The organism is Paenibacillus sp. P5_B5 (assembly GCF_056400365.1).
This window is the reverse complement of sequence record NZ_JBFULK010000001.1, coordinates 403,196-460,866: the sequence shown is the minus strand read 5'-3', so window position 1 is coordinate 460,866 and position 57,671 is coordinate 403,196. Positions and strand designations below refer to the sequence as shown.

Annotated in this window: 50 protein-coding genes (2 of these 50 running past the window's edge); 8 read left to right on the top strand and 42 right to left on the bottom strand. The window is 41.7% G+C overall.

Going from position 1 to position 57,671, the window contains the following annotated elements; translation table 11 throughout:
• The 5 genes from AC1DOK_RS02305 to AC1DOK_RS02285 form a co-directional block, all read right to left on the bottom strand.
• Positions 1-1,159 carry the 5' portion of a methionine gamma-lyase family protein gene (locus AC1DOK_RS02305; RefSeq protein WP_477552598.1) on the bottom strand. 95 nt of this gene lie to the left of the window's left edge, so only the first 1,159 of its 1,254 coding nucleotides appear in the window; its start codon is at positions 1,157-1,159; its stop codon lies beyond the left edge, outside the window.
• Positions 1,160-1,175: 16 nt separating this feature from the next.
• Positions 1,176-2,465: a GTPase HflX gene (gene hflX, locus AC1DOK_RS02300; protein ID WP_477552597.1), complete on the bottom strand. Its 1,290-nt coding sequence runs from the start codon at positions 2,463-2,465 to the stop codon at positions 1,176-1,178.
• 198 nt (positions 2,466-2,663) lie between these two features.
• Positions 2,664-3,632, bottom strand: coding sequence for an AAA family ATPase (locus AC1DOK_RS02295; RefSeq protein ID WP_477552596.1), 969 nt, complete (start codon positions 3,630-3,632; stop codon positions 2,664-2,666).
• 135 nt (positions 3,633-3,767) lie between these two features.
• Complete coding sequence (locus AC1DOK_RS02290; RefSeq protein ID WP_477552595.1) at positions 3,768-5,120, bottom strand: Nramp family divalent metal transporter; 1,353 nt, start codon at positions 5,118-5,120, stop codon at positions 3,768-3,770.
• 446 nt (positions 5,121-5,566) lie between these two features.
• The gene (locus AC1DOK_RS02285; RefSeq protein ID WP_477552594.1) at positions 5,567-6,661 is read right to left on the bottom strand and encodes an LCP family protein; all 1,095 of its coding nucleotides are present in this window, start codon (positions 6,659-6,661) and stop codon (positions 5,567-5,569) included.
• Positions 6,662-6,927: 266 nt separating this feature from the next.
• On the opposite strand from AC1DOK_RS02285, the gene AC1DOK_RS02280 reads away from it, so the two are divergent.
• A complete protein-coding gene (locus AC1DOK_RS02280) occupies positions 6,928-7,806 on the top strand; it encodes an SDR family oxidoreductase (RefSeq protein WP_477552593.1) in 879 nt (292 codons plus the stop codon).
• Here AC1DOK_RS02280 and AC1DOK_RS02275 read toward each other — a convergent pair.
• The 16 genes from AC1DOK_RS02275 to AC1DOK_RS02200 form a co-directional block, all read right to left on the bottom strand.
• Positions 7,790-8,410: a YdcF family protein gene (locus AC1DOK_RS02275; RefSeq protein WP_477552592.1), complete on the bottom strand. Its 621-nt coding sequence runs from the start codon at positions 8,408-8,410 to the stop codon at positions 7,790-7,792. The two genes, AC1DOK_RS02280 and AC1DOK_RS02275, sit on opposite strands and share 17 nt — an antisense overlap.
• Before the next feature lie 25 nt (positions 8,411-8,435).
• Positions 8,436-9,110 carry a peptidylprolyl isomerase gene (locus tag AC1DOK_RS02270; RefSeq protein ID WP_477552591.1) on the bottom strand — a complete coding sequence of 225 codons (675 nt, stop codon included), beginning with the start codon at positions 9,108-9,110 and terminating at the stop codon, positions 8,436-8,438.
• Between the two features lie 23 nt (positions 9,111-9,133).
• Positions 9,134-11,602: a transglycosylase domain-containing protein gene (locus tag AC1DOK_RS02265; protein WP_477552590.1), complete on the bottom strand. Its 2,469-nt coding sequence runs from the start codon at positions 11,600-11,602 to the stop codon at positions 9,134-9,136.
• Positions 11,603-11,746: 144 nt separating this feature from the next.
• Positions 11,747-11,986, bottom strand: coding sequence for an RNA chaperone Hfq (gene hfq / locus AC1DOK_RS02260; protein WP_477552589.1), 240 nt, complete (start codon positions 11,984-11,986; stop codon positions 11,747-11,749).
• Positions 11,987-12,040: 54 nt separating this feature from the next.
• Positions 12,041-13,027: a tRNA (adenosine(37)-N6)-dimethylallyltransferase MiaA gene (gene miaA, locus AC1DOK_RS02255; RefSeq protein WP_477552588.1), complete on the bottom strand. Its 987-nt coding sequence runs from the start codon at positions 13,025-13,027 to the stop codon at positions 12,041-12,043.
• Positions 13,021-13,794: a class I SAM-dependent methyltransferase gene (locus tag AC1DOK_RS02250; protein ID WP_477552587.1), complete on the bottom strand. Its 774-nt coding sequence runs from the start codon at positions 13,792-13,794 to the stop codon at positions 13,021-13,023. The genes miaA and AC1DOK_RS02250 overlap by 7 nt, the downstream gene beginning before the upstream one ends.
• 5 nt (positions 13,795-13,799) lie before the next feature.
• Positions 13,800-15,692: a DNA mismatch repair endonuclease MutL gene (gene mutL / locus AC1DOK_RS02245; RefSeq protein ID WP_477552586.1), complete on the bottom strand. Its 1,893-nt coding sequence runs from the start codon at positions 15,690-15,692 to the stop codon at positions 13,800-13,802.
• Between the two features lie 17 nt (positions 15,693-15,709).
• On the bottom strand, positions 15,710-17,134 hold the full coding sequence (locus AC1DOK_RS02240) for a S41 family peptidase (RefSeq protein WP_477552585.1): 1,425 nt from the start codon (positions 17,132-17,134) through the stop codon (positions 15,710-15,712).
• Between the two features lie 45 nt (positions 17,135-17,179).
• Positions 17,180-19,927, bottom strand: coding sequence for a DNA mismatch repair protein MutS (gene mutS / locus AC1DOK_RS02235; protein ID WP_477552584.1), 2,748 nt, complete (start codon positions 19,925-19,927; stop codon positions 17,180-17,182).
• 66 nt (positions 19,928-19,993) lie between these two features.
• On the bottom strand, positions 19,994-21,430 hold the full coding sequence (locus AC1DOK_RS02230; protein WP_477552583.1) for a putative amidoligase domain-containing protein: 1,437 nt from the start codon (positions 21,428-21,430) through the stop codon (positions 19,994-19,996).
• Positions 21,431-21,540: 110 nt separating this feature from the next.
• A complete protein-coding gene (locus AC1DOK_RS02225; RefSeq protein ID WP_477552682.1) occupies positions 21,541-22,110 on the bottom strand; it encodes an outer spore coat protein CotE in 570 nt (189 codons plus the stop codon).
• 110 nt (positions 22,111-22,220) lie between these two features.
• Positions 22,221-23,243 carry an aromatic acid exporter family protein gene (locus tag AC1DOK_RS02220; protein ID WP_477552582.1) on the bottom strand — a complete coding sequence of 341 codons (1,023 nt, stop codon included), beginning with the start codon at positions 23,241-23,243 and terminating at the stop codon, positions 22,221-22,223.
• 56 nt (positions 23,244-23,299) lie between these two features.
• Positions 23,300-24,103 carry an ABC transporter permease gene (locus AC1DOK_RS02215; RefSeq protein ID WP_477552581.1) on the bottom strand — a complete coding sequence of 268 codons (804 nt, stop codon included), beginning with the start codon at positions 24,101-24,103 and terminating at the stop codon, positions 23,300-23,302.
• Positions 24,093-24,890 (bottom strand): ABC transporter ATP-binding protein, encoded by a 798-nt coding sequence (locus AC1DOK_RS02210; RefSeq protein ID WP_477552580.1) that lies wholly within the window; start codon positions 24,888-24,890, stop codon positions 24,093-24,095. The genes AC1DOK_RS02215 and AC1DOK_RS02210 overlap by 11 nt, the downstream gene beginning before the upstream one ends.
• Before the next feature lie 70 nt (positions 24,891-24,960).
• Positions 24,961-25,923, bottom strand: a complete 963-nt coding sequence (locus tag AC1DOK_RS02205) for an ABC transporter substrate-binding protein (RefSeq protein WP_477552681.1) — start codon at positions 25,921-25,923, stop codon at positions 24,961-24,963.
• A 233-nt stretch (positions 25,924-26,156) separates the two neighbouring features.
• Positions 26,157-27,692: a carboxypeptidase M32 gene (locus tag AC1DOK_RS02200; RefSeq protein ID WP_477552579.1), complete on the bottom strand. Its 1,536-nt coding sequence runs from the start codon at positions 27,690-27,692 to the stop codon at positions 26,157-26,159.
• 213 nt (positions 27,693-27,905) lie between these two features.
• Here AC1DOK_RS02200 and AC1DOK_RS02195 point away from each other — a divergent pair, with 213 nt between their 5' ends.
• The 3 genes from AC1DOK_RS02195 to AC1DOK_RS02185 all read left to right on the top strand — a co-directional run bounded on the left by AC1DOK_RS02195 (position 27,906) and on the right by AC1DOK_RS02185 (position 29,281).
• A complete protein-coding gene (locus AC1DOK_RS02195) occupies positions 27,906-28,466 on the top strand; it encodes a beta-class carbonic anhydrase (protein WP_477552578.1) in 561 nt (186 codons plus the stop codon).
• Positions 28,467-28,577: 111 nt separating this feature from the next.
• Positions 28,578-28,991, top strand: coding sequence for a hypothetical protein (locus AC1DOK_RS02190; protein ID WP_477552577.1), 414 nt, complete (start codon positions 28,578-28,580; stop codon positions 28,989-28,991).
• Between the two features lie 2 nt (positions 28,992-28,993).
• Positions 28,994-29,281, top strand: a complete 288-nt coding sequence (locus AC1DOK_RS02185) for a DUF2653 family protein (protein WP_477552576.1) — start codon at positions 28,994-28,996, stop codon at positions 29,279-29,281.
• A gap of 77 nt (positions 29,282-29,358) precedes the next feature.
• On the opposite strand, the gene AC1DOK_RS02180 is transcribed toward AC1DOK_RS02185, so the two are convergent.
• From AC1DOK_RS02180 to AC1DOK_RS02125, 12 genes are all read right to left on the bottom strand, one after another.
• Positions 29,359-30,945, bottom strand: coding sequence for an alkaline phosphatase family protein (locus AC1DOK_RS02180; RefSeq protein WP_477552575.1), 1,587 nt, complete (start codon positions 30,943-30,945; stop codon positions 29,359-29,361).
• A gap of 229 nt (positions 30,946-31,174) precedes the next feature.
• Complete coding sequence (locus AC1DOK_RS02175) at positions 31,175-33,076, bottom strand: thioredoxin domain-containing protein (RefSeq protein WP_477552574.1); 1,902 nt, start codon at positions 33,074-33,076, stop codon at positions 31,175-31,177.
• 37 nt (positions 33,077-33,113) lie between these two features.
• Positions 33,114-33,275 carry a DUF255 domain-containing protein gene (locus AC1DOK_RS02170; protein ID WP_477552573.1) on the bottom strand — a complete coding sequence of 54 codons (162 nt, stop codon included), beginning with the start codon at positions 33,273-33,275 and terminating at the stop codon, positions 33,114-33,116.
• A gap of 210 nt (positions 33,276-33,485) precedes the next feature.
• A complete protein-coding gene (locus AC1DOK_RS02165; RefSeq protein WP_477552572.1) occupies positions 33,486-35,240 on the bottom strand; it encodes a copper amine oxidase N-terminal domain-containing protein in 1,755 nt (584 codons plus the stop codon).
• 260 nt (positions 35,241-35,500) lie between these two features.
• On the bottom strand, positions 35,501-36,361 hold the full coding sequence (locus tag AC1DOK_RS02160) for a copper amine oxidase N-terminal domain-containing protein (RefSeq protein ID WP_477552571.1): 861 nt from the start codon (positions 36,359-36,361) through the stop codon (positions 35,501-35,503).
• 103 nt (positions 36,362-36,464) lie between these two features.
• On the bottom strand, positions 36,465-37,631 hold the full coding sequence (locus AC1DOK_RS02155) for a hypothetical protein (RefSeq protein WP_477552570.1): 1,167 nt from the start codon (positions 37,629-37,631) through the stop codon (positions 36,465-36,467).
• Between the two features lie 408 nt (positions 37,632-38,039).
• A complete protein-coding gene (locus AC1DOK_RS02150; protein WP_477552569.1) occupies positions 38,040-39,014 on the bottom strand; it encodes a helix-turn-helix transcriptional regulator in 975 nt (324 codons plus the stop codon).
• Between the two features lie 21 nt (positions 39,015-39,035).
• Entirely contained in the window at positions 39,036-40,334 is a 1,299-nt protein-coding gene (locus AC1DOK_RS02145; protein ID WP_477552568.1) for an ABC transporter substrate-binding protein, read from the bottom strand.
• A gap of 57 nt (positions 40,335-40,391) precedes the next feature.
• Positions 40,392-41,261 carry a carbohydrate ABC transporter permease gene (locus AC1DOK_RS02140; protein WP_477552567.1) on the bottom strand — a complete coding sequence of 290 codons (870 nt, stop codon included), beginning with the start codon at positions 41,259-41,261 and terminating at the stop codon, positions 40,392-40,394.
• Positions 41,258-42,145, bottom strand: coding sequence for a carbohydrate ABC transporter permease (locus AC1DOK_RS02135; protein WP_477552566.1), 888 nt, complete (start codon positions 42,143-42,145; stop codon positions 41,258-41,260). Before AC1DOK_RS02135 ends, AC1DOK_RS02140 begins: the two co-directional genes overlap by 4 nt.
• Positions 42,142-43,164 (bottom strand): ABC transporter ATP-binding protein, encoded by a 1,023-nt coding sequence (locus AC1DOK_RS02130; RefSeq protein ID WP_477552680.1) that lies wholly within the window; start codon positions 43,162-43,164, stop codon positions 42,142-42,144. Before AC1DOK_RS02130 ends, AC1DOK_RS02135 begins: the two co-directional genes overlap by 4 nt.
• A gap of 188 nt (positions 43,165-43,352) precedes the next feature.
• Complete coding sequence (locus AC1DOK_RS02125) at positions 43,353-43,664, bottom strand: hypothetical protein (RefSeq protein ID WP_477552565.1); 312 nt, start codon at positions 43,662-43,664, stop codon at positions 43,353-43,355.
• A gap of 20 nt (positions 43,665-43,684) precedes the next feature.
• Between AC1DOK_RS02125 and AC1DOK_RS02120 the strand changes: the two genes are divergently transcribed.
• Entirely contained in the window at positions 43,685-43,864 is a 180-nt protein-coding gene (locus tag AC1DOK_RS02120) for an H-type small acid-soluble spore protein (protein WP_477552679.1), read from the top strand.
• A 102-nt stretch (positions 43,865-43,966) separates the two neighbouring features.
• On the opposite strand, the gene AC1DOK_RS02115 is transcribed toward AC1DOK_RS02120, so the two are convergent.
• From AC1DOK_RS02115 to AC1DOK_RS02105, 3 genes are all read right to left on the bottom strand, one after another.
• The gene (locus AC1DOK_RS02115) at positions 43,967-45,442 is read right to left on the bottom strand and encodes a protein adenylyltransferase SelO (protein WP_477552564.1); all 1,476 of its coding nucleotides are present in this window, start codon (positions 45,440-45,442) and stop codon (positions 43,967-43,969) included.
• A 189-nt stretch (positions 45,443-45,631) separates the two neighbouring features.
• Positions 45,632-46,390, bottom strand: a complete 759-nt coding sequence (locus AC1DOK_RS02110) for an SDR family NAD(P)-dependent oxidoreductase (protein WP_477552563.1) — start codon at positions 46,388-46,390, stop codon at positions 45,632-45,634.
• 229 nt (positions 46,391-46,619) lie between these two features.
• Positions 46,620-48,917: a beta-glucosidase gene (locus AC1DOK_RS02105; RefSeq protein WP_477552562.1), complete on the bottom strand. Its 2,298-nt coding sequence runs from the start codon at positions 48,915-48,917 to the stop codon at positions 46,620-46,622.
• Positions 48,918-49,031: 114 nt separating this feature from the next.
• Here AC1DOK_RS02105 and AC1DOK_RS02100 point away from each other — a divergent pair, with 114 nt between their 5' ends.
• Complete coding sequence (locus AC1DOK_RS02100; protein WP_477552561.1) at positions 49,032-50,270, top strand: helix-turn-helix domain-containing protein; 1,239 nt, start codon at positions 49,032-49,034, stop codon at positions 50,268-50,270.
• Between the two features lie 200 nt (positions 50,271-50,470).
• Here AC1DOK_RS02100 and AC1DOK_RS02095 read toward each other — a convergent pair whose 3' ends face one another.
• On the bottom strand, positions 50,471-50,989 hold the full coding sequence (locus tag AC1DOK_RS02095; protein WP_477552560.1) for an NAD(+) diphosphatase: 519 nt from the start codon (positions 50,987-50,989) through the stop codon (positions 50,471-50,473).
• 100 nt (positions 50,990-51,089) lie between these two features.
• Between AC1DOK_RS02095 and AC1DOK_RS02090 the strand changes: the two genes are divergently transcribed.
• Together AC1DOK_RS02090 and AC1DOK_RS02085 are read left to right on the top strand one after the other, a co-directional pair.
• Positions 51,090-51,803 carry a DUF6199 family natural product biosynthesis protein gene (locus AC1DOK_RS02090; protein ID WP_477552559.1) on the top strand — a complete coding sequence of 238 codons (714 nt, stop codon included), beginning with the start codon at positions 51,090-51,092 and terminating at the stop codon, positions 51,801-51,803.
• A gap of 96 nt (positions 51,804-51,899) precedes the next feature.
• A complete protein-coding gene (locus AC1DOK_RS02085; RefSeq protein ID WP_477552558.1) occupies positions 51,900-52,079 on the top strand; it encodes a hypothetical protein in 180 nt (59 codons plus the stop codon).
• A 117-nt stretch (positions 52,080-52,196) separates the two neighbouring features.
• Here AC1DOK_RS02085 and AC1DOK_RS02080 read toward each other — a convergent pair whose 3' ends face one another.
• The 5 genes from AC1DOK_RS02080 to corA form a co-directional block, all read right to left on the bottom strand.
• Complete coding sequence (locus AC1DOK_RS02080) at positions 52,197-52,745, bottom strand: pyridoxamine 5'-phosphate oxidase family protein (RefSeq protein WP_477552557.1); 549 nt, start codon at positions 52,743-52,745, stop codon at positions 52,197-52,199.
• Between the two features lie 338 nt (positions 52,746-53,083).
• Entirely contained in the window at positions 53,084-54,376 is a 1,293-nt protein-coding gene (hcp, locus tag AC1DOK_RS02075) for a hydroxylamine reductase (RefSeq protein WP_477552556.1), read from the bottom strand.
• Between the two features lie 168 nt (positions 54,377-54,544).
• On the bottom strand, positions 54,545-55,555 hold the full coding sequence (locus AC1DOK_RS02070) for a polysaccharide deacetylase family protein (protein ID WP_477552555.1): 1,011 nt from the start codon (positions 55,553-55,555) through the stop codon (positions 54,545-54,547).
• A 49-nt stretch (positions 55,556-55,604) separates the two neighbouring features.
• Positions 55,605-56,321 carry an N-acetylmuramoyl-L-alanine amidase family protein gene (locus AC1DOK_RS02065; RefSeq protein ID WP_477552554.1) on the bottom strand — a complete coding sequence of 239 codons (717 nt, stop codon included), beginning with the start codon at positions 56,319-56,321 and terminating at the stop codon, positions 55,605-55,607.
• 442 nt (positions 56,322-56,763) lie between these two features.
• Positions 56,764-57,671, bottom strand: the 3' portion of a protein-coding gene (corA, locus tag AC1DOK_RS02060; RefSeq protein WP_477552678.1) for a magnesium/cobalt transporter CorA. Its footprint extends 43 nt past the window's final position; 908 of the gene's 951 nt are visible here — the last part of the coding sequence; its start codon lies off the right edge, out of view; the stop codon is at positions 56,764-56,766.

The following is a 57,671-nucleotide window of genomic DNA, read 5'->3' as shown; positions in this document are numbered from 1 at the left end:
ATGGCTCACGAATAGGCGCATCAGCTGACAGCTCTAGTGAACCACCTTGAATAAAGGTTCCAGCAGCCATAATAACTGGATGCTCATATCCCGGCATATCCCAAGGCACGGGTACTACATGCGCATCTACAGCGGATGCTTGCTGGATGCCTTGCACGAACGTAATGAGATGCTCAGCGCTCGTGAAGCGAATTGCTTGAATGAGGTCGGTACGCACCTCATTCCATGCTGGGCTCGTCTCGAAGCCGAGCCCCTCGAATAGGGCAGCGGCGAGCACCGCGCCCTTAACAGCTTGCCCCACCATATGCGGGGCAAGGAACAAGCCCTGGTACATGCTGTGCGTCGCGCCCAGCATGGCCCCCACCTCGCCGCCGATGCCCGGCGCGGTGTGACGATAAGCGGCGAGCTCTACGAGGTCTCGCCGCCCAGCAATATAGCCGCCAGTTGCGGCTATACCACCACCCGGGTTCTTGATCAGCGAACCCGCAATTAAATCGACGCCTACTTGTGGCGGCTCGAGCTCCTCTGTAAATTCACCGTAGCAGTTATCCACGAACACGACAACATTCGGGTTAATTTCTTTCACAAATCGAACCATTTCTCCGATTTGTTCAACTGTGAACGAACGCCGCCAGTCGTAGCCACGCGAGCGCTGAATACCAACGACCTTCACACTTGAATCCTGCAAGGCAGTTCGGATTTCGTCCCAGTCTGGTAAACCTTCATTGGTAAGCTCAACTTCTCCATAGGCAATACCGAAATCAGCAAGTGAGCCCTTGCCATCTCCAGGCTCGCCAATTACTTTGTGCAGCGTATCATAAGGCTTACCTGTTATGTATAATAGCTTATTCCCTGGGCGAAGCACACCGAACAGCGCTGTCGAGATCGTATGCGTCCCCGAAGCAAAATGTGGCCGAACAAGTGCAGCTTCAGCACCGAACACATCTGCATACACCAGATCAAGCACCTCACGACCGCGATCGTTATATCCATACCCTGTTGAACCCGCAAAATGATAATCACTGACCTTATGCTTCTGAAAGGCACCAATGACCTTCCATTGATTATGATCAATTAATCGATCGATTTCACGAAATCTCGGTTGTGCACGGTCTTCCGCACGTTCGGCTAACTCTGTAATTCTAGGATCAAAAAACATATTATTCGTCCACTCCTTAAGTCTCTACCACATAATCACGAAGCTTGTTCGCAACCTTGGCGTAATCATCCTTATTGATTCGTATCTCATAAATCATTTCATCATTTTCTACCCGACTGCTTAGCACTTCACCAATTCGGTACACAAGCGAAGTTAAATCTCCACGCTCAGCTGGAATGGAGAATACAAGTTGATTGTCCATCAGCTTTTCTTGAATGGCAAGCCGCAGTTTGTCCAAATCTTCCAAACAATAAGCAGACATTCTTATATAATCACCTGGAGCTGTTAACAAGGCGATTTCATTAGGTATACACAGGTCTATTTTGTTAAACAAGGTTAATTGCTCTTTGCCGTGTGCTCCTAGCTGTTCTAACACTCCATCTACTACTCTCATCTGCTCCGCTCGCATCTCAGAAGAGGTGTCAACGACATGCAGAATCAAATCAGCTTCACATACTTCCTCTAGAGTAGCACGAAACGCTGCAACGAGTGAATGTGGTAAATTCTGAATAAAACCAACCGTATCCGTAATGATGATTTCTTTACCGCTTGGTAACTCAAGAGCTCTTGAGGTTGGATCAAGTGTAGCGAATAGTTGATTCTCAATATAAACATCAGCATCCGTCAACTGTTTAAGTAGGGTTGATTTACCTGCATTCGTGTAACCTACTAGTGCAACTTGGAACGCCCCTGACTTCTTACGACGTGCACGATGAAGCGTACGATGACGCACAACCTCATTCAACTGCGCCTTCAAATCCAATATACGCCCGCGAATGTGACGACGATCCGTTTCGAGCTTAGCCTCACCCGGACCTCTAGTCCCAATTCCGCCTCCAAGACGAGATAAGTTCTTCCCTTGACCTGATAATCGAGGTAATAAATAGCTTAACTGTGCAAGCTCAACTTGAATGATCCCTTCCCTCGTTCTTGCTCGTTGTGCGAATATATCTAGAATTAATTGTGTTCTATCAATGATTTTGACATCTAGCGCAGCTTCCAAATTACGTACCTGTGCACCAGACAACTCTTGATCAAAAATGGCCGTGTTTGCATCCAATGCCTCAAGTCGCTCTCTCAATTCTTCCACTTTGCCTTTGCCGATGAACCATTTAGAATCCTTGGTTTCCTTGTTCTGCGTCATCGTGTCTAGTACTAGAGCACCTGCGGTTTCGGCCAATTTAATCAATTCCTGAAGTGAATAAGCTACTAGTGCTTCACTCTTCTTCATTTGCTGTGTCACCAAAGATACCAGTACTGCGCGAGTCTGTATATCCATCGTAACATCATGCACAGACACTTTCATAGCTTCACCCCTAATATGTATCCAGCTTCAATAAAGCACAATTTTCTATGTAAAAGCTACAGTGAGTATATCACGAACTCCGAAGAAGGAGAAACGATTTCACCTGTCATTGTAGCCACACTAACACTAGGCTTACACCATGTTTACACGAAAAAAGACGATCAAACAGAATGTTAATTCCGTTCAATCGTCGCTTCATCAGAACAACCCTGATTTCTTTTCGAACCGTATATCTTCTGGTTTAATGAGCATCAAATCTTGCTTCGATGGTTGAATGGTATGTGGATGCTGTTCAAGCAATCGTACGGCTTGAAGCCTAACTGCACGCTCAATAATATTACGTACATAACGCGCATTACTGAAAGTAGTGAACATTATCGCTTTTTCAGTCATCAGATGCTGTCTGAGTTTCATTTCTGCTCCAGGTGAGAACATATACTCTCTTTCACGAGTCATTAACTCCGCAATTTGCATTAACTGATCTAGTGTATAATCCATAAAATCCACTTGAATTGCAAATCGGGATGGTAGACCTGGATTCGTTAGTAAGAATTGCTCCATCTCCAGCGAATATCCTGCAAGGATGAGCACAAAGCCATTCTTATGATCTTCCATTGATTTAACGAGTGCATCAATTGCTTCTTTACCAAAGTCTTTCTCCCCTCCACGAGCTAACGAGTATGCCTCGTCAATAAATAAGACGCCTCCCATCGCTTTTTTCACTAATTCTCGTGTTTTGAGTGCTGTATGTCCGATGTATTCCCCTACTAAATCTGCACGTTCAACTTCAATTAAATGACCCTTACTGAGTACCCCCATTGTGTGAAATAGCTTCGCCATAATACGGGCAACTGTCGTCTTCCCAGTACCTGGATTACCTTTGAAAATCATATGGTATACCTGTGCACTAGACAGTAAGCCTGCCACCGAACGATATTGACTAATTTGAAGGAGTGCATAAATTTCGAATACGAGTTCCTTGACATTATCAAGGCCAATCATTCGATCTAGATCCTTGATGACATCAGCGAATTGACCTTGCTCAGGATAAGTGCGGCCATTCCTAAATTCTCCCGTCTTGGGAAGCGCTGATCCACCTTCATTTTGCCTTAATACAATGTTAATCTGCCTAGAATTCCTGCTTGTAGATACAGGGTCCGATGACATCTACCCATCCACCGCCTCTCACTATCAGCTCAGATGTTTGTTCATGCGGGAGCGTATTGAGATATGCTCTACGTGTACATTATATTGGCGAGAGACGACTTTTATTTATAGGCAGTAAAAATAGGACTAGCTACTCTACAGATTCATGAATGTTTGAACAAGCAAAAACACATTTAACAAGATGATAATGACAGTAATGAACCATGCTAGAACTTTTACCCAGGGCTTATTAACAAACACACCCATCTTCGAGCGGTCACTCGTGAACTTAACGAGAGGAACAACAGCGAATGAGAGCTGGAATGATAATATTACCTGCGACAAGATCAGTAATTGAACTGTTCCTGATTCTCCATAAATCATGGTAACAATGACAGCAGGAATGATAGCTATAAGCCTAGTAATTAACCTACGAAGCCATGAAGGTAACCTTATATTTAGAAACCCTTCCATCACAATTTGACCAGCAAGTGTTCCCGTAAGCGTAGAATTTTGACCAGAAGCAAGTAAAGCAACTCCAAATAAAATCGATCCGACCGCTGTACCTAACATTGGTGTTAGTAAATGATACGCATCTCCAAGATCAGCAACTTCTGTCATTCCTGCATTATGGAAAGTCGCAGCAGCAAGAATAAGAATTGCAGCGTTAATAAATAAAGCAAAGAAAAGTGCAATCGTTGAATCCCAAGTCGCATATTTAATCGCTTGACGCTTTCCGATCTCAGTCATCTCATATTTACGAGTCTGAACAATTGATGAATGCAAATATAAGTTGTGCGGCATGACCGTCGCCCCAAGAATTCCGATTGCGATATATAACATTGCTGGATTCGTGATAATTTCGGAGTCTGGGATGAATCCTGTCATCACTTCCCCAATATTAGGTTGTGCCAATAACATTTCAATACCGAAGCACCCGCCAATAGTAACGATAAGAACAATAACCAATATTTCGATATGACGAAAGCCTTTATTTTGAAGTAATAAGACGAGTAGAACATCAACTGCCGTAATAATGACTCCATATATAAGAGGAATACCAAATAATAGCTGTAACGCAATGGCAGATCCAATCACTTCTGCTAAATCACATGCAGCAATAGCTAACTCACACAGTACCCAGAGGATCATTGACACAGGCTTCGAATAATGATCTCGACAGGCTTGCGCTAAATCCCTTCCCGTTACAATCCCAAGCTTACCTGATAATGCTTGTAGGAAAATGGCCATCAAATTGGAAATAAGGATTACTGACAGCAGTGTATAACCAAATTGAGAGCCGCCCGCAATACTAGTAGCCCAGTTTCCAGGATCCATGTAACCTACAGCAACTAAATAGCCTGGGCCCGCAAAGGCAAGAAATTTCTTCAACCATGACCCATGAGTGGGCACCTTCATAGAGCGATAAACCTCAGGCAAAGATGCACTGTTACGCTCATTCCTCCACCCTTTATTCTTTAAATCAAGTTTTGAAAGTTCACTATTCACTTTAACCACCCACTCTTTCTTGTCTTAATCAAATTATTTTGCATTAGGGAAACTTTTTGCCTAAAAAATAACGATCAAAGCTCTCAGCGTGATCGCATCTTGATCGCATCTTAATTCTAATGTATGACAGTCTTTTAGAAACGTTCTAATTATATTGTATTAGGAAAACTCTTTTGTGTCAATGCAAATTATTAGGCCTGATTATACCAGGTACAGGTGCCAAATGACGATGGAGCCGTGATGACGATGACGATATAGCGGGTAGCAAGCGAACCAAGAGCATTCCTGCTCTTGGTTTTGGCCGTTTAGCGTCCAGCAAAGCGAAACGAGCATCTCTGCTCTTGTTTCAGCGCATAACAGTAACGGAAACGACCTAGGGGCTAACTCCCAAGTCATGTAATATGACTTGGGAGTTAGCCCCTCTATGCTACTTAGCTGTATTAGATTTAACGCTTCTTGGGCGAAGGCGAAGATGAAGATGAAGTAGAAGAACCTGTATCTCTTGTTGTTGTATCTCTTTTTGTTGTATCAGTTGTTCCTGCGTCTGTTGCAGTTGTATCTTTAATTGGTGTTCCTGCAAGAGTTGCTTTAAGCGCATCCCGAGCATTCTCTATCTCTTGATCAGACAGTTCAACATATGGACTGATCCATTCGCCTTCTAGACCTATATACTTAATTTTACTACGATCAATGCTAATATACTTTTGGAAGAATTCCATCAGTTTACTTGAAGGAATATCTGTTTCCACATGGTCACCAGCAATATTGATTAATTTATCAAGCTTCATGACACCGCCGAATGAGAATACTTTACTCACCATTTGATCAATGACCTCATGCTGACGTAAATTACGTTCTGTATCACTTGATTCTGCTGTCAAGTTATTATTCGATTTGCGATATCGCACATAATCAAGTGCTTGCTTACCAGATAGTGTCTGTTGTCCTTTACGTAAATTAATGTTCGTACCATCAGCTTTATCCACATAACGCATATCCTTTGACACATTAACATCAACGCCGCCCAGCTCATCAACCATTCTACGAAAACCTTCAAAGTCCACTGAAACAGCTGCATCAATAGGTACCTCGAAGAAGTCACCCATTAATTCTCTCGTATTCTTGTAGGCAGTTAATTTATCCTTATTATGAAAATACGGATAGTAATAGTTAGCCTTTCGAGCAGGCAATCCCTTATTAGGTGTCATGTGCGTATCTCTCGGCAAAGAAACCACAGTTGCAGATTTTGTCTCAGGATTCAGCGCAGCTACCATAATAACGTCGCTATTCAGCGATCCGGTTTCCGGACGATTATCGACCCCTAATAACAAAATGCTAATCGGCTTTGCCGCCTCAACTTCGACTTCTGTTACTTCTTCTATGATATTACCTGTCGTTGATGCACCTATTTTGTCTACATTTGAAGTAATAGGCTTAACAACCAACAAAAATGCTGCATATGTACCTGTTCCGAATAGTGATAAAGATAAAAATACTATAATTCCAATTAATACTTTTCGTAACCTTCTTGTTCGTCCCATCCGATACTCTCTCCTTCGTTACTATCAAAAACACAATATTGGTATTATATCATGACAAGATATACAAAAAAGTTACAATATCAAAAAAATAACATACCAAATGCTATATTATGACTGCATCAGCATCCGAGATTAGACATATGAGAACATCGGCTTTTAGCCGTTACATCGATATCATTATTGGAGCAAAGTATAATTGTTACCGCTGTTTCACATCCTAGTTATTGGTGTAAATTCCATGTAACTAACAGGAGGTGTCCCAAATTATGTCTCAATCTTCTAGCGATACTCAAATAAAGCAAACGTTCCCGCCTCAGCATCAGAACCAACAGCCTGGTATTGAATCAGAAATGAGTCCAAGACCTGCTTATCAAGGTTCAAGCTACAAGCCCGCGGGGAAACTACAAGGTAAGACTGCTATTATCACAGGCGGTGATAGTGGAATTGGACGGGCAGTAGCAATTGCTTATGCCAAAGAAGGAGCTAATGTTGTCGTCGTTTATTTAAATGAACATGAAGATGCCAAAGAAACGAAACAATATTTAGACAATCTCAGCGGCAATCATACCCTACTTGCCGGCGATATTGGAGATGCAGGCTTCTGCAATGAGATCGTTAACCAAACAATCAAGACGTACGGTAAACTCGATATTCTAGTGAATAATGCTGCTGAACAGCACCCACAGACAAGTATTGATCTAATCACCGAGGAGCAGCTATTAAGAACGTTCCGCACCAATATATTCGCTTGTTTCTATATGACTCAAGCCTCGATCTCGCATCTTAAGCAAGGTAGTTGTATCATAAATACAGCTTCGATTACGGCTTATCAAGGCAGTAAAGACTTAATTGACTACTCTGCAACCAAAGGAGCTATTGTCACATTTACACGTTCCTTATCGCAGTCGCTTGTTGGCCAAGGAATAAGGGTCAATGCTGTAGCTCCGGGACCGATTTGGACACCGCTTATTCCATCTACATTTGATGAAACCAAAGTGTCCAAATTCGGAGCTGATACACCGATGAAGCGTGCAGGTCAGCCTGAGGAGCTAGCGCCAAGTTATGTATTTCTTGCATGTGATGATTCTACTTATATGACTGGGCAAGTCATCCATGTGAATGGTGGAATTATCGTAAACGGATAACAAATTCCGTCCATTTCCATTTGGCGAAGGCGAGAGTTTCTCTCGCCTTATGCCACGGCATGAAAAGCACAGTAGAATCGGTCGTAGAGATATAACATTCAGGTATTTCAATAAATTCTGCGATTTCTAGTGCACGCGCACCGTGATAATCATGAGTTATAATAATAGCGCTTTTCCATTGTTGAATATCCATGATTTGTTTAGAGAAGGTTAAATTCTCTAATGTTGAAGTCGATAGATCCTCTAACCAAATTGCTTTCTTCGGTATTCCCTTGCTGATTAAGTATCGCTTCATACCCTCTGCTTCAGTAATCACCGCTCCATTCGAATCCATCCCACCACTTACAATAATTTGGTCGAACCGACCCTCTTCATACAATTTAACTGCATGATTTAACCGTTCCTTGAGTCCTGGACTAGGCTGATCATTCCAAATCGCGGCACCAAGCACGATCCCAACATCGGCATGAACAGGTAGTGGCATATTCTGAGCTTCATGAATTCTCCACTGAACATATATCGACCATATAATTCCAATTGCTAAGAGGATAAGAAAAGAGCGCAGTGAATACCGCAGCACTTTTCTTGTGACTGTCTTATTCAACTGGCTCTCCCCCAATTAAATCATATTATTGTTCTACAATTTTAATCGAATCGATCGTGATTTTCTCAGTCGGCATACTCGGTGAGGAATCACCACCATTCGGGTTTACTTGAACAGGTGTCTTAGCAATTGCCTGAACTGTTTCCATACCGTCTGTTACTTTACCAAAAACGGTGTAGTAAGGCTGTGGATTCAAAATCGGCCCTGAATCTTCACCAGAGCAAATGAAGAACTGTGATCCATTCGTATTCGGACCTGCATTAGCCATTGCAACTACACCAGGCTCATACTTGATCGCAGGTGGTAGTTCATCCTCGAATTTATAGCCAGGTCCTCCTGTACCAGTACCTGTTGGGTCCCCAGTCTGAATCATGAAGGATTCAATAATTCTGTGGAACAAGACATCATTGTAATAACCTTCCTTGGCTAAGAACACAAAGTTATTAACTGTCTTTGGCGCATCTTTAGCAAACAACTCAATCGTAAATTTACCTTTGGAGGTTGTCACTTCTGCTGAGTACTTCTTCGCAGGATCAATCTGCATTTTTGGAGGGCTATTCCATTGTTTAGCATTTGTTTGAGGCTCAGTCTGATTCGATCGATCACCAGCAGACTGATCCTCTTGTTTCTTGCCACACCCAGCTGTTGTCATAATTGCTACAACAAGTACAATAATCATCAATAACCATTTCTTAGACATTTGCAACTAATTCTCCTTCACTATTAACCTACACCACCATCGGTGTTATTGCTATCGTCTCCATTAGGAAATGTTGATTTGCCCGGTTTATTCCCATTCCCTTTTCCGTTGCCTCGACCCGATCCATGGTCTGGGGTCGGGGTTGGTATAGATTGTTCAGGTGTTGGCGTCGGCGATGGTATCCCTTCAACTGGAGGAGTAGGCTCAAATGGGCCTTCACCTGGTGGTGTTGGTGAAACTTCTGTACCATCTACAGGAATTGTAATTTCAGCAACATTGGATTTAATACCCTCTTTTTCTCCCATTACAGGTATAACGTAATACATATAGGTCTCTCCCGGGTTAATCGCTATATCATTAAATGCAGCAGCTTCGGCAGTACCAATCTGACTAAAATTATCCTCTGTATAGCTCTTACGATAAACTTTATAAGCAGAAGCAGTTTTTTGCTCGCTCCAAGTGAGATCAACAGATCGTGTATCAAGTGAATAATTAGCCGATAAGTCTGTAATGGCTTTAGATGGTTCAGTCAGTTCTTCCACACCTTTTGGACGTTTAAAGTCTAATTTATCCATATTGTCCATAGCTTTAGTCATGACTTCCTTGAAAATGGCCGCGGTATTTCCACTACCTACTGTTACATAATGGCCATTCTTCGTATCAATCTTGTCAAATCCTTCCCATACGGCAGCCGTCCATTGCGGCGTATAGCCGACGAACCATATATTACTATCGTACTTCTGGAAGCCTTTCTGCGTTAAACCAGTTGAACCTGTTTTACCTGCTACTGGACGATTCATTTTGGCTCTAGTACCTGTCCCACCAGGTTCCAAAACACTCTGCAGCATTGTGGTCATATAGTAGGCAGTACTTGGTTTTAATACTTTGACTGAATCAGGTTTAAACTCTTTAACAGTTTCTCCTTTTGAATCGACGATTTTCATAATCGAGTGGGTCGTATGCTTCACACCACCGTTAGCAAATACAGAGTAAGCTCCTGCCATTTGAAGAGGTGTTACCCCTTTGGTCAATCCACCTAAGGCAATTGATAAATTGCGGTCATTCACTGGATCGAGAGGTGTACCAAGCTTCTCAGCCATTGCGATTCCTTTGTCAATCCCAATTTCCTCTAACAAAGCTACAGGAGCAATATTCTTAGATTGCTTGATAGCTTCCTTCATCGTTACAGAGCCATCATACCTATTATTATAGTTGTTCGGACAATACTTCCCATTACCGAAGCATTGCTTCTCATCCGTAAGCATAGAGTACGGATTATAGCCACGGTTCTCCAATGCATCTGCATAGACAGCAATTGGTTTAAATGCAGAACCCGGTTGAAGTTGGCTTGTAGCTCGGTTATAATCCTTGGTCTTATAATCACGGCCACCAATCATGGCTACAATACCGCCATCATTATTATCAACGATGACCATTGTACTCTGAATCTTCGTTCCATCCTTCGCATCTTTCTGGAAAAGCTTATCGTTCTTGTATGAAGTTTCTAGAACGGATTGAGCATTCATATCCATGGTCGTATAAACTTCATACCCGCCACTAATAAACGCTTCTTCTTTAATGCCATAGACCGTTTCTGCTTCACTTACAACATAATCGATGTACGTCATAAACTCCCTTTTCACTTCATTACCAGAAGCGAGCACTAAATCTGCTTTTGCAGCTTCAGCTTGCTGTTCGGCTGTAATATAACCTTCTTCTTGCATTAATTGAAGGACAACCGCTCTACGTTCCTTCGATTTATCGTAATTCTTAATTGGTGAATACGTGTTAGGAGCTTTAGCCAAAGCTGCAAGCGTTGCGATTTCTTCTAATTTAAGCTCACTCAAATCAGACTTACCAAAATACAACTTAGAGGCTGCCTTAACTCCATATGCACCGTGAGCAAAATAAATGCGATTCAGGTACATTCCTAGAATCTCATCTTTGGAACGTTCTTTTTCAAGCGCCAAAGCCATCGATGCTTCCGTTGCTTTACGGAACAAAGTTTTGTCTGGATTCTGGAATAGGATGTTCTTCGCTAACTGCTGCGTGATTGTAGATCCACCCTCGACTGCACTTCGAGCGACAACATCTTTTACGAGTGCGCGCCCAATCGACCATACATCAACACCAGTATGCGTATAGAAGCGACGATCTTCCGTGGCTACAAACGCTTGTTTGAGCAAATCTGGAATTTCCTCTGTTGGAACGACCTCTCTATTCTGATCATATAGCATCGTAACTTCTTTACCACTACGATCGTGTATAGTAGTTGACTGAGACATGTTAAATTTATCTTGATTAGCTTCGAGCAGTCTAGCTCCGTTCATCAATACAACAATATACACGCCAACTGCACAAATGACACCAAGTATCCCCGCGATTATAATACCGAAAAATAATTTTTTGTAGTTAAACTTTTTCTTTTTCTTCTTTGGTTTCGGTTTTGAGTTGGGACGCTGATTATTTCGATTCTGATTATTCTTCTCCATCTCTAAGGCTCCCTTTCTCTCTGTATCAACACAATATAATTTTTTTCAATATGATCCAATAAAAGAACAACCTTATCCTTAAGGTTGCTCCATTTATGATCATTATACTTTTATACGTAAAAAAGAAGTTAAAAGTTGCATCGCTTAAACATTAGCCTGGTTATCTGGCATTAAAGATACTGGACGCTGTGGTGTAAACGTAGAGATCGCATGCTTATATACCATTTGTTGGCGACCTTCTGAATCAATAATGATGGTAAAATTATCAAAAGCGCGAATAATTCCTCTGATCTGGAATCCGTTTGTTAAATACACCGTTAAAGGTATGCTCTCTTTACGTAATTGATTGAGGTAGTTGTCTTGAATATTAATTACTTTGTTCATCAAAAGGTCCCCCTTATTATTTCAAACTGAAGTGTGTGCTCCACCTTTATGGTGTCATTTTACTGAACTAGAATTATATTCGCAGTTTTGTGCAAACTTTCCTGCTATTATAGCATTAATCTCACCCAAATGGGCAGAAATATTTGCGCTATCCGTCACATCAACCCATTCAATATCTTTCATATGCCGAAACCATGACAATTGTCGCTTAGCGAACCTTCTTGTATTTCTCTTCAGTAGTTCCACAGCTCTAGATAACGAATGAACCCCTGTCAAATAGCCTATCATTTCCTTGTAGCCTAGACCTTGCAGCGAAACTAATTGAGGGGAATAGCCTTTACCCAGAAGCTGCTGAACCTCTTGCAATAAGCCTTCTTCCATCATCTGATCAACTCTGGCTTCAATCCGCTTATATAGCAGTGCACGATCCATTGTTAAGCCGATTACACATAAATTATACGCTGGCAGTTTCGTCTGCTCTGCTAAATAATCTGAGAGTGGTTTACCTGTTAGCTGATAGATCTCTATCGCACGAATAATTCGCCTACGGTCGTTCGGATGTAATCGTTCAGCTGTTATGGGATCAATCTCCGCAAGCTTAGCATGTAGAGCATCATCTCCAAGCAATTGTGCATATTGATCAAGCTCAGCACGAAGTGCTTCATCCATCTGTACATCCGTAAACTGATAATCGTAACAGACCGATTCTACATATAGCCCTGTTCCTCCTACAAGGAAAGGTAATTTACCCCGCTGATGAATTTCAACTGTCAGTGCGCGAACTCGGTCCTGAAACTCTGCAACCGAGAATGGCTCATCTGGATTATGGATATCAATCATATGATGCGGGATACGAGCTTGCTCTTCTTCAGAAGCTTTGGCTGTTCCAATATCCATTTCTCGGTATACTTGCATCGAATCGCCCGAAATAATCTCACAGCCATATTGTTCTGCTATTTCTAAACTTAGCTTCGTCTTACCCACCGCAGTTGGTCCAATAAGCACGAGTAAACTAGGCTTATCATTCTGATTAGTTAACATTGAATCACTCCATAAGCTAATTTCGTCCCGGAAGGCAGGATCGTAGGAAATCCGAGCCGAGCGAACTCTTCGCTAGTACGTGATTCCTTCATAATAATGCTTTTACGCGATACCCTGCGTGCCTCCATAATTGCCTCAGTGGTTAACGCATTTGAATTCGCAATTCCTCGTAGTGGTGAAATGGAATTAGATGCCGTTAACGGTACTCTGAACATCGGGTCAAAATAAATAATATCTACGCTGTTATCTTGCATTTGCTTTAAATAGGTTAAGTGATCCGAACATTGAATCTCAATTCGCCGCATCGCTTCATTCAAGCTTGAGACATCTGATTCGTAGGTGCGCAGGCCCTCCCTAAGCAGAATGCAGAGTTCAGGTTCACTGTCTAAAGCAATCATGCGTCCAGTTTCTCCAGTAGCATACGAGAACACGATTGAGTCAGATGCAAGTCCTGCTGTACAATCAATTATCGTATCTCCAGCACTCACACCAGCTGCAGTTAGCATCGCATCTGCTTCGCCGCGAATAAGACGTTGTACACGTACATGTGCCATACTTGGATGAAAAAATATCGGCGGCTCTTCACCTATATAACATTTGAGTTCATCTCTTGTAACGAGCAGGATGCGATTTGCCTTATAACGCTTGCGAAGCGCATCCATCGCAGCCTTTTCTCTTGGGACTAGCTTCCAGCCAAGCTCTTTGGCATAGCGATCAGCTTTCATTATTAATTCATTAGAAGGTTTATAAGAAGTAGTTACAATCACGCTGTTCACATCACCCGTTTAAACATTTTTTCTAATTCGTAAGTTGAGAATGATACCACAATTGGTCTGCCATGTGGACATGTATAAGGATTGTTACATTTACCCAAGCGGTCAAGCAGTGCTTCCATCTCCGCTATGCTTAGAGCATGATTCGCTTTAATCGAAGCTTTGCAAGAGCACATAATCGCTGACTTCTCACGAAGCTTGGCTAGTTCTACGCCTTTCTTCTCTGCTATAAGCAGCTCACACATTTCTTCGATAATCGCTTTCTCTTCTCCGGCAGGAAACCAGTGAGGATACGCTCTAACAATGAATGAATTTCCGCCAAAGCCTTCTAGAAATACGCCAACCTGTTCAAGCAGTATAAGCTTATCTACGATATGCCCCGCTTCAGACGGTGTAAATTCCAATGTTAATGGAACAAGTAATTCTTGACTTGCGGGCGATGGCGCACCGAATTTCTCATAATAATATTCATAATTCATTCGTTCATGAGCAGCATGCTGATCAATTAAGAACAAGCCGCTCTCATTCTGCGCAAGTAAATAGGTACCATGCAGTTGACCAATTGGTGCAAGGGTTGGAAACTGTGGCGCTTCTGCTGTAGGAGCAGCTAGGAAATTCCTAGACTCCTCAGCAACACCTTTTATTGTACCCTTAGGAGATTCGAAGGGCAAATCAGCTAAGCGTCTAGGTAAACCTTGTCCGGTACTTCCTGGCATTTGGTTTGTTGCAGGTGTTTGAGAATTGCGCGGTGCATCGTTGTTGTATCGAAATGTCTCTCTGATCGGTTGCTCTTGCTTAGGTGCATAAGATGTATCCTCAAGGACTGGTGGTCTTGATAGTACAAGCTGCTCCTGAACGTATTGGTTCTTAGAGCTTGTTGGCATCGCACCATGAGGTATTAATACTTGCATGCCTAAAGCAGACTTAATCAGTGTCTCCACAAATTCCATCAGTTCAACTTCTTTACTAAAACGGACCTCAAGCTTAGAAGGATGAACGTTCACATCAACGAGTGTTGGATCCATCGTAATTTGCAAGACAACAATTGGAAATCTATTAATCGGCAGAAGTGTATGATAGCCACGTAATATCGCTGCATTAAGCGCCAAATTCCGTACATATCTACCGTTAATAATTAATGAGATACCGCTGCGATTAGAGCGTGTTAACTCTGTTTTGGAAATAAAGCCTTCTACCGTATAGTCCAGATTACTTCCTTCAAGTGCAATCATTTGCTTCCCAATCGCCGTACCATAAATGGCTGCAATTGCTTGTAGCATATTACTACCACTTTGAGTTTGCAGCAATATATTACCATTATGTGAAAGCGTAAAGGCAATTTGAGGATGTGCTAGTGCTAATCTATACATGTAATCTGATACATGACCAAGCTCTGTTTGCACGGTCTTCATATATTTCAAGCGTGCTGGCGTATTATAGAACAGCTCACTTACTGTTATATCAGTACCACGAGATGCTGTAACTTCGCCAACATCAAGGATTCTGCCGCCATGAATAACTAGCTTACGGCCCAGACCCGTGTTATCAGATGAAGTGATGCAGGTTAGCTTCGATACAGCTGCAATACTTGGGAGAGCCTCACCACGGAAGCCTAATGTACGAATCGCGAACAAATCTTTGCCACTCTGTATCTTACTAGTTGCATGACGGCTAAAGGCAAGTTCACAATCATCAGATTCCATCCCAGAGCCATTATCGACTATGCGGATCAGCTGCAAGCCACCCTCCTCAATCGTTACATCGATCCGAGTCGCACCTGCATCAATTGAGTTCTCTACTAATTCTTTGACAACAGATGAGGGGCGCTCAACTACTTCACCCGCAGCAATCTGATTGGCAATTTGCTCATCAAGTAATTTAATATTCCCCACTGTTCATTACCCCTTTACTACTTCGAAGCTTGAATAATCCAATGATCACCTGTCTGAGCCCATTTAATTGTTGGAAATGCTTTAGCAAAAGCTTGTGCGCTTATATACGTAACTGATCCATTCTTGCGTGCTATATTATCACCTAATACAAAAGTCTGCTTCAATTCCCCATGCGTGATTTCGATCTCACTTGTAGCGCTATTCCACTCGATATCCCCATCTATTAACGAAGCAAGAAGACGAGAAGGTAGGTATAGCTGTTCCTTCTCATGAAAGACTGGAAAAGCATCGCTTATCTCTACACCATTTAAGGTCACTTGATGCGTATTAAATTCGATACGAATATCAGATTGTCCTGCTGCATGAAGTGCAGTAACCATTTGAGGCATATCCCCGTATACTTCTATGTCAGGTGCAAGTCCCACATGATTGACCTTATTATTCTTAGGTGTTAAATACTCAACAGCTGTAACCTTAAGCACACCTCCATCAGATAAGTTAAGCATATATTGCATGCTCCCCTTACCATAGCTCTGTGTACCAATTAGCTTCGCACCTGTAGAGTCCCGAAGGGCTCCTGCTAGGGCTTCTGATGCACTTGCACTGTAACTATTCATCAAAATAAAGACTGGTTTATCGAATGTCTTGCCATTCTCTATTACACTCGGAATATCTTTATGATTACGGTCACTTGTATGAAGAAACACACCTTGTTTAATAAAATTAGCACCAATATTCATGGCGGTATCGATATAGCCTCCACCATTATTACGCAAATCAATAATGAGTGCTTGAATATCAGCTTTACTTAACTGATTAAGCGCTTGTGTAAACAGCTTATCCCCTTGATCAGAGAAGCTCGACAACGCAATATATCCAACATCACCGAATTGCTTCTTAACGACAATGGGTACTTGCACAAGACCGCGCTGCACAGTGATGTTAACAGATTCAGTGTCTCTTTGTAAGGTGAATTGAACCGTCGTGTTCTCTTCACCCATAATCTGGTCAACGACATCTGCTGTCGTTACACCTTGAACAAGATTACCATTAATAGCAGTTATATAATCATCGCGTTTAATCCCTGCTAGATCAGCTGGCATATCCGGAAATACTTCAGAAATATAAATGCCCTTCTCATCCTGTCCAATACGCACACCAATGCCAACAAAGCTATTCTCAATTGAACCGATAAATTGCTTCATTTCATCACTTGTAAAGTAGGCTGTATACGGATCATTGATGATCGTCAGCATCTCTTCGACTGTTTTACCTGCTAACGCTTCTTCTGTAACCCCACTTACATGATAGTTTGATAGAATGTCTCGTATTTCGCTCGTTTCCTGATCACTAACAGCCATTGTTGATGCGGGAAACAGAAACATGAGTGCAAGTGAGAAGGATAAGATTAACTTCGTGAATCGTGCTTTCAATTTAAACATGATTTTCACCCTACCTTAACTTCTTATATTCGGTGCTTACGCACCTTACAATTTCTGCTTCATATCGTAAATCAAGTTAAGCGCCTGTAGTGGTGTCATGTTGATTAAGTCTACTGCTTTCAGCTGCTCGATTACCTTTATTTGTTTACTGCTGATGTTGTCGTGACCTGCATTATGCTTAGGTTTAATGCCGTCTGTAGATTCGAATAAACTAAGCTGCTCAATCGATTCCAACGGCTCTTTTTCATACTCATATTTTGATTGATTCGCTAGCTGAATAGGTGATTCTGTAGCGAAAACTATTGAATCATCTGGGTCTGCTGTTGGTTCTACTACTGGTTCAGCTCTTGATAACTCAGACTTGGCAGCAGCTGCTTCTATTAGACCTGCTCGTACCTCAAAAGCTTGTAACAGATCGTAGGATCTATTAATAATTGTATCTGGTAGCCCCGCTAGCTCAGCGCAATAAATGCCGTAGCTTGTACTTGCTGCTCCAGGAATTAATTTGCGTAAGAAGGTCACACCTGCGTCACTCTCTTTAACTGCCATACAATAATTAAGCAAATACGTTAATGATTGCTCCAAATGTGCAAGCTCATGGAAATGAGTTGATACGAGTGTTTTACAACCTACATTATGATGTAAGTACTCAATCACAGCTTGTGCAATTGCCATTCCCTCACCAGTTGAAGTTCCGCGCCCAAGTTCATCGATAATGACAAGCGAACGAGAAGTTGCCTTGGCCGTCATAGTCTGAATGTCCATCATCTCTACCATGAACGTACTTTGACCACCAATTAAATCATCTGCCGCTCCGATTCTTGTAAATATACGATCAACTAAAGGAATAACCGCTTTATTCGCAGGTACATAACAACCGATTTGAGCCATAATCGTTAAGATAGCAACTTGACGCATATACGTACTTTTACCGGCCATATTTGGCCCCGTAATAAGCAACATTCGTCCTTCTTCATGTGCCATTATCGTATCATTTGCTATGAATGCTTTACGATCGATCACAGCTTCTACAACGGGATGACGACCATGTTCGATTGTTAAATCATACTGATCTGAAATTACCGGACGCGTATAATGATTCGCTGCGCTCACATGAGCAAAGCCTTGAAGAATATCGACAGACGCAATTCGCTCTGCAAGTCCTTGCAAACGCGAGATATGTTCACAAATACGAGTGCGAAGTTCACCGAATAACTCATATTCAAGATCAAACATTTTGTCTTCGGCTTCAAGAATGAGCGTTTCTTGCTCTTTCAATTCAGGTGTAATGAAACGTTCCGCATTAGCTAGCGTTTGCTTACGCTCATAGCGGCCTTCTGGCAAGGAACCGATATTGGACTTAGTAACTTCTAGGTAATAGCCAAAGACTTTGTTAAACCCAACCTTAAGTGATTTGATCCCTGTAATCTCACGTTCCTTACGTTCTAGCTCAGCAATCCACCGTTTACCATTCGTACTTGCTTCTTTTAGCTTGTCCAGATAAGCGTCAAGCCCTGATCGAATCATTCCACCATCGCGAATAGATACAGGAGGTTCATCAACAATCGCTTGCTCAATCCAGTTTCTGATATCATCGCAGTCATCCATCTGAGAAGCGAGTTTGGCCAGTGTAGCTGAACCTGAATTCTGACAAGCTTCCTTAAGTAGAGGAACTTGCGTTAGAGACAGTTTAAGCGCAAGCATATCACGTGCATTCGCATTGCCATAAGAGATTCGAGCAACTAGACGTTCGAGGTCATACACTTCCTTAAGAGCAGTACGTACATCTTCACGTGTGATCAGATTACCGTACATACATTCTACCGCTTCTAATCGTTCTTCGATTCGCTCTACGTTCAGCAGCGGTTTATCAATCCAACGACGCAGCATACGAGCACCCATGGCAGTAACGGTTCCGTCTATTAGCCAGAGCAATGACCCTTTCTTAGCACGTTCTCGAACCGTTTCTGTTAATTCCAGGTTCCGCCTTGTAAAAGGATCCATAGTCATGAATTGCGCCTGTTCATAGCGATGGATATGCTTATAGTGAGAGAGCGATCTCTTCTGAGTTTCCTGTAAATAAGCAAGTAACGCTAGAACACTCTGTTTAGCTGTTCCGGCTAGAGCCGAGACTTCCTCTGATGGAAAATGATCAAAGAGTACCATCTGTTCACGAACTTCTATATGCCCGCTATCTCGAATTGTATATACAAGTGGTTTGCCAACAAGGGGCATACGCTCTTTAATTTCCGATAATAGATTACTTGTTGCAATTAGCTCTGATGGCGAGTATACGTTAATTTCATCTAGTAGCTGCTCCATACCGCCTGTCAACAAAGTAACATGAAGCTCACCAGTTGAAATATCTGACGCAGTAAGACCATAGCCTTCCTCTGCCTGTGTGATCGAAAGCATATAATTGTTCGTTGTTTCACCCAGTGCTTTACTTTCCATCACAGTTCCTGGTGTAACAATCCGAATAATTTCTCGGCGCACGATACCTTTGGCTGCAGCAGGATCTTCGACCTGCTCGCAAATTGCCACTTTATAGCCTTTATCCACTAATCTCGTTAAATATCCTTCAGCTGCATGATAGGGCACTCCGCACATCGGAATACGTTCTTTCGTTCCGCCCTCGCGGCCTGTTAATGTAATTTCTAATTCTCGAGATGCTTCTAATGCATCATCAAAAAACATTTCATAAAAGTCACCTAAGCGAAAAAATAAAAGTGCATCAGGCACCTGTGCTTTGATTGCTAAGTATTGTTGAATCATTGGCGTGTATTGAGCCATAACGTCCTCCTACGATAGCTTCGTTGTTTAGCGCGAGGCTAGCTTATTGAGTCATTATAGCATGATTTATGTGGGGAGTGGCACACTTGATGGAGACGATATTTTCCATGAATTACGAATATCTGTAAGTTCATCCCAAGTTTCCAAGCGAAAGAGTCGATTCTTCAGTTCATCTAGCTCCGTAGCGAACTCTGCGTACGCACCTAAGCCTTCAAGATCACCCCACAAGGTGATGACAACCGGAAGTAAGCCTCGTTTATCACCGCGATAGTACATCGCCTGAATTTCAGGATCATTGAGCGGACGACGGGTTAACGCCGAGTAGTTCTCGGCGATCAGCTTGGCGAGCGTGAAAGCGCCGCGAGCTAGGATCGGAGACGCGAGCCAGGACGGGAGCGTGCGGTATTCGAAGCCGCCATGTGGCTGGCGGCGGCAATCACCGAGCGCGCCATAGCGAGGTCTACGGCGCAGTGACTGCTCGCTCTCTGCGAGCAGGAGTGGTAGCGCGAGATAGTTATCGAGCGCGCGGAGCAGTGGCGTGTGCAGCAACACACGCGAGAGATGGATGTGCCCGCCGAGGGCGTAGCCGGGCACGGGCATGCCTCCAGCGACCCAGCGCAGGCTGGGGTCGCTGAATCGTTGCGCTGCATGCTGCAGCGCGTGCTGCACATGCCGCGTTAGCTCGCGCGGCGATTCACTTGGCTCAGGCCGAAGCTCAGCTAAGGGGTGCAGCGTCTGCTCCCCCCTCTGAACGACTCCATCGCAGCCAACCTCCCCTGCCCGTTCTACAAAGCGAGAAGCTGCCACTATTTTCCCTTGTGAACTGAGCAGTAGAAACTCAGGATCAGCTCCGAGCATAACAGGCTTCGTTTGTCTTAATGCAGCGTCTAGATGACGGTCATATTGCTCAATTGCTTTGGCAAACAGCGCAGCCAGTCTCTTACTCAGCTTCGGCTCTGGATTTACCTCAAGGATAAGTGTATGCCCGCTTGCTGGTACTCCTATGGTCACTACGGCATAATCCAGTCCTAGCACATAGACAGCTTTAACTGCCTCACGTACAGCTCGCTTCACATGATAGGTGGAATTATTCAGCCCTATATCCTCATACGTCACAGACTGCTTTATGCCTCCTTGAAGCATGAAGGTAGAAGTACCCTTCCTTCGATAAACGGTCAAGGCATCCAGCTGAAATACAGGAATTATATAATAATAAGAGAACGAGATTTCTTCCTTTAACGCAGGCAAAGTGCTATGAGAGGATAGTGTCTTTAATCCATGTGGATGTAAGATCGTATTACGTCTGCGCTTGTCCGAGCAGCGTAAGATCGAATGAACAGGTTGCATGGAGAGAACATTTTGGGATTCCGTCCGATATTTGCCCCAACCGATTACCGCCTGTCCTCTCCAGCCAGAAGGCAGCGCTGTGCCGTGAGGAATTGCTAGCGTTTGCAGTAACAACTGAATTTCCTGCTCTCCTGAATGCAACACGAATGTGTTCATTGCCAATTCCTCCAAGCTTAGAGGCGGTATGCCCATTTTGAACCTACAAACAAGAAAGAGGGCAAATGCCCTCTTCACAATCGTATGCTGTGGCATAAGCTGATGTATACCTAATTTAATTCATCTTCGAGAAAATCAGGATCCATGTCTTCATAATCTCCGACCGCTGTGTGGTCGTCAAAATCGATCGTCTTATCATCGAAGTCATCGTAGTAGTTAGGGTTAACAACGACGCATACCTTCGTTTCCGCGATCATTTCCACTTGGAATTCCCGTTCCACGCGGATGACGACTCTGCCGCCGGAGGCAACGCTAGCTTCAACGCAATTTGGCTCTTGCGTAGCAACTGCTGATACTTCTGCCGTGGAAGATCTGTGTTTACGATCCAAATACGATAATGGAACTACTTCGACATATGAGATTGTTTCTTTCGCCACATCGGTCTTGGTATTACGATCATAGGAATACCAAATATTGATGTCGTAGGTACCGACTACTTCTACGCTGTCGCCGCCAGACTTGACTGCTTCATATTGATTATTAATGATCCAAGCACCCAAGATGCTGGTCGGAGCATAAGTAGGAGTCACGGTATGGCTTACATGAGAGAACTTACGGCCTTTTCCGCAGACGGCTTTGGTAATGATCTCTCTGTATTGCAAATCTTTATCTAATGACATCCTTTTAACCTCCTCCATACAATCATTCATTAAAAGTGTATGCAGGACATTCGTCTAGGGTGACAAAAACTTTTTCAGATATTCAAAGGTTTAAGAGTTTACATGATTTCCTAGAAGGAACGGCTGCTTTTCTTCTGTTTTTGCTCTTTCTTAGCGATATTTAAATATGCTTTAAGCTCGCGGATCAGTTGGAGCAGTGATGATCTAACTTCAAATTCATCCCGAGTTACCGGCATAGGCAATCTTTTAAAGTGACTTTCTAGAATAGTCAAATCGGACTCCGCACGGCCTATATAATAGTCAAGTTTCACATCGTCAGCTACTTCTTCAAAAATATCGGCTAATGAATTTGCCTGAGGCATGGATTGATAGACATACGCAAGTAAGTTTGACATTCTCTCTAACATCTCAAGCTGTTCGGAACGCATAAAGAAATATAATTGCCAATCTAAATCTGGCTCTGAGAATAAAGCATTCTCTTGCTGTTTCTGTGCTAATGACAGGCCTGAAATAATGACCTTCTCCGCTTCCAGCAATTCAGCTCCGTCCCATACGGTTCCCGAATCACGTAAATGTAGGCTAAGTTGTATAAAAATTTTGGAGAACAAGAGTTCAATATTACTTTTATGCTGCTTCAAATGGGTATCCACCTGTGGCATGTAAATAATATTAATAAGAGTTGCTGTACCTAAACCAATTACGAGTAGCATGAGTTCATTCCAGATCACCGCAGCAGATACTTCTTGGGCAAAATAGAGATGGTAGAAAATGACCGAGCCTGTAATAATTCCATCGCCTAGCTTTAATCGGTGTAGAATTGGATACACAAGGAGTACATAAAGTGGAATGACCCAAATATGAAATCCAAACAGAATAAATAATAAAGAACCAAATAGGAGACTAGCGATTGATGCACCAATTCGTGCCAATACATTGCGAATGCCTTGCTTTTTGGTCACCTGAATTCCTAAGATCGCAAGCAATCCTACACTCTCAAAGGAATGTAGTCCAAGCCAATAGGCAAAAATAATGGATAGCATCACGGCAATTGCGGTTTTAATAACTCGTATTCCAATCACTTCAACAAGTTTCATATGTATCACCATTCCAAACATTTCTTTGGTAGATAGCATACAGAAAATTGTCGAAAGAAGCAAAGTTATTATTTATTTTTTTGGCTGAATTCAAATCACCTGGTTCGTGTCACTTTTTGTTCCAAATAGGCAACTGCCTGATACATAATGGTAGCAATAAGCGCAATAATCAATAACGAACCGAGTACAAGTGTGAAATTGAATACCTGAAAGCCATAAATAATTAAATAACCAAGTCCCATTCGGGAGACGAGAAATTCACCAACAATCACACCAACCCATGCAAGCCCAACATTCACTTTCAAGCTAGAAACAATCGTGGGAATGGAGGATGGAAAAACAACCTTACGAAATACTTGGCTCTTCGAGCCACCGAACACACGAACGACTTTGATATAATTGACATCTACTTCTTTGAATGATCCATATACAACAAGTGTCGTAATAATTACTGTTATCGATAATGTCGTTGCAATAATGGATAACATCCCAGGTCCAAGACCAACAATAAATAGAGGCCCTAAAGCGACTTTCGGCAGCGCATTTAATACAACAATGTAAGGATCCAGCACTTTGGATAGAAAAGGTGACCACCATATCAACATGGCAAGCGCCGTGCCACTTAGTGTACCAAGTACAAAACCTATAACGGTCTCAAATATGGTCATCCCAATATGAGGGAATATCGAACCATCCATTGAATTGTTCCAAAGCAACACACCTATTTTACTAGGATATGAGAATAGCAACGCATCAATCCATTTCAGTCGTCCCGCTACTTCCCACAAACCTAGAAATAAGAACAGAATGAGAAGCTGAACAAGTAATACTTTTCTCCGTTCACTCTTCCGGTTCAATAAGAACCTCTTGTGCAGCTGCTCTGGCACATTAATGTTCATTCACTGAGGCACCTCCTCGTTTCTCCATGGCATCAAACTCTTTCCAAATTCCCTTGAAAATAGGTTGAAACAATGGATGCTCTCTGGCTTCAAGCGGAAGAATTGCACGTAGTTCACTCGGAATCAGAACTTCACTTCTAACCGTTCCAGGATTGGGCTCTAGTACGATAATTCGGTCACTCATAGCAATTGCTTCTGAAATATCATGCGTAACGAGTATTGCAGTCTTACGATGAACCTTAAGCGTCTGAACCATTAGATCTTCTAACTGTAGCTTTGTTTGATAGTCCAGCGCTGAGAATGGTTCATCAAGCAGCAATAGATCTGGCTCTGTAGCCATTGTGCGAACTAAAGCCACCCGTTGACGCATACCACCAGATAGTTGACTCGGCATGAAGTCTTTATTTGCTGACAATCCCATCTCGTTCAATAAATGCTCTACATACTGTTTGCGAGCTGCAGTAATTAAGCCCGAAATCTCCAAACCTACGAGCGCATTTTCCCAAATAGTCCGCCAAGGAAATAAATAGTCCTGCTGAAGCATATAACCTACTTTAACAGATGGTCCTGTCACTTCACTTCCATTCACCTTAACGGTGCCCATTGTGGGAAGCATGAGCCCGGCGATAATAGACAATAAGGTTGTTTTACCGCAGCCACTAGGACCGATCAGAGAGACGAATTCACCTGGTTGCACAGTGAGATTAATCTGCTTAACAGCTAATGAGGCCCTTTGTTCGGTCACATATATATGTGTTAAATCATGCACTTCCACTACACCATTCAACCAAATCGTCTCCCTTCATCCACCTTACAGATTCTTAAACGAGAAGAACCGGTTTCACCATATCAACCCATCACTTCACATTCTTAAGTGATTTTTCAGCGTAGCTATTGTTCACTATTTTCTTCCATTCCACCTTGCTCTTTAATTCACCAGCTGAATCCATGACATCAAGCAGATTGTTCCACTCTGCCTCGTCAATTATCCCATCCGTTGCGTAGGTTCCTTGTTCTTTATACCGTTTAACAACAGATTCAATAATGGCTTTATCCGTATTCGGGAAGAAGCTCGCAACACTATCCGCAATTTCCTTTACGCTGCTGGTTTCCACCCATTTCTGGGCACGCTCAATCGCATTCGAGAACTTCTGAACTGTAGCACTGTTCTTATCCATGAAGCTTTGTTTAGTCATAAATACCGTGTATGGTAAATGGCCACTCTCCTTTCCAAATGAAGCAATTACTTTGCCTTTACCTTCTTGCTCCATGATACTCGCCTGAGGTTCGAACAATTGGACAAAATCACCGGTTCCTGAAGAGAAGGCTGATGTAATATTAGCAAAGTCAATATTCTGAATAAGAGTCAGATCCTTATGCGGATCAATTCCATGCTTTTTCAGTACAAATTCACCTGCCATCTGAGGCATTCCGCCCTTACGTTGCCCAAGGAACGTTACCCCTTTCAGCAAGCCCCAGTCGAATGAGTCAACCGGTTTACGGGAAACAAGGAATGTACCGTCCGTTTGTGTCAATTGATGGAAATTAATAACAGGATCATCTGAACCTTGCTGGGTGACATAAATCGATGTTTCTGACCCCACAAGTGCCACATCAATTGCATTTGACAAGAGTGCAGTCATCGTTTTGTCCCCGCCTGGAATCGTCTGTAATTCTACATCAAGACCTTCATCCTTAAAAAAGCCTTGATTGAGCGCGACATATTCAGGTGCATAGAAAATAGAGCGTGTTACTTCGCCTAGGCGTACTTTACTTACCTTATCCTTACTAGAGCTACATGCAGGCAGCAGAATCATCATGAATACTGCTATTACTGTGATTAGTATAAAACCTTTTCGATTCACTCTCGTAAACCCCCTTCATTTACTTAACATTACTGTATCCTATGCAAATGCCTAGATGGGGGTTAATAAAAAGAAAACAGTCCCTAGTAAAGATGTGAATTTGGCATGGAACATCTGAATAAGACGTTGCCTTTCACACCCCGCTAGGGACTGTTAGTAACGATTAAATTTGTTTAATTTAGTTTAATTTAGTTTAGTTCATTCACTTCATATAGCTGTCCATATTTTTCAGTTAAATATTGAACTAAGTACTTCGGATTCAGCTCTTCACCTGTCATTTGCTTAATAATTTCATTCGGAGTAAGCTGCTTGCCATATTGATAGACATACTTCGTCAATAATTCCTTAATCGGTGCAAGCTCACCAGTTTTCATTAAATCATAGAAATTCGGCAACTCTTGTTCAATCTTCGCGTATAGCATTTGTGCAGCATACATATTACCTAGTGCATAGGATGGGAAATAACCGAACATACCGCCGGCCCAGTGTACGTCTTGCAATACACCTTCACCATAATTATCAGCTTCAACACCTAGGTATTCTCTATATTTAGCATTCCAAGCTTGCGGAAGATCTGCAACAGCGAGTTGACCATTAATTAAGGCCTTCTCTAGTTCGTATCGAATCATGATGTGTAAGTTATAGGTTAACTCATCTGATTCAGTTCTAATTAGCGATGGTTCAGAGTGATTGATTGCACGATAGAACGTATCCACATCGATGTTGTCCAATTGTCCTGGGAATGCTTCCTGAAGCTTACTATAATATTGATTCCAGAACTGATGTGAACGACCCACAATATTCTCCCAGAAACGAGATTGGGATTCATGAATCCCCATCGATGTTCCTGTACAAAGATTCGTTCCGATTAGTGATTCAGAGATATTCTGCTCGTAGAGCGCATGACCACATTCATGAATCGTGCTGAATAAGGCACTTGCTACATCATTAGGTAGAAACTTCGTTGTAATACGCACATCACCGGGATTAAGCCCAGTTGCAAATGGATGAACGGTTTCATCTAAACGACCTGCTTCAAAATCAAAGCCAATTTCCTTGAGTATGTAGAGAGAAAACTCACGTTGCTTATCCTTAGCGAATGCTTGATTCAGAAAGCTCCGATCAGGCTGTTTAGGAGACTTACGAACCGCAGCTAGTAAAGGAACAATTTTCTCACGCAGCAGACCAAATACTTTATCTAGCTTCTCAACTGTCATCCCTGGCTCATACATATTTAGCAGTGTATTATACTTGTCACCTTCATAGCCCCATAGCTCGATAAATTCAATGTTCGCAGCTATAATCTTCTCCAAATAAGGCTGGAATCCCGCCCAATCATTCTTATCCTTCGCTTCTTCCCATGCAGCTTCTGATTGAGATGTTAGTACTACATAGGCCTGATATTTATCTGCTGGAATTTTCTTGGAACGATCATAATCACGACTACATTCTTCAACCATTCTACGATCAATTTCATCTAAGGAAGAGAGCACGTCTGGTTGTTTAAAATAATCTAAATAGGCGCCCATTTGTTCAGACACGGACATCCGGAACAGTTCAGTTGATAGTTCTCCAACTACTTCAGAGCGTGCCGCGATACCTTTGCGTGGTGCACCCGTACGCATATCCCAATAAATTAATCCTGTGGCTTCTTCATAAGCTTTCATTTTACGGATGTATTGTTTGAATGACTGTAATTGATCTCCATGCGATTGTGTAATCACTATCAATTCGCCTCCTAGAATAAATAGATTATTTCTTTTATCAAAATACTAAATCTTATTTAATCATACTTATTATTACTTGCATTATCAATTTTTTTAACTATTATTAAATAAATAACTTTTTTATTTTACATCTGAATCAATTTCATAACTGATCTAAATGGATAAATTGATTCGTCTAAACTACTAATTCATTCTAAGGAGGCATGTTACATGTCAGTAATCACAACTATTATGGATTTCAATGAATCATTCGTTGAAAGCAAAGAATACGAACAATTTCGTACAGATAAGTATCCCGATAAGAAAATAGTAATCCTGACTTGTATGGATACTCGTCTCGTAGAGCTTCTACCCAGAGCAATGAACCTACGTAATGGTGATGCCATTATTATTAAGAGTGCTGGAGCTGTTGTTTCTCAGCCATTTGGCGCTGTTATGCGCTCAATCATAGTTGCTATTTATGAACTTAATGCAGAAGAAGTTTATGTCGTTGGTCATAATGAATGTGGCATGACTGCCCTTAATTCAGAACGCGTACTTGATAAAGCTAAAGCCAATGGAATAACAGACGAAGTTATGGAAACCATCATGAATTCAGGCATTAATCTGAAGAAATGGTTGACAGGCTTTGAACATACTAGAGATGGTGTGATCGGAAGTGTCAGCAAAATTCGTAAGCATCCACTTATTCCTGAACATATCCCAGTGCATGGTCTGATTATGGACTCTGAAACAGGTAAACTCGAACTATTATGTACGGATTGCCAATAAAAAAAATATCGTTTTTTTGATAAATTTGTGAAACCGACCTAGTTTATGTATCGTATACACTATAGGGACAATCAAATCTTAACTATACATTCCTCGGAGGGATCAATCGTAATGTGGAAAAAATTAACAGTTCTACTTGTAGCGGTCACAGTTCTATTTGCTGCAACAGCACCATCAGTTGTTGAAGCTAAGGGGTTCAAAGCTCCAAAGAGAAGCTTTAACAGCAACACACAGAAGTCCAATGTATCTAACTCAACTTCTAATACATCTAAGACATCTAAGACTCCTGCTTCCACTTCAGCAACTAAACCTGGTTTCTTCGGGGGCGGAAGCTTCATGAAAGGCATGATGATTGGTGGACTAGCTGGTATGTTGTTCGGCGGTATGTTTAGTGGAATGGGCTTTATGGGTAACATCCTGGGTCTAATGATTAACCTTATCGCTATTTTTGCCCTTATTATGCTAGTGGTTAAAATTGTTGATATCTTCAAAAGACGTCGCAAACCCAACGATAAGAGGTATTAATCATGCGTCTCTCAGGGCAAGAAATTGTGAATGCATTATGTGTTAATATTGCAGCACGCAAAATGATTCAACCTGATCAGGTTGATGTCGAGCTCATGTGGGACGACGAGTACGGCTTCTCTGCTGAAGTATTCGTTGGTGAACGCAATCAAATTCTAATCGAAGCTAATATTCTTGAATCGATTGAACAATACGTTTACAAAGAATACAATACCCGTATTTTCCGAGATCAAATTCGATTAGAAATTGTTAATGATGAAGATATTGAAGCTGAAATAACGATAAACTAAAATAAGCTGGTTTACAGGTGTCATAGCCCTGTGACCAGCTTTTTTAAGTATTACAGCATATTATTCACACCGCATCTCTACTGTTTTTTTGACAATTTCAACAAAAACGGCTTCAAATCGACAATTCGTAAATGCTCCGGTTTTTGCTCTGTGCCGCATATGATTAAGGGGACCAGCGAGTCGGATTGATGGAATGAGCCGTGTCCTCCACCGCCCTTATGGGTTGGCGAGCTGCGATCGGCCAGTTCATAGCCCGGCTTTGCGGTAATGACGAGGAATTCCCCCTCATGAGAATGCAAAGCAGCGTGCAGCCTGCGCATAACGTCAGGATATTGTCCGTATTGTAGGCGGTGGGATGAGGAATCGATATTCAAATCAAGCACGGATGCGTCCTTATCCAAAGTCCAAGACTGACCGTATGGATCAGTCCATTTGCCTTGCGGTCTAAACGAAAATTCTTTCCCTGTTCCACCTTGAACAACGCGAACCGAGCCATTATCCAGCCAGGATATCGTATCGATCCTTGATTCTGTCTTCAGAAGACTGGCAACATCCGCGAGCGCATAGGCTGGGTTCAATTTATACATATAAGCCATATTCTCATTGACGGCCAGAGCAAGATCCTTTTGTTCGCTCACTGTTTCTCCCGGACGCAAAACCCGGTAGTCACGTAAATATGGCAGCAAATCGATAACTGGTTGTTGGTCAGCCGGCAGAATGGCGGTCATTCCGCTGTCGCCAATTATGATAAGATTTGCTTGTTTCAACGCTTCCTCGCGAGAACCAAAAGCTTGCAGCATATCCTCCAACTGACGATCCGCTTTGATCACACCGTCTAAGTCCGCAGGTCCTTTTTTATGAAGGCGCTGATCCAAATCGGGCAAATAGACATACAGAAAATCAGGCAGCTTCCCGGTGTGAATCAACTGTTTCGTAACTCCAACGGCATATTTGTTGTTTAGTCCCATACGATCAGTCAAGCCCGTAGGCAATTTTGTTATACCTTTCAACGGATTCGAAAACGCGCCAAATGCAAAAAAATCCGGACCCTTTACTTTTATCTCCTTTGGTAAATCGGTCGGAACTTGAATCCAGGGTGGAATCGACAAAGTATGTTCTTTGTTCCCCCGATAAATGAGACCATTCACAGAACCTGAAGTAAGCCCCATTTTCGCCAAATCTTCATGTATTGTTGGAATTTTAGGATTCAAATGGCGACCGTTTAATTGTATGAGAGCGTCGTTTAACACCGTATTGATATTGTGCCTGACGATCTCCATCGGCCCCGTTCCATAATTGATCACCTTCTTGTCGACAGACGAATACCAAGTCAGACCTGGCACGCGATGACCGTCAGGATAAGTACCTGTTACTATCGAACTATCGATAGTGAGGGACATGGTAGGGAACGAACTTACCAAATTCTTGTAATACTGACCATGTTCAATCAAATACTGAAAGGTAGGGAGCTTGTTTTGACGGATTCCTTCATCAATTGCTTGATACATTAACGAATCAACGACAATAAGGATCGACTTTTTTCCATTCGTATTCATTGATTTCGAATGGAGCAGGTCATCTTCCTTCGATGCTTTCCCGCCCTTGCCGCAGCCCATAGTGACAGCAAGCAGAAGAATTATGAACACGACGAAACTTTGTTTCATTCTTTTGTGCAAAATCAATCACGCCTTAATTAATGCATATTTTTATTGGATCCCGGTCATTTTATATTCTTACATTTGACATCTTTTTATCCAAGCGCACAAAAAAACGCTGCTTTCATCCATTTACTTTGCGCCATGTAAAAGGCCCCAGTCGCATGACTAGAGCCTGTAAGGAATCCAATTCTATATCCTCTAAAATCTCTTATTTCACCGCCAAGAATATACTCGTCTATTCCGGATTTAACAGCTCAACGAGCTCTTGAACATCCGTTGTTGGAGCTTGGCATGCAAAATTCTCGCATACATAAGCTGTTGTCTTGCCGCCAATTGCAAGTTTATCTTGTACAAGTGGAATTTTCTTCCGTACTCGATCTCCTTCTGCACCTTCGGGTACGTAGATTTGGAGGGTATTCGGACGAAAGCCTATACGAGCAGCTGTGATCATCTCACTCGTTGCGTTGCTAGCTTGATTGCCCACAATTACAATCTCACTGCCCGGACTTGATGCCAATTCAAGTGCGATAAGAAACATTCCATGTCCAGCTGCATAACTATTCAATGCTCCTGCAAATAAAGCGATTTGCTCATCTGATTTCTGTGCCAAGCTTGCATTATACGTTAGTTTGGACAGTCTTAGGAAGTTTAAGGCAGCTACAGAGTTTCCAGATGGCATTGCGCCATCATACGTTTCTTTGGGCCTGGTGAATAAATTCTCTCCATCACTGCCATAGAAGAATAAGCCTCCTGCTTCATCATCCCAGAATAAACGCAGCATATCTTCATTCAATTGAATCGCTGTTTGTAGATAATCAAACTCAAAGCAAGCTTCGTATAGCTCCATTAGTCCCCATACCATGAAGGCATAATCGTCTACATATCCAAGGAACTTGGCCTCACCGTCCCGATATCTAGCAAGCAATCGTCCATCTTCCGGGCGTCGAAGCTTGGTTAGAATGAACTGAGCCGCATGCTTGGCCGCTACGGTGTATCTGTCATTATTCAGTGCTTTGCCGGCCTTGGCTAGCGCTGCAATCATTAAACCATTCCAAGCGGTGAGAATTTTGTCATCCTTGTGAGGGTGAATCCGTTCGTCCCGATGCGTAAACAACTTCTGTCTCGAAGAATTTAGCCGCTGATTGAGAGTATCTATAGAAATTCCATGCTGATCCGCGATCTCTTGAAGAGAAGTGTCGATCAGATTAGGGATATTCATCCCCTCAAAATTACCTTCATACGTAATATCATACACTTGGCAGAATAGTACCCCTTCTTCACCACCAAGCACTTCCAGAATTTCGTCTACCGTCCATACATAGAACTTACCTTCGACTCCTTCTGAATCTGCATCCTCTGCTGAGAAGAAAGCTCCTTCTGGGCTCGTCATATCTCGAAGGACATAAGTGAAGATTTGCTCTGCAATCTCAGCATATTTCTGATTCCGAGTTACCTGAAAGGCTTCAATATAAGTAATAGCTAAGAGCGCATTATCATACAGCATTTTCTCAAAATGAGGAACTAACCACTTCTCATCTGTCGAGTATCTGGCAAAGCCATATCCGATATGGTCGTACATTCCTCCACGGTACATGGCATCCAATGTTTTCTCTACCATTTCAAGAGCATGTACCTGATTGGTCCGATTATAATATCGCAGCAGGAACGACAAATTATGCGCTGACGGAAACTTGGGAGCCGCGCCAAAGCCGCCGTAATGCTTATCATATTGCTTGGCATACATCTCATACGCCTGATCAAGATTATGAGCGGATACAGTTCCGCCACTTGAATCTGAACTCATTCTTTTCTGGATTTCATCAATGGCCTGATCGCTTATCCCCATAACCTGATCAGGATCATCCCGCCATTTCTGAGTAATCTGCCCAAGCAATTCCATTAGACCATAACGTCCATGTCGATTTCTTGTTGGAAAATAAGTTCCTGCAAAAAAAGGCTTCTTATCCGGAGTCATCACAATCGTGAGCGGCCATCCCCCATGTCCAGTCATTGCCTGACATACAGACATGTATAAATGATCGACATCAGGCCGTTCTTCTCGATCGACTTTAATGCTTATGTAGTCGCGATTTAATATCTCTGCTACCTCATCGTTCTCGAATGACTCGTGGGCCATGACATGGCACCAATGACAGGTACGTGTGAATCAACAACTAGCTATACCCAATAGATAAGAAGATGGGCTTATTATCACGCTTGGCGATTTCAAACGCCTCATCCGACCAAGGGAACCAGTTCACCGGATTATGTGCGTGTTGCAGCAAATACGGCGATTTTTCCTTGGCTAATCTATTGGGTACTCTTTGAGTTGTCATGGGGCATCACCTCTTTTCGTTTGGATTTGAGTAAAGTAAAGCTTAGTTTTAGATTACCCAGGTGGGTGAGGAAAGTTGCTTGAGCGATAGTAAATTATATCTCGGTGACTGTTTAGGCACTCATACCACCGCAAGCCACAACTCCGTTTCATTAACTTATAAATGAAAACCGACTCCTCCATTGAGAGCCGGCTTAAATATTTCATACCTTTAGTCATATTCGATAACGCCAAGATTATGAAGTGAAGCGAGATTTGTAATACCAAATTCAAAGTTTGGATCCCATTTCAAATCTTGATGATTCAATAGTTCTGTTACAAATGCTTTTGAAGCATTGAAATAGCTATCAGTTCTATTCACACCTTCGCTTTGATTCTTATAGAAACTGTAAATAAAGTAGTATAGTGCTGGCTTCATATCTTCCAAAGAGGCAATATTATTTAGTCCACCTGGTATAATTTTGTTACTTCCTGCAAATATACTGAGTGCTTTACCATTCGCCATCATTTCATGAACTAAACTTTTATTACTAAGGTTTTTAGCATCCTCCGATTGCATCATAATCATTGTGTAATAGTTTTTAGATAGAACTTGGTTTACTGTTTCATATGTCATAATCTTCTCAGATGAGTCTGCTCCAACCGAAGGAGAACGATCTCCTCTTTCAACTACTTTGAATTTCATTTTAGTGAAATTTCCAGATCCACTGAAAAGAAAATCCACAATTTCAATCGCATTCTCTTTAGCTACATTTTCTTTCGTGTAGTCTCCAGCGACATTAGTTTTAACTTTAATATCACCCTGCTGGTTACCGTACAAACGATAATTCTTTAAAACGTTAAACTCTTTATCCAATCGTTGTAGAACATAACTGTAATCATCCTTTTGATAAAGCAGTCTCCGTTCATCGGCTGGGTCACGGAAATCCTCTGCATCTTCTGGAGTTTCAGGCACATTTGCATATGTCGGACTTGAGAAGTTTACAACTGGAATAGATTTTTGAGTATTACGTTTAATGGTATACTCATCAAATTGTTTCAAGTAACCTTCAATCTCACCTTTGGAAAGTGGGAGTCTAACAACTTTCCATTGAGGTTCAAAATCAACTTTAACTGTTTTTTCATCAAATACCGCATATGGACTTATAGTTTTTCTAAGCTCAGTTGACTCGTTTTTGAAGTTTGAATAGAAATAATCTGTAACGAATGGCTCTCCATTAAGCACTAAATCAAATCTACTCATGCTTCTATCCGGGAATACAGTGGCTGTTCTACTAGAATAATTGAAAGCTAGTACATCCTCAGAAGCCCCAAAGATTTGAATGCCCAATAGTTTACCAGATTGCTTGGCAGAATCGGATTGGAGCTTTTGGTAGATATCAACTGCATCCTTTGCCTCTGTCACATCCAGCAATATGTTGTTTGTCCTGCGAAATTTTCCAATGTAGCTTTTAATCGCCGTCAAATCATCAGCAGAAACACTTTCACTATTATATAGGAAGTAATAGTAATCGCTTGCCGTCACTTCCCCATGCAAAATAATCACCGTGCTAGTCGAAGCGTCCCATTTCACATCAGCTCCAAGACTTTCTGCAATGAAACGAACTGGAACCAAGGTACTGCCTTTGACGATTGTAGCCGGAGCATCCAAAGTAACAGCTTTTCCATTTATGTAAGCTTGATTTTGATTAATGGTTAACTTAACCGTCATTTCCCCTTTTGAGCCAGTGACGGTCTGTGTAGTTCCATCCCATTTAATCTCTGCACCAAGGGCTTCAAAGATTCCTCTCATGGGAACAAAAGTACGACCATCAATGGATTGCGGGTTTACGTCAAAATATAATTGTTTTCCATTAACAGTAACTTTAATGTTATTCGTTGTGGTTTTTGCCGACACTTGATAGACTCCCAATAACGAAAATGCAACCAAGATTGCAGTGAATAGTTTGATGGATTTTACTAACATCGTCTGTTCATCTCCTAATTAATATTGGCGTACTTTGGTATTAAAGAGGCTGTTACTTCTTGTGTTCTTTTAAATATGTAATGATATACAGGACAAATTCATAAGTTTCCCAGTTCGAACATTATTATAATCTGCATCTATGAGAGTGTAAGACGTATCATTTATGTTAATACCTATCTTCTTCATGGGTGTCTTAGCCAGGATCAAGAATCAAATACCGAGAGCTCTTGCAATATATTAACGAAAAATTGAAGCTCTGCTTAAGATGAAGTAGTGTTAATATTTACAGTCCTAAAATCCTTCTCCCACTCGACTTTAGCACCAAGTGCTTCACTTACAACTCTAATTGGTACCATTGTAAAATCGTTAGTAATAACTGGACTGGTATCAAGGGATATAGTCTTACCGTTCACAATTGCTTCAGTAGAACCAATACTAAGTTTTACCCATCTATCTCCTTTGGTTCCTTTAACACTGCTTGTAGCACCATCCCATTCAATTTTTGCACCAAGTTTTTCAAATATAGCCCTCATAGGTACTAAAGTTGTGCCATTAATGACTATTGGTGGCTGATCAAAACTTTGAATTACATTGTTAATTTTGATAAATACAGGGTTTTCATTTAAATCAATATTTTTTATTGGTTTGCCTTGGTTTTTACCGTAATCACCAACATAAAGCACTATCTTTTGGGATATAATTTGAGAATTATATTTATAAAGGCCTTTGGCAATTTCACTATGCACTTTATCTATCGCGTAGTCAGATGCATCCATAAGTTTCATATAGTCATTAATATCTTGTTTTAATAGAGCGTGGTATTCCTGTGGATAGTAAGCAATACTCTTTTCATATTCTTCCTTGACATGTTTCCTATTTTGTAGAATTGCTTCTTTAGCCGATTTGTACCAATCCTGTTCAAGTTGAGCAGCGTTTTCAACATCAGCAATGCTAGAAGAACGAGGATCATCAAAATAATCTTTCAGTTTCTGGTTGTCTTCTTCACTACCACCAATGATCTGCGGATTAGTATTACAACCACAAAATGGATCATAAGCAGCTTGTACAACATTAGGTAAGAGAAGAAAAAAGATCAAAGTAAGTGTTATCGTTCGTTTCATTGTTTTAGCCCCCTGAATTTATAATTAGTAATTCTTTTATACCGGTTATTTACAACTAAATATTTATGAGATTCGATAAAAATGAATTATTGAACGTAATACGTTAATTATCTTTACTAATAATGAAGTTTAAGATCCTTGTAGTGTTTTGTTGAAGGTTTGGCATTTCTGAGATCAGAAGCATATATTTCGTGCCATCTTTCGTTAATGTGGCCGATGTTACATCTTTTTCATCATCATTAAGGTGTTGCGATAAGTAGGTCAAGATATCTTTCGGATTAGCCGATGAATCAATGCTACTAATTGCTGAGGTAACGAAAACGAAAAAAATTTCCGACATCTTTTCATTTGAATTTTCCAATATAGAAACGGTATCTATGCCGCTTTCACTAATATGTACGCCTACTGATATATTATTGTATTTAATGTCATAACTTGAAGGTGCATACCCAACTTTTCTCCATCCCTGTAAATAGTAATCCTTCTTGTATTTAGGAAATTGCTGATTCATGCTGGCAGTAAAATCCCTCAATTCAGGTAAATTATCAATATCTTCTGTGAATGGAATGCTACTTGGTGTTTGATTTGTTTGTGCTTTCTGTTCAAACTTATTTTCTTGCTCTACCTCTTGTTTAATCTCGTCTTTAGAGAAACTATATAGCCTTTTCTTCTCACCTGCGTACACATAAAATAAATCGTACTTAGTGGCAGAATCACTATTTTTAACGTTAAATTGAGCAAATATTACTGTCGAATCATCAGCTAGTATGTTCCTCCAGTCCTTTACGTTCTTTTCTATCATAGGGTCACCAACGTAACCGTTAACTGGTCTAATTGAATTTTCCGTTCCAGTCTTTATTACTAAATTTTCTAAATCTAGCATATCTTCATATTTTCCAGTGTTTTTTACTCTAACGTTAACATTCAATAAATTGCCTTTTTTTGTAATTTCGAAATCAGAAAAAGTAAATGAGTTATTTCCTATCCCAGTAATTTTAACTACTGCAGCATTCTGACTCTGAGCGCTACCAATAGATACACTTGGATTTGTTTGAACGGGTTGAGGTGTTTGTTCTACCGAAGTTAGATTAGTCTGATCAGAATCATTAATACGCGTTGTCTCAGTAGAATCGCGTACTACAGTAATAATAGAAATAACAATAAAAATACCAATTATTATCCCAAATGTAATAAAGAATCTTCTAAACGTTCCAGCTAATCCTAAATAATCCCTTCTCACATCTAACCAATTCTGCTTCTCGTTATCCATAATGCCTCCCTAATATTATTAATTACTATTTTCTAAATCCATCTTTAAATACAAGATTAGATAAAATAACAAATTACTTGTTCAGATCATCCGAGAGCTAATATTAATAATGCTTTAATCCATTTCTCCATGCTGGAACGAGGCATCCATCAACCACATTAAATTCATTAATAAACCTATCAAATGCACTAAATATGAAAGCTTCTGATTTAGTAAATCTGTTTGAAATTGAGAAATCGAACAGGATAAGATTAAGATTTCAAAGTCACTATCAATTGATGTCGAATAAACAGTCCTATTGTACCAGAGCATCGCAGTGTAATACGCTGTTGAAAAAAACCACAAAAAAACCGCTCTTCCCTAATGTGGGAATAGAGCGGCATTAATTCATCTTTCCTTCGATTACGATTAATCCTTATACAATTCCATCATTTCAATTAACGTACTTCGTATCTTTTCCCTCAACCACAAAGGAGATAACACTTCAACCCATTGTCGTTCCGAAAATATCCAGAACAAAGAGCTTTCCGCATGAGAGACCGTGCATTCATAAACAAGCCATTGTTCGCTCATTTCAATTAACTGATGTACCGGGAACTTAGCCATAAAATAGGATTCAATAAACGGTTGCATTCTGAGACGAATGACCGTACTTGATTCCCCGTAATGCATGAAAAAAGAGTAGTTTGCAAATTCTCCCGGCTTAAAATAATCATTGCCATGTTGCTGAACAGCAAATTGCTCACTCAGAATTTCGTATTTGTCAATTTGATCAATACGAAAAATGTTGCCTTCCACTCGTTTTACACCTATAGGTTCTGCTATCAAGTAAAAATAGCCTTCATCGAATATGAGTGTGTACGGGTGTATATCAAATTGCTGTGTTTCTTTATAAATCGTGGTGTACTTTATTCGCATCATCTGCTGTCTGACGACACACTGAAAGGCAGTCTCGATGAATGCAAAGATTGGCTTTTTGAGAATCGGTTTATAATGATATCGAAAGCTGCTTGCATATTTTCTTAACTGCTGTTGAAGCTGCGGAGTAAATGAACCAATGATAAAACACTCTGCTTGATGCACTTCTTCCGTACTCAGTCCCCGGCAACCATACATAACCATGAGAAGAACTAATGCACTAGTAAAGTTACTCCCAGCATTCCCTTCGTTAAGACCGACCAATCTATAACTTTTCTTAGTGCGACTATACTTAATTTCCACTGGTTTGTGCATGAGTTCATTGCGAATGGTTGCAATGTCCTTTTTGATCGTTTCAGCATGCTTGTCATAGGTGGCACATAGCTCCTGCACCGAAAGCTCCTCACCGTCTAGCAGTCGCAGCATGATTTGCACTACCCGGCTTAAAGAATTAATAGCATCCATAATCGACTAGTCCCCATCCGTTTACTTTTGAGAAACTTTTATAGCTATTATGTCGTTCACACCCCGCTCCGCATCTGCCAGTCCTTGATCAATTGACTTTTTGCCGAGGAGCATGGCCTCCATTTGTTTACTCAAAACAGCCTCAAATGCGCTTGCGTTGGGAATTCGGGATAGAAAACGATCTGCCAGCAATTGCTTGGAAGCTGCATCTTGTGCAGGGTTCACTTGTAAAAATTGCTTATAGCTTTCTAGCTCAGATACACTTGCCCGAATAGGTAAATAGCCGGTATGCTGTGCCCAGTAAGCGCTGTTCTCCGTGTTTAGCAAATATTTCATGTACGTCCAAGCACCCATTTTCTGTTCAACGGTTCCTCCTTCGAACATCGTAATATTCGTACCTTGAATGTAAGCCACCGTCTTCTCCCCTCTCGGTAGTACAGCTGTTGACCATGCAAAATGATCGCCAACAGCTTTTCTAATAAATGGGATACTTGCAGACGAGCCCACGTACATTGCTACATCACCTCGACCAAACGGAGCCGACATAAACTGATCCTCTCCAGCTAATCGTGCCGTTCCTTCCTTCAGCATATCTCGGACAAATGCTACTCCCGCTTTTCCCTCTGTTGTATTGAAAGCAGGTTTTTGAATTTTCTCATCAAAGAATTCGCCACCCGCTTGCAGAACGTAGTTGTAGAGTTCAAGAAATACCCCGTTCTCGAACCCAGTTCCAACGATTCTTCCTTTATCTTCAGATTTCATTTTGGTCAGTTTACGAGAAGCTTCTGTCCACTCTGCCCAAGTTTTTGGTACAGGGACTTTGTTCTCATCGAGCATTGTTTTATTATAATATAATACAGGGATGCTCTTATTGAACGGAAGGCTGTAATAATTACCGTTCCATTGATTCTCTTCTCGAAAAACGGAATAAATGTCCTCTAGCTCCTGTTTCGACCATCCTATTGTCGGATCAGAAATATAATGATTTAAGTTCACAACTAAATCTGCTTGGATAAATCCATCGTTCCAATCCGTATAGGTTTGGGACAAGACTGGAAGCTGTTTCGCCTTGGCTGATGCCATTAATTTCTGCTGTAAATCCGAATAATTGCCTTGGTTCATTAGTTTTATGTGAACATTCAGAGACTGCTCGTTGAAGTCGGAAGTAATCTTTTCCAACGTTTTCTCCAAATCTCCGCTCATTGCATGCCAGAAGCTGATTTCTTCTGGTGTATCTATAACAGTTGAAGCTTCGTTCTTCGTACATGATGTCATAAAAAGTAAGATAAGTATTAAAAAAAGTGCGAGACTTTTTTTCATTAAGTTCCTCCGTAATGTTGGATGTGTGAGAGTGAATTGGGGTTAATTTTTAAACCCTCAAACTTGAGTTATTCCTTGGATAATGTGCTTCTGCAACAACAGATAAAGAAGTATCATTGGCAGAATCGTCAAGGTTGATGCAGCCATCAATAGTTCGTATGAAGTTCCAGCTTCCGTACTAAAAGCCAATATTCCTGCTTGAAGCGTCCGCATCTCCGTACTATTGGTGACAATAATTGGCCATAAGTAGGTATTCCAGCAACCAATTGCTTTCATGATCAACAAAGTTGTAAGTATCGGTCTTGTGAGTGGAACCATGATTCGCCATAGGTAGGAAAGCGGTCTGCTTCCATCAACACGAGCGGCGTAATAATATTCCGCAGGTATGGACGAGAAATGCTGGATAAGCAAAAAGACAGACAATGCATTCGTCATCCATGGAATTATCAGTGCTTCATAATGATCAATCCATCCCAAGTCAGAAACTGTTATGAAGTTAGGAATCAGCAGAAGTTCTTCTGGAATCATCATCGTGCTGAGCATGATCGTAAGCAGCATTTTTTTACCGTAAAATTGCAATCTAGAGAATGCAAACGCTGCCAATATCGTTATTACAATACCTACTAACGTGCTCGTTACAACGACGAATAAGCTGTTAACCAAGTACCGTAGTAAAGGAATCGATTCCCAAACAATATAATAATTACTCCACTCTATATGGGATGGTATCCAGGTCAGCAGCATTGCTTCTCTACTCGATTTCACTGATGTAGCAATCATCCAGAAGAACGGTATAAGCATGATGACTCCACCTATACACAATACGGTATCTGCCAGCCAACCCCAATGCTTTGATTTCATCGTTTGCAGCTCTTCCCCTTCAAGTCTTAATTGTCTAATAAACTCTAATGTGTCACGTTTGTTCAAACAGTTCTCTTCTTGAATATCCACAATTGAATTATTGTTAAAGCTAATGTAATTATGAATAATATGTATGCTGCTGCAGAAGCAATCCCATACTCCGATTCCTCATAAAAATTCCTAAATATGTAGTACACAACTGTCATCGCGCTATCCAAGGGACCTGCTTTACCTCCATACAAAGCGTAAACTTCATCAAATGTTTTGAATGAATTCAACATCGAAACAATAAATACAAAAAGAAGAGTTGGACCTAACAGTGGAAGGGTCACGCGAGTAAACCGTCTCCATTTTGACACACCATCTACACGTGCCGATCTATCATACTGAGGATGGATGCTCTGCAAACCCACCCAGAATAGAATAATGTTATATCCCAAACTACGCCACACACAGAACAAAATCAGAGATGGTAATGCCCATTCCGGAGTTGTAAGCCAACCGACAGGTGAAATTCCGATCCATCCCAGCAATGTGTTTACTACACCATACTCCGAATGAAACATCCAACGCCATGACATAGAAACCGCAATAACAGAAGTGACAATCGGAAGGAAGTACGCGGTTTGAATAAACCGACGCAGATGAATACGAGAATGTAAACCGTATGCAATTCCAAGTGAAAGAACTACGGATAGTGGCACAACACCAACTACGATGACGAGTGTATTTTTCATTGCAAGTGCGAATTCGGGATCTTCTAGAACATAAATGAAATTATTAATACCCCGTTCATATACGATATCTTTGTAAAAATCGTACTGAACATAAAGGCTCATATCAAATGATTGTATAATCGGATATATGCAGAATACAGCAATAATGAGAAATGCAGGGAATAAGTAGAACCATGCGTGTAAGGTGCTGCGCCACGTCGGTTTCTCGTTCACGATCTTCCTCCTGCAAAACGCACTCCAACTGGGCTCCGGTCCTCATTCAACCGATGTCCCGTTTTTGCATCAAACCAGTGTAAACGATCCTCTCGTACCCCAAGATGTATCTTCTGTCCTACGTGGATACTTGCATCCCGTGCGACAATTACTCGTAATGTAATCTTCTCAAAACGCACCTTGAGTAAAATGTCACGACCAATCATTTCTACTGAAACCACTTGGCCGGAAAGAAGTGCTGTATTAGGTTCACTAGGAAACCAATCTTCTGGCCTTACGCCCATTATAAGATGTTCGGACTCAACTGAAAGCAGATTCATGGGAGGATGACCGATAAACTCAGCTACTTCTGAGCTTATCGGCTTACTATATAACTGGTCTGGATTGTCATATTGCAAAAGCCTCCCATTTGCTATAAGCATAATGTAATCCGATATGCATAATGCCTCTTCTTGATCATGGGTCACAAATAATGTGGTGATTCCAGATCTCTGCTGGATTTGACGTAGCTCGTCGCGCAATTCAAGCCGAAGTTTAGCATCCACACTTGAGAACGGCTCATCAAGCAAAAGCAACTTGGGATGCTTGACTAGCGCACGAGCAATAGCTACTCTTTGCTGCTGACCACCCGATAGATGTCTTGGTTTGCGGTCAAGTAAATGTTTAATTTGCAACATCTCGGCGGTTTCTTCGATACGCTGCTTTTTCTCTGATCGCGATAATTTCTTCATCGACAAGGGAAAACCTATATTCTCGTACACGGTCATATGGGGATAGAGAGAATAATTCTGAAACACCATTCCGATTTCACGTTGCTCTGTTTTAATAGAATTTATGATATTATTATCAAATTTGATATCACCAGACAACGGTTCGAGCAATCCCGCCAATGCAAGCAGCGTTGTGCTTTTGCCACATCCGCTTGGTCCAAGTAATGTGACCAAAGCACCACTCGGAATGGTTGCTGTGAGATGATCAACAGCAAGTTCTTTGCCATAAGAAACAGATAGTTGATTTATTTGGATCTCCAGTATGATTCACCTCAAAAATGTTATCAATATTTTCCCAAATTCATTGCTTTTACCATTCAACATTATATCTTACAAACAAGACTATGAATATACTCGTTTGGTCATTTCAAATCAAATAAGAGTCTGCTTAATTATGCAGGCTCTTTGCTTTCTGTTATGTAGCGAATCTATAAAATCTATAAATTCCATTTCAGCCTATTAGAGATTGAATCTATTTGTTCCAGCTTGGAAGCATCTGCTGTATCCCCGTAGATTAATATGGGAATATGACATATTTGACAAAATTCATATACAGCTATCACCGCACGCTTTGCAGCTTCTAATCTCCCAAAAGCTGACATGGAAGCTGACTCATCTACCCTTTTACGGAAATCCCGATCTTTTTGTTTCGCTTCGTCTGACATCGTTTCAGGATTTGCCTGATGATATTTGGCTTTAAGTAAGAATGAAATAAAGAAATTTATCCAATAATAAAGTGTCGTCATCACAAATGCGGAGGTTGTTTAACATTAACACACAAAGAGCGCAAGAGATCATCGATTCACCTACCCTAATTAATGTGACCTACCAAGGAACAAATGTCTATATTCAAAATGTAGATGAACGCAACGAAATGGCCAGAATCTATCCGCTTAATGAGCCAGAGAAGGAACAGACTGTTCCATTACACAGCTTAATTGAGCAATAAAAAACAATAACCTGCCCCACGTTCAATAAAAGCAACAATGGGACAGGTTTGTCTATTTTGACTGTACATTTGAGACCAATCAATGATTGGTCTCTTTTCATTCTAGGTACCACAAAATGTTCGGTAAGGACAGTTTGACGGCTCAGGCAGTGTGGCGTAATCAGCCTGTTCAGAGGAATGCGCGTATGGGTCCGAAAGAACATCAAGAAGACGCTCCATCACGCTGTAGTCTTCTTGTTTCACCGCGGCTTCTAATGCGTCTTCTACCCGATGATTGCGAGGGATTATCGCGGGATTGCTGTCTCGCATCAACTGATGCGAGGAGGCTTTTGTTTCCTGCTGCCTGCCTAGTCTCGCCAGCCATAGCTCATTCCACTGAGCAAATTCCGTAGTGCCATGCAGGACTGTATCCTCCGTCTTATCAAAAGTTAATGCACGGAATGTATTGGTGTAGTCCGCACGATACTTCTCCATCATACCAAGGAGGTCTTCAATAAGAGATTTATCCTGCATCTCTTCATTAAAGATCCCCAGTTTTGCCCTCATTCCTGTGAGCCAATTATCGTGATACAACTCGCTAAAATCTGATATCGCATCCTCAGCCATTTTTACAGCCTGCTCCTTGTTGGCATGCAGCAGCGGCAATAAGGTTTCAGCAAATCTCGTGAGATTCCATGCGGCAATATGCGGCTGATTACCATAAGCATAGCGGCCATGAACGTCAATGGAACTAAATACCGTTGCTGGATCATAAGCATCCATGAAAGCGCAAGGACCATAATCAATCGTTTCTCCACTGATGGCCATGTTGTCAGTATTCATTACCCCGTGAATAAAGCCAACAAGCTGCCATTTGGCAATTAGCACGGCCTGACGCTTAATTACTTCCTGAAGTAAGGAAAGATAGCGGTTCTCATCAGCTTCAACTTCTGAAAAATGCCTAAGCAATGTGTAATCAGCCAAAGTTCGGAGATCCTGAGGGGTGCCCCAATTTGCAACGTATTGAAAGGTGCCGACACGTATATGACTAGCTGCTACGCGGGTTAGAATTGCACCAGGCAGCTCAGTTTCTCGCAATACTGTCTCACCAGTTGTCACTACCGCTAGGCTGCGGGTGGTTGCAATACCAAGCGCATGCATGGCTTCGCTGATGATGTATTCACGCAGCATCGGTCCGAGACCCGCAAGGCCGTCACCTCGACGAGAGTAAGGAGTTCTACCTGAACCTTTAAGCTGAATATCAAACCGTTCACCTAAGGGAGTGATCTGTTCGCCAAGCAACAGAGCCCGACCATCTCCTAACATGGTAAAATGTCCAAATTGATGACCTGCATAAGCTTGTGCAAGTGGTAAAGCACCTTCAGGAATCTGATTTCCAGCAAACACTGCAACACCATCATTGCTTCGCAGCGATTGAACATTAAGCCCCAGTGATGTTGCGAATGGATCATTGAGAATGATCAACTTCGGTGAAGGTGCAGGTGTTGGATTCTGTCTGGTATAAAATAATTCCGGAAGACGGGCGTAACTGTTGTCAAAGTTCCATCCTGATTCTAATATTGCCTTTTTTTCTGTCATTGTATCTCCTTTTTCATATGTCCTTTAGTATCTAGGTTTATTCATTATTCTACTTTCTAGATCAGCACAAGGGAGTCCTTTTAGTATACGCAAAAAACTCCGCCCCTAAGGGACGGAGTTAATCCGTTTTATTACAAAAGTGAAGAGTATTCCTTTGGTTAGAACACCCTGTCAACATGTGAATCGTGTTTACATCGTCAAACCACCGTCTACGACAATGATTGAACCTGTCATATAGCTGGATTTGTTGGAAGTCAAGAAGACCACCATCTCTGCTATTTCTGAGGGATCAGCAAACCGATTCATTCGCATATTCGGGAACTCTTCCGGCACGTAGCCGGTCTCCTGTATCATCAAAGGAACGGCTTGCGTCAATGTCGTATCGACGCCACCTGGACATATCGCATTGACGCGTATACCTTTTTTCACGTATTCCAAAGCCGCCGCCTTCGTCAATCCTACCACAGCATGTTTGCTCGCGGAGTATGCTGCGAGGCTATGTTCGGCGCGAATGCCTGCCGTAGAGGAGGTATTGATGATCGAACCGTATCCTTGCTTCTCCATAACTTTGAGAACATGCTTCAAGCCGAGAAAGACACCCTTCACGTTGACGTCCATGATACGGTCGTATTCGGCTTCGGTGATGTCCGACAGCATCGAAAACTTTTGTAGAACACCGGCGTTGTTGACAAATGCGTCAATGCGTCCGTATGTTTCGACAGCGAGATGAACATACCGTTCGACGTCTTCGTTCTTCGATACGTCGGCTTGCACGAAAATGCCATCGCCACCATGTTCTCTTATTAGTGCAAGCGTCTCTTCCCCAGTTGTTTGATTGAAATCGACCGCAACGACTTTTGCTCCGTTCTGCGCCAGCTTTATACAACTTGCGCGTCCGATTCCGCTGCCGGCTCCGGTAACCACTACGATTAGGTTTTCATTTTGCATCTTTTCATACCTCCGCTTCATATCATTATTATATTGGTACCAACATGTCCAGCATGTTTTTCATCGATCCACCTGTAAATGTACAGTCCATATTATTCCATGCAATCATTTTCTTTTATTGTATAATTCTTAGAAAAATTGTATGTTCATTTGGATCCTCATCGGTACCGTAACCATGCTTCTCACGAAACTTGATTTTTTCAGTTTCCATGATGTTCGTCCCAACCTATTATGATTGATGATTCAATTGCTGAATAATCCCGTTCAGCATTTCTTCCGTGAACATCCCCTGACTCATCATCGACAGCCCGCGCAATGGCATATAATGTATAAATCCTTCGAACATTTCACTCGAGCCTTCCCCCAGGCTTTCAGAAGCTTCAAGACCCTCCAACATAGAGCCCATGCCCTCTTGTATCTTCTGAAGTAATCCTTGCACGAAAGGCGCTCTTTGCGGATCGTTTAACAGATCGATAATCAATGTGTTTAGGTCGACTATGGATTTCAAAGCGACTGTCGACTCGACATGTACCGTATCGCTCAAAACGATATCTTCACACGAGCGTCCAATTAATATTTCAAAATCACCGGACTCCACATGCCAATCCTTAAGATCTACGTTGTAGTAAGCGAAGGAGCGCTTATCCAGCGTCATCGTAACGGTCTTCTTCTCTCCCGGCTGAAGCTCTACTTTAGCAAAGCCCTTCAATTCTTTGACAGGGCGGATAACCGTACTCTCTACATCGCGAACATAGAGCTGAGCAATTTCTTTACCGGCACGGGATCCCGCATTTTGTATCGTTACCTGTACGTTAATGGATTCCGTATCTTTAATTGTTGTATGATCGATGACAAGATTCGAATATTCAAATGTGGTATAGCTCAGACCGTGTCCGAATGGGAACAGCGGCTTCACTTCTTTGGCATCATAATAGCGGTAGCCGACAAAAATGCCTTCGCGGTATTCGGCTCGATTGCCTTCGCCCGGGAAGAACAGGAACGATGGGTTATCGCTCAGCTTCATAGGGAATGTCTCGGTCAGCTTGCCGCTAGGATTCACTTCGCCAAACAATAAATCAGCGATCGCGCCTCCTGTCGCCTGACCGCCCAAATATGCTTCTAGGATCGATTTCACTCGACCGACCCAAGGCATTTCGATTGGGGAACCGTTCATAAGTACGACGACCACATTGCTTTGCACGGCGGCGATCGCTTCGATCAGCTGATTCTGGTTCGAAGGCATGTGCAGATGCTTGCGGTCAAAGCCTTCGGATTCATAACGGTCGGGAAGTCCCGCAAAAATGATGACCGCATCCGCTTCGCCAGCTGCTTGTTTCGCTTCCTCCATCAAATCAGCGTCCAGATCGTCTCTGTCCAAATGGAAGCCTTGCGCGTACACAACCGAGGATGAATCGCCAGCAAGCTTTGTGATTTCATCCATCGGTACGTCGATCTGGGTTGGATTGATATGCGAGCTGCCGCCGCCTTGATATCTCGGTTTTTGCGCGAATGGACCGATTACCGCGAGCTTCTTACCTTTTGCTAGCGGGAGCAGGTTCTCTTCGTTCTTCAGCAGCACCATCGTTTCGCCGGCAACGGTGCGCGCCAGACGATGATGCTCGTCACGGTCGTAAGTCGCGTTTGGTTTTTTGTTGTCCACGCTCATGAAAATGATACGCAAAATCCGTTCAACTGCACGATTAAGCGTCTCTTCGGACAACTGGCCGTTTTGAACAGCTTCTACGATTTTACGGTCGTTCGCTTCGCCGCTTGAAGGCATTTCCAGCTCTTGACCGGCTGCAAGCCCATCTACCCGATTATTGTTAGCGCCCCAATCGGTCACGACGAATCCTTCATGCCCCCACTCTTCCTTCAAAATATCAGTAAGCAAGAACTTGTTCTCGGAAGCATACGTTCCGTTAACTTTGTTGTAAGCGCTCATGACGGTCCACGGCTGGCCATTCTTCACCGGACCCTCGAAGCTCGCCAAATAAATTTCCCGCAGTGTGCGTTCATCGACAACGGCATCAACGCCCATGCGACGATGCTCCTGGTTGTTAACCGCGAAATGCTTCAGAGATGTGCCAACTCCTTGGCTTTGCACACCTTGAATATGGCTGGTGGCTATTTCCGAAGAAAGGAAAGGATCCTCCGAGAAATATTCGAAGTTGCGTCCGCACAACGGAGAGCGTTTGATATTGGCGCCTGGTCCAAGCAGGACGGCAACGTTTTCCGCCTGGCACTCTTCACCCAGTGCTACGCCCATTTTGCCGACCAGCTCCCGATCCCACGAGCTGGCTATGCCGGCTGCTGAAGGGAAGCAAGTAGCGGGTACGCTATCAAATACACCCAAATGGTCGGTGTCTTCCCGCTGCTTTCGCAGTCCGTGCGGACCGTCGGTGACCATAATGCTAGGAATGCCAAGGCGCTCCACACCTTTTAAATGCCAAAAATCTAAACCGGAGCACATGCCAGCTTTTTCTTCCAATGTCATCTCAGCAATTAGAGCTTGAATATCTCGTTTCATTAGATATAACCTCCTTGAATGCAAAAAGTCTGTACTGCTCACATTATTTCATGAAATCGCTTTCTTTTATGGTATAATACTTAGAAAAATTGTACGTAAGAGGAGGATTCCATAGTGGTCAATGTTCACAATCAACCTGATGTAGCCTATTCATGTAAGTTGCTATATGAAAGCATCCAACTTCCGATCTTTTATACCGAAAATGGACATGCCGTGGAAACGATTTGGGGGAGCGGAGATCAGCATAGACCTTTCTATATGGAATTCGAAAAGCTATTCCGTCCATTTATAGAGAAAGAGATGGAACACCCGGTGATTCTCACAGCGAATTCCTGGGAAGAGTTTATCATAGTGCCTGTTAAACGTAGTGGAGAGCGTCATGGATTCGTTGTAATCGGTCCTTCAATCCAGCAAGTACCTACGGATGAGCATATCAATGGCCTTATGAACGATAATCAATTGTCCTATCGCGATCAGCCGCACTGGAAAGCATATTGGGACAGCCTTCCCGTCGTGAGCCGTCTTCGTCTGCTTCATATCAGCGTACTTGCGCATTGGATGATCAATCAAGAGGCTTTGGAGATTACGGATGTGCTGCAATATAGTTATCAATATGTGCTGCCCGCCATGTTCCAGAGTAATATAGAAATTGAAATTCTAACCAAACGGGAATTATCGGTGTCCAACCATAGTTCGAAAATAGAGAAACGGTTGTTAGAATTGATTCGAACCGGGAATACAAGTGAATTAATGAAACAATGGATCGCCTTTCCGAACGAGGGCGTGGGGATCTTATCTAAACAGAGCCAACTCCGTAATATCAAAAATTTAGCCATTTGCTCTGTTGCGATTGCTATGAGGGCTGCTGTAGATGGAGGAATATATGAAGAACTGGCCTTTACTCTCAGTGATATGCATATTCAGCAAATCGAGGAATTGAATAATGTCAAGGCAGTTGAGGCTGCGTTAGTACGTGCGTTATTGGACTTTACGGAACGGGTTGAACAGAGCCGGAAAGAAAGGTTGTCCAAACCGATCAGAATTTGCTGCGAGTACATCTTCAACCATTTATATCAAGAGATTACATTCGACAAGCTTGCGGAGTTGACTGGACTGAACAGCAGCTACTTAATGAATTTATTCAAAGAACAGACAGGCATGACGCTGATGAATTATATACAGAAACAGCGGGTAGAAGAAGCCAAAAAACTGCTTCATATGACCAATGACACGATTTCGTCCATCGGATTGCGGTTGAACTTTTATGATCAATCTCATTTTATTAAAGTTTTCAAGAAGTATACGGGCATGACGCCGAAGAAGTACCAATCCACATTGAAAACGAAAGGTTAATAAAACGGAATAGAGACATTTTTCGCGAAAACCTTTAAACATTCGGAATTCCTTGTGTATAGCGGGTTCTTTAGTTATGGAGTCAAGAGGGATCGAACCCCTGACCTCTTCGCTGCCAGCGAATTGCACTCTGCAGATTCATATTTCGGGAAAGGTTTAATAAATTGTGGATTTAGATTCATTTCGTGTAGAACCTCTACTCAATTCCGTACAGGTTGTCCTAATTTATCTGCTTCAGCTTGCTCAAGAATAGTAAGTAAAAAAGTCTCCGCCAAGCTGCCTTTCATAATAACCTTTCTGGCTTCTTCAAAAGTAAACCACTCAGCCTGTTCAACCTCCTGACTAATTTGCAGAAGTGTCTCATCATGAGCGACAGAGACAAAATTTAACATCAGTGTATTGGAACGTTCGAAATACATGCTTCGCATGTACTTATATTCATCCACATATAGTCCAACCTCTTCCTTCACCTCACGGATCAGAGTCTCTTCCGCTGATTCACCGCGATTCACATAACCAGCTAGCAGGATGTAATCCTTCATATTATATTGCCTAATCAACAGTACCTTGTTCCGTTCTTTGTTCAGCACTGCTGTGCTAATCGCCGTACTAAAGATAGGAAAGCGAAACACCTGACATGAATCACAATACGGGATCAGTCCCTCTCCTTCACATTCCTTGGATTGTAATTCCGTTCCACAAGCATAACAATACTTCATCATTAATCCACCTGCATCCTCTGAAATGATTAGTTCATTTTTATTATACTATTGTTACATAACTAAACTATATCGAAAAGGGAAAGGATGAACTGATATTGTGACTTTTAATTTATCCAAAAGAATCAGGCTATCCTCTATATTGATCATCATTTGTATACTGATTTTGGCAGTTTTCATCACTGTTTTTGCCAAATCATATTTCTCTGAATCTGTATTTTATGTAAACCAGCATAAGTATAAACAAGCGAATGAGCAAGTTAATATTGTTAACTATACTACCGGAACAGCTCCATCCATCGAAGTACATATCTATGACCAAGACAGAAAAGTACTTATCAACAAAGAGGAATATTCTATTTATAGAAAAAAAAGTGATATCAATACTAGTTATGAAGTAATTTACCCTAATGGACATAAATATGAAGTCGTTCAATCCGGATTTTTAATGAGCTATGATGGAAATGGGGAGTTTTATCCAGAGATATCCATGTACACTGGTAACCAAAGAGTTTTCCAAGCTGGAGAAGAGGAATATTTTCCTAGCTCAATTGTTATCGCTGCTTATCCTGAGTATCATTCCAAACAAGGCAGTCTAGTCCTTTTTTCCATATCATTTATATTATTGATTTACGGATGGTGTGGATACCGATATCAGAAATTTCAAAATTTCATGTTTATCATCTCGTTTTACTGGATTTGGGTGAATGACGCTGAACCAAGCGATTTTTATTATTTCATGTGTAAGGTAGGCGGAGTTCTCACGATGATCGGATCCGTCGTGCTCGTCATAAAATCAATATTGATACAGTAATCTAATTAATAATTTTTGATTAATGAAGTCCTACGAAAGCTTCATTCACAATTTATCGATATGATGTATTCTAATCCGAAAGGATGGTGATTCCCGATGGATGATATCTTTTGGATAGTGCTTGTATTAATTGTTACTTTCTTAGTAGTCAACCATAAAGCAAAGAACTTTAGTAAATCCCGTGGAGACTCCTCTACTGATGGATATGTTGGAGGTACACATAGCGACAGCTCGGATTGTGGTGGTGGAGATGGAGGCGGCTGCAGTGGTGATTAGTCGCAAAAGAAAGTAAGTCACGAAGCAACGATTTGTTCCGATCGCAGTTGTCGTTGCGACGCGACTGAATAAAGACGATCCGTCGAATTTGGAAGAGTTCCTTATTACATGTGTTTGTTAACTTTCATGCCCAACTTTCATATCCGGTCTGTACATTTTGTCAGCTTCGATTGGACTTTCTTTTGCCGTCACATGATTAGGGATAACCCGGTACACCTTAACCGGTCCGCCAAATACAGCCGAGCGATATTTGTCAACATGTACTTTGGATAAAGGACGTTTATAGTAGCCCGGAACATATTTATCCATCATTCTCTGAAGCACAAGAGTTGCTTCATCCAAATCCGTAACGGGCTCCGCTTTTCCAAAAACCATCACACTCATATAAGCCGTATCCGTCTTTGCGGGTACCGGGTCTGTAATGGTGCCATATTCTTCACATATCGTAAAACAAATCTCCGGATTTTCTGCCATCACCTTATTGCGTCGTCCATCCCCTGCCCCGTGAATATATAGCTTTTCATTTGTCCAAACATAATTAAGTGGTATGACGTAGGGGCGATTACCATCGACTAATCCAAGATGTCCAATCCTTGCCGTACTAAGAAATTGATTGATTTTCTCTTGATCCTGGCATTCCCTAATTTTATAACGAACCGTATCCATTGTTCATTCCTCCATGATAGAAATTTCGAATATCACGCTTGCAACGAAGGTATCCGAAATTGATTACTTTTTGTCTGAACCCACTCTGTTGCAAGGTATGTGTCGTCATGATAGTATATCAATTAATGGATTGTGATAAAATATCCATAAATCAGTAATTCGAACAATCCATATTCCTATTTACTTGCAACTACGCCTGAAGGTGAATCGGATGCTAAACGATACAGATCGTTTATACAGTGCCATTCGGCAGCCAACCAAATGATAAAAAAAGACGACTCTAAATTCAGAAAATGAATTTGAGTCGTCTTTATTAATTACACCTATCCAAAATATCCCTACGACAGCGCCAACATCGCGTTCATATCCTCTTCGGCGGTGGTAATCAACTTCAATCCAAAAAGCTCTACCAGTACATCCAGCACGCCAGACGAGATGAACTCGGGAGGCTTCGGTCCGATGCGAATGTCCTGAATGCCGAGGCTGAACAAGCCCAGCAGGATTGCGACCGCTTTTTGCTCAAACCAAGACAGCACGATGCTGACGGGTAGCTCGTTCACGGTACAGTCAAAAGCATCAGCCAAGGCCAGGGCGATTTTCACAGTAGAACCGGAATTATTGCATTGCCCAAGGTCAATATAACGCGGAATGCCCGTGTTTCCCACGGTGCCATAATCTACGTCATTAAAGCGGAATTTTCCGCAAGAAGTGGTTAAAATGACAGTATCGTTCGGTAAGGAAGTCGCCAATTCACGGTAATAATTGCCGCCTTTGCCCGGCGCATCGCAGCCTGCAATGACGAAAAAGCGGCGGATATGCCCATCTTTGACAGCCTGAATGATCTCGGGAGCGAGTCCGATCACTGTTTCATGGTGGTATCCGGTCGTGAGCACCTGCTCTGAATCTACATCTGCCGCAGGCAGCGATAAAGCACGTTCAATCAATGGGGAGAAATCGTCATCCATGATCTTTGCGACACCTTCCAGCCCCGCTACTTCATAAGAGAAAAAGCGATCTGCATACGTGCCTTTAATCGGCATTACACAGTTCGTGGTAGCGAGAATCGCACCTGGAAACTGCTCGAACAGTCTGCGCTGATCGTACCAGGCTTTGCCGACATTGCCTTTCAGATGCTCATACTTCTTCAATGCCGGATAACCGTGTGCTGGCAGCATTTCCGAGTGGGTATAGATGTTGATGCCCTTTCCCTCCGTCTGCCGCAGCAGTTCCTCAAGCGCATACAAATTATGTCCTGTTACCACAATACATTGACCTTCAATTTTATTCTGGCTGACTGTGATCGGCTGTGGGATGCCAAAGCGATCCGTATGCGCGCGATCCAGCACGTCCATGATCCGCACCGCAGCATCACCGACCTTCATCGCCATGTCCAGATGCTCCTGCGTATTAAAGTTGGAATTAGTCAAGGTCATGTACAAGGCTTCATGGGTGATACGATCCACCTCGGGATCGCTATATCCTAGCTGTCTGGCATGTGTCGCATAGGCTGCAATACCTTTTAATGCAAAAATCATCGTATCCTGCAAACTAGCTATAGTTTCATTCTTGCCACACACCCCAACCACGGTACATCCGCCTTCCGGTGTCTGTTCACACTGGTAACAAAACATATCATTTTCCTCCCATAATATAGAAAATTATTCGTTACCCATAGCGTATCAGAACCTCAAACTTCCAGGTGTGATTACAAACACATTTTGCATTCTTCAAACGCTTCCTCGACGATTAATCAATTGATTCTATACAATAACGAAGTGTAATTAAAGATGAAATATCGTTTATAAACGTTTGTCATTTTGGAAATTAAGATAAAAATGGTCAGCGTCATTATATACACCAAACTCATATCCTTTTTCCTTATAAAATGCGATTATTTCTGGAAGTGCTTGTAAGGTTTGTGGTTCTTCATGCATGAGAATGACTTCTCTGGCAATTGTAGTTTGCTTTTTAATATTTGCTACAATTTGGTTTGGATTATCTTTTAACTTCCAGTCCTTAGAATCGATTGTCCAATCCCAAATTTTAATTCCAGCTTTTACAATTTGATTACGAATCTGTTGACTTTTCAATCCTGGTGCTGAACCATAAGGTGGGCGAACCAACTTAGGATTCGTACCTGTAATATCCTGTATAAGAGATAATGTTTCGTTCATCTCTGATACAAACATTCCGTTATTATATAACTTTTTGTAATTATGCGTCATACTATGAGCTCCAACATAATGGCCTTCTTTTGTAGCTCGTTTGACATTTTCTTGTAAATCTGTTTTTTGTAAATTAACTCCCTGCATAAAAAATGTTGCTTGTATATCTTGCTCTTTTAATAAATCTAAGAATTCATCCGTTAATGTAGTAGGGCCATCATCAAATGTTAGATAAACAACTTTGCCCATAGGCTTTCCATCCGGTTTTTTTTGTTTTGCTGGTTGTTTTGCTGGTTGTTTTTCTGGTTGTTTTGCTGGTTGTTTGGTACTTTGTATGATACTTTCTTTGGCTACCACTGTGGCATCTTCTTGATTGATACTTTCTTTGGCTACCACTGTGACATCTTCTTGATTGATACTTTCTTCGGCTGCCACTGTGACATCTTGTTGATTGATTCTTTCTTCCGCTGCCACTGTGACATCTTCTTGATTGATACTTTCTTTGGCTACTACTTCTTCTTCAGGAGCAGAAGTGAGTTTCCCTATTAAAAAAATCATTAGGAAAATAGCTACTAGAATAACGCCTAATCTTCTTCTCGCCTTTCTTACTCTTCTTTTTTTATTATTATTTCGTGATGTTTTCATTATTTATCTAGCCTTTCTATGAAGTATCTGGTGTGTCAATAAAAACTTTCTAATCTTCTCTATCAGCAAAATACTCTTTGATCCCTTTCACTATGGCCTTAGCCGTTCGATCCTGGTGTCTATCGTTGAGCATATTCGTTTCATCGCTTCGGTTCGTGAGGAACCCCACCTCCAGCAAAATTGCGAGATTGTTGCTTTGCGTCAGTACCTTCCAGCCTTCCTTTCTCACGCCGCGATCCTTGAATCTAGTAGCCTCCACCAAATGCTCGTGCACCTCGCGTGCGAACGAAATACTATCGTCCGCATAATAATACGTTTCGGTGCCAGATACATCGGGATCCGTATATGTGTTCCCATGAATAGAGACGAATGCCTCCGCATCGAGATCGTTTGCCATTTTAATACGATCCTCCAGATCGACAAAGGTATCGTCCGTACGTGTCATGTGCGCCTCGAACATCGACTCCTGCTGGAGCAGGTCGAATACCTTCTCTGACAGCGCTAGCGTGTACGCTCTCTCCCGGTTGCCGCTGGCTCCATCCGCGCCGGGATCCTTGCCTCCATGCCCCGCATCGATCACGATTTTGTAGCGTTGGGATATTTCTTGTTGCATTGTCGTATTCTTGTTCGGTGAAACTGTCAACTCCGCGGAAACCGAAGGTGAAGATAGCTCATATATCGACCAGATCATTCCCAGCAAAGCAACGACAATTACCAATAATATCACTTGGCGGCGTTGAAGCTGTTTTCTGCTTTTCCTTTTCATGCTGTCTCCTTACTCCGATTGATCGGCGAATGCTGATAACTTCAAGTATTCAACAAGTGTAGCAGGTGAATATATGATAAGTTAGATAGACTTGTATAGAAGTTGTAAAAGTTGAATTCAACAGACAGCACACAAGAGTATATAGGAACACAACTAACTAATACTTTCTGATTCACACACAAAAAGGCCAGCTAAACCTGCAACTGACCTTGGTTAGGTTCCCCCGTCAAATCCCTCTAATTATCTCAAAGAATATTGACGCTATTGAAGTAGAAGACATGAAGAAAAGCATAAAATAAAGGCGAATTCTCATTCAGAATTGAATGGAAATTCGCCTATATCAATTAGGTGCATTTCACAAAATTAAAATCACATGTTTTTCAGCGGCCTCACCTAAAGGAATGAACTTCATCTTCCAAAAAAATGAACATCGCTTTTTATTTTATTTGAACCATCCTTTTCGCCATAACCATACAATCATACCTAAACCAACTACGAGCATCGCTCCTAATGCTCCAAAATAACCCCAATGCCATTTCAATTCAGGGATGTATTCAAAATTCATTCCATATATACTCGCAATGAATGTTAAAGGAATAAAAATGGATGTCATAACGGTTAGAGTTTTCATAATGGTATTCATTCGGTATGAATTTATTGAATCGTAACTTTCTCGCATATCTGCCGTTACATCCCGATTAGATTCAATCATTTCGGATAGCTTAAGCAAATGGTCGTAAATATCGGTAAAGTAATATAAATGTTCTTTTACACCATTAATTTTATCCGTATTAATTACTCTGTAAAGAAGATCTCTCATAGGTACAACTGTTTTTCGTAGCTTGAGCAAACTCGAGCGGATATCAATGATTGTATCCATTAAGGTTCCAACACTCTCACTTCTAACTTTGCTTTCAATTTCGTTCAATTGATCTTCAATTTGATACAAACTTGGAAAATAGTTATCTACCAATTTATCCATAATCACATACCCAACATATATTGGTCCTTTTTGGGGTATTGCTTTATGTTCAATGATTGTATTCCAAGCTTCGTCGACCTCTCTGCATTTATGTAAATGAAATGAAACTAAGAAGTTCCTTCCTAAAAACAAATCAACCTCTTTAGCTTGCAAAGTTTTTTGATTAATAGCATGCAATACAAAAAAATGGATATCCTCATAATGGTCTAATTTGGGACGTTGCAACAAGTGGTAACAATCTTCAATAGCCAATGGATGGAAGTGAAAATGGGTTTCCAATAACTCTGATTCTTCTATTGTTGGGGAGTCGAAATCAACCCAAAACCACTCAATGTTTGAATCATTCAGGTTTTGTATGGATATATCCT

What these genes read in the sequence shown, in the direction of transcription:
- hflX (WP_477552597.1), bottom strand. Translation starts at nt 2,465, where the DNA reads ATGAAAGTGTCTGTGCATGATGTTACGATGGATATACAGACTCGCGCA.
- AC1DOK_RS02295 (WP_477552596.1), bottom strand. Translation starts at nt 3,632, where the DNA reads ATGTCATCGGACCCTGTATCTACAAGCAGGAATTCTAGGCAGATTAAC.
- AC1DOK_RS02285 (WP_477552594.1), bottom strand. Translation starts at nt 6,661, where the DNA reads ATGGGACGAACAAGAAGGTTACGAAAAGTATTAATTGGAATTATAGTA.
- AC1DOK_RS02280 (WP_477552593.1), top strand. Translation starts at nt 6,928, where the DNA reads ATGTCTCAATCTTCTAGCGATACTCAAATAAAGCAAACGTTCCCGCCT.
- AC1DOK_RS02270 (WP_477552591.1), bottom strand. Translation starts at nt 9,110, where the DNA reads ATGTCTAAGAAATGGTTATTGATGATTATTGTACTTGTTGTAGCAATT.
- AC1DOK_RS02265 (WP_477552590.1), bottom strand. Translation starts at nt 11,602, where the DNA reads ATGGAGAAGAATAATCAGAATCGAAATAATCAGCGTCCCAACTCAAAA.
- hfq (WP_477552589.1), bottom strand. Translation starts at nt 11,986, where the DNA reads ATGAACAAAGTAATTAATATTCAAGACAACTACCTCAATCAATTACGT.
- miaA (WP_477552588.1), bottom strand. Translation starts at nt 13,027, where the DNA reads ATGTTAACTAATCAGAATGATAAGCCTAGTTTACTCGTGCTTATTGGA.
- AC1DOK_RS02240 (WP_477552585.1), bottom strand. Translation starts at nt 17,134, where the DNA reads ATGTTTAAATTGAAAGCACGATTCACGAAGTTAATCTTATCCTTCTCA.
- mutS (WP_477552584.1), bottom strand. Translation starts at nt 19,927, where the DNA reads ATGGCTCAATACACGCCAATGATTCAACAATACTTAGCAATCAAAGCA.
- AC1DOK_RS02230 (WP_477552583.1), bottom strand. Translation starts at nt 21,430, where the DNA reads ATGAACACATTCGTGTTGCATTCAGGAGAGCAGGAAATTCAGTTGTTA.
- AC1DOK_RS02225 (WP_477552682.1), bottom strand. Translation starts at nt 22,110, where the DNA reads ATGTCATTAGATAAAGATTTGCAATACAGAGAGATCATTACCAAAGCC.
- AC1DOK_RS02220 (WP_477552582.1), bottom strand. Translation starts at nt 23,243, where the DNA reads ATGCTATCTACCAAAGAAATGTTTGGAATGGTGATACATATGAAACTT.
- AC1DOK_RS02215 (WP_477552581.1), bottom strand. Translation starts at nt 24,103, where the DNA reads ATGAACATTAATGTGCCAGAGCAGCTGCACAAGAGGTTCTTATTGAAC.
- AC1DOK_RS02205 (WP_477552681.1), bottom strand. Translation starts at nt 25,923, where the DNA reads ATGATGATTCTGCTGCCTGCATGTAGCTCTAGTAAGGATAAGGTAAGT.
- AC1DOK_RS02195 (WP_477552578.1), top strand. Translation starts at nt 27,906, where the DNA reads ATGTCAGTAATCACAACTATTATGGATTTCAATGAATCATTCGTTGAA.
- AC1DOK_RS02190 (WP_477552577.1), top strand. Translation starts at nt 28,578, where the DNA reads ATGTGGAAAAAATTAACAGTTCTACTTGTAGCGGTCACAGTTCTATTT.
- AC1DOK_RS02185 (WP_477552576.1), top strand. Translation starts at nt 28,994, where the DNA reads ATGCGTCTCTCAGGGCAAGAAATTGTGAATGCATTATGTGTTAATATT.
- AC1DOK_RS02180 (WP_477552575.1), bottom strand. Translation starts at nt 30,945, where the DNA reads ATGAAACAAAGTTTCGTCGTGTTCATAATTCTTCTGCTTGCTGTCACT.
- AC1DOK_RS02175 (WP_477552574.1), bottom strand. Translation starts at nt 33,076, where the DNA reads ATGGCCCACGAGTCATTCGAGAACGATGAGGTAGCAGAGATATTAAAT.
- AC1DOK_RS02170 (WP_477552573.1), bottom strand. Translation starts at nt 33,275, where the DNA reads ATGACAACTCAAAGAGTACCCAATAGATTAGCCAAGGAAAAATCGCCG.
- AC1DOK_RS02165 (WP_477552572.1), bottom strand. Translation starts at nt 35,240, where the DNA reads ATGTTAGTAAAATCCATCAAACTATTCACTGCAATCTTGGTTGCATTT.
- AC1DOK_RS02160 (WP_477552571.1), bottom strand. Translation starts at nt 36,361, where the DNA reads ATGAAACGAACGATAACACTTACTTTGATCTTTTTTCTTCTCTTACCT.
- AC1DOK_RS02155 (WP_477552570.1), bottom strand. Translation starts at nt 37,631, where the DNA reads ATGGATAACGAGAAGCAGAATTGGTTAGATGTGAGAAGGGATTATTTA.
- AC1DOK_RS02150 (WP_477552569.1), bottom strand. Translation starts at nt 39,014, where the DNA reads ATGGATGCTATTAATTCTTTAAGCCGGGTAGTGCAAATCATGCTGCGA.
- AC1DOK_RS02145 (WP_477552568.1), bottom strand. Translation starts at nt 40,334, where the DNA reads ATGAAAAAAAGTCTCGCACTTTTTTTAATACTTATCTTACTTTTTATG.
- AC1DOK_RS02115 (WP_477552564.1), bottom strand. Translation starts at nt 45,442, where the DNA reads ATGACAGAAAAAAAGGCAATATTAGAATCAGGATGGAACTTTGACAAC.
- AC1DOK_RS02110 (WP_477552563.1), bottom strand. Translation starts at nt 46,390, where the DNA reads ATGCAAAATGAAAACCTAATCGTAGTGGTTACCGGAGCCGGCAGCGGA.
- AC1DOK_RS02105 (WP_477552562.1), bottom strand. Translation starts at nt 48,917, where the DNA reads ATGAAACGAGATATTCAAGCTCTAATTGCTGAGATGACATTGGAAGAA.
- AC1DOK_RS02095 (WP_477552560.1), bottom strand. Translation starts at nt 50,989, where the DNA reads ATGAAGTATTGTTATGCTTGTGGAACGGAATTACAATCCAAGGAATGT.
- AC1DOK_RS02085 (WP_477552558.1), top strand. Translation starts at nt 51,900, where the DNA reads ATGGATGATATCTTTTGGATAGTGCTTGTATTAATTGTTACTTTCTTA.
- AC1DOK_RS02080 (WP_477552557.1), bottom strand. Translation starts at nt 52,745, where the DNA reads ATGGATACGGTTCGTTATAAAATTAGGGAATGCCAGGATCAAGAGAAA.
- hcp (WP_477552556.1), bottom strand. Translation starts at nt 54,376, where the DNA reads ATGTTTTGTTACCAGTGTGAACAGACACCGGAAGGCGGATGTACCGTG.
- AC1DOK_RS02070 (WP_477552555.1), bottom strand. Translation starts at nt 55,555, where the DNA reads ATGAAAACATCACGAAATAATAATAAAAAAAGAAGAGTAAGAAAGGCG.
- AC1DOK_RS02065 (WP_477552554.1), bottom strand. Translation starts at nt 56,321, where the DNA reads ATGAAAAGGAAAAGCAGAAAACAGCTTCAACGCCGCCAAGTGATATTA.